The sequence below is a fragment of the Candidatus Kurthia intestinigallinarum genome, assembly GCF_003991225.1.
Lineage (GTDB): Bacteria > Bacillota > Bacilli > Bacillales_A > Planococcaceae > Kurthia > Kurthia populi.
The window spans coordinates 1-54,483 of sequence record NZ_JTFC01000025.1; the positions used below are offsets into that span (position 1 = coordinate 1).

The 54,483-nt window shown below is 41.4% G+C and carries 57 protein-coding genes and 2 pseudogenes; 39 read left to right on the top strand and 20 right to left on the bottom strand.

The genetic code is table 11. From position 1 onward, the window contains the following. The 3 genes and pseudogenes from QI30_RS05720 to QI30_RS05730 form a co-directional block, all read right to left on the bottom strand. The coding region (locus QI30_RS05720; protein WP_199754649.1) for an IS66 family transposase zinc-finger binding domain-containing protein at positions 1-494 on the bottom strand (494 nt) is incomplete at its 3' end. Between the two features lie 76 nt (positions 495-570). Next, positions 571-923: pseudogene (tnpB, locus tag QI30_RS21215) on the bottom strand (IS66 family insertion sequence element accessory protein TnpB). Beyond that, the gene (locus tag QI30_RS05730) at positions 920-1,114 is read right to left on the bottom strand and encodes a hypothetical protein (protein WP_126989973.1); all 195 of its coding nucleotides are present in this window, start codon (positions 1,112-1,114) and stop codon (positions 920-922) included. The pseudogene tnpB and the gene QI30_RS05730 overlap by 4 nt, the downstream one beginning before the upstream one ends. A gap of 186 nt (positions 1,115-1,300) precedes the next feature. Between QI30_RS05730 and QI30_RS05735 the strand changes: the two genes are divergently transcribed. Further along, positions 1,301-2,386: an iron-containing alcohol dehydrogenase family protein gene (locus tag QI30_RS05735; protein ID WP_126989974.1), complete on the top strand. Its 1,086-nt coding sequence runs from the start codon at positions 1,301-1,303 to the stop codon at positions 2,384-2,386. 129 nt (positions 2,387-2,515) lie between these two features. Here the strand turns inward: QI30_RS05735 and QI30_RS05740 are convergent, their stop codons facing one another. Continuing rightward, positions 2,516-3,448 (bottom strand): LysR family transcriptional regulator, encoded by a 933-nt coding sequence (locus QI30_RS05740; protein WP_126989975.1) that lies wholly within the window; start codon positions 3,446-3,448, stop codon positions 2,516-2,518. Positions 3,449-3,629: 181 nt separating this feature from the next. Between QI30_RS05740 and QI30_RS05745 the strand changes: the two genes are divergently transcribed. From QI30_RS05745 to QI30_RS05760, 4 genes are all read left to right on the top strand, one after another. After that, positions 3,630-3,893: a YhdT family protein gene (locus QI30_RS05745; RefSeq protein WP_126989976.1), complete on the top strand. Its 264-nt coding sequence runs from the start codon at positions 3,630-3,632 to the stop codon at positions 3,891-3,893. Beyond that, entirely contained in the window at positions 3,893-5,338 is a 1,446-nt protein-coding gene (panF, locus tag QI30_RS05750; RefSeq protein WP_126989977.1) for a sodium/pantothenate symporter, read from the top strand. Before QI30_RS05745 ends, panF begins: the two co-directional genes overlap by 1 nt. A 163-nt stretch (positions 5,339-5,501) precedes the next feature. Next, positions 5,502-6,884 (top strand): SH3 domain-containing protein, encoded by a 1,383-nt coding sequence (locus tag QI30_RS05755; protein WP_126989978.1) that lies wholly within the window; start codon positions 5,502-5,504, stop codon positions 6,882-6,884. Further along, positions 6,885-7,796 carry a hypothetical protein gene (locus QI30_RS05760; protein ID WP_126989979.1) on the top strand — a complete coding sequence of 304 codons (912 nt, stop codon included), beginning with the start codon at positions 6,885-6,887 and terminating at the stop codon, positions 7,794-7,796. It begins immediately after the preceding gene. A 42-nt stretch (positions 7,797-7,838) separates the two neighbouring features. Here QI30_RS05760 and QI30_RS05765 read toward each other — a convergent pair whose 3' ends face one another. After that, on the bottom strand, positions 7,839-9,017 hold the full coding sequence (locus tag QI30_RS05765; RefSeq protein WP_126989980.1) for a M20 metallopeptidase family protein: 1,179 nt from the start codon (positions 9,015-9,017) through the stop codon (positions 7,839-7,841). A gap of 205 nt (positions 9,018-9,222) precedes the next feature. Here QI30_RS05765 and QI30_RS05770 point away from each other — a divergent pair, with 205 nt between their 5' ends. Next, complete coding sequence (locus QI30_RS05770; RefSeq protein WP_199754651.1) at positions 9,223-10,053, top strand: protein-ADP-ribose hydrolase; 831 nt, start codon at positions 9,223-9,225, stop codon at positions 10,051-10,053. 153 nt (positions 10,054-10,206) lie between these two features. Further along, complete coding sequence (locus QI30_RS20350) at positions 10,207-10,371, top strand: hypothetical protein (protein WP_158620972.1); 165 nt, start codon at positions 10,207-10,209, stop codon at positions 10,369-10,371. Between the two features lie 26 nt (positions 10,372-10,397). On the opposite strand, the gene QI30_RS05775 is transcribed toward QI30_RS20350, so the two are convergent. Beyond that, the gene (locus QI30_RS05775) at positions 10,398-11,126 is read right to left on the bottom strand and encodes a hypothetical protein (RefSeq protein WP_126989981.1); all 729 of its coding nucleotides are present in this window, start codon (positions 11,124-11,126) and stop codon (positions 10,398-10,400) included. 160 nt (positions 11,127-11,286) lie between these two features. On the opposite strand from QI30_RS05775, the gene QI30_RS05780 reads away from it, so the two are divergent. After that, positions 11,287-11,676, top strand: a complete 390-nt coding sequence (locus QI30_RS05780) for a (deoxy)nucleoside triphosphate pyrophosphohydrolase (RefSeq protein ID WP_126989982.1) — start codon at positions 11,287-11,289, stop codon at positions 11,674-11,676. Positions 11,677-11,686: 10 nt separating this feature from the next. Continuing rightward, positions 11,687-14,584 (top strand): DUF3427 domain-containing protein, encoded by a 2,898-nt coding sequence (locus QI30_RS05785; protein WP_126989983.1) that lies wholly within the window; start codon positions 11,687-11,689, stop codon positions 14,582-14,584. A gap of 41 nt (positions 14,585-14,625) precedes the next feature. Here the strand turns inward: QI30_RS05785 and QI30_RS05790 are convergent, their stop codons facing one another. Then, a complete protein-coding gene (locus QI30_RS05790) occupies positions 14,626-14,880 on the bottom strand; it encodes a hypothetical protein (RefSeq protein WP_126989984.1) in 255 nt (84 codons plus the stop codon). Positions 14,881-15,390: 510 nt separating this feature from the next. On the opposite strand from QI30_RS05790, the gene QI30_RS05795 reads away from it, so the two are divergent. The 4 genes from QI30_RS05795 (at position 15,391) to QI30_RS05810 (ending at position 18,653) form a co-directional block, all read left to right on the top strand. After that, positions 15,391-15,744, top strand: a complete 354-nt coding sequence (locus QI30_RS05795; RefSeq protein WP_126989985.1) for a hypothetical protein — start codon at positions 15,391-15,393, stop codon at positions 15,742-15,744. 18 nt (positions 15,745-15,762) lie between these two features. After that, positions 15,763-16,473, top strand: coding sequence for a GNAT family N-acetyltransferase (locus QI30_RS05800; protein ID WP_126989986.1), 711 nt, complete (start codon positions 15,763-15,765; stop codon positions 16,471-16,473). A 14-nt stretch (positions 16,474-16,487) separates the two neighbouring features. After that, the gene (locus QI30_RS05805; RefSeq protein WP_126989987.1) at positions 16,488-17,603 is read left to right on the top strand and encodes a methyl-accepting chemotaxis protein; all 1,116 of its coding nucleotides are present in this window, start codon (positions 16,488-16,490) and stop codon (positions 17,601-17,603) included. A 759-nt stretch (positions 17,604-18,362) separates the two neighbouring features. Further along, the gene (locus QI30_RS05810; RefSeq protein WP_126989988.1) at positions 18,363-18,653 is read left to right on the top strand and encodes a hypothetical protein; all 291 of its coding nucleotides are present in this window, start codon (positions 18,363-18,365) and stop codon (positions 18,651-18,653) included. 118 nt (positions 18,654-18,771) lie between these two features. Here the strand turns inward: QI30_RS05810 and QI30_RS05815 are convergent, their stop codons facing one another. From QI30_RS05815 to fdhF, 3 genes are read right to left on the bottom strand one after another with little or no spacing between them, the layout of a single operon-like run. Beyond that, the gene (locus QI30_RS05815) at positions 18,772-19,821 is read right to left on the bottom strand and encodes a P-loop NTPase (protein ID WP_126989989.1); all 1,050 of its coding nucleotides are present in this window, start codon (positions 19,819-19,821) and stop codon (positions 18,772-18,774) included. Positions 19,822-19,833: 12 nt separating this feature from the next. Next, on the bottom strand, positions 19,834-20,313 hold the full coding sequence (locus tag QI30_RS05820) for a DUF1641 domain-containing protein (protein ID WP_126989990.1): 480 nt from the start codon (positions 20,311-20,313) through the stop codon (positions 19,834-19,836). Between the two features lie 3 nt (positions 20,314-20,316). Beyond that, positions 20,317-23,256 carry a formate dehydrogenase subunit alpha gene (gene fdhF / locus QI30_RS05825; RefSeq protein WP_126989991.1) on the bottom strand — a complete coding sequence of 980 codons (2,940 nt, stop codon included), beginning with the start codon at positions 23,254-23,256 and terminating at the stop codon, positions 20,317-20,319. Between the two features lie 629 nt (positions 23,257-23,885). Between fdhF and QI30_RS05830 the strand changes: the two genes are divergently transcribed. Genes QI30_RS05830 through QI30_RS05845 form a run of 4 tightly spaced genes read left to right on the top strand, consistent with a single transcriptional unit; the run spans position 23,886 to position 26,889 of the window. After that, on the top strand, positions 23,886-24,233 hold the full coding sequence (locus QI30_RS05830) for a DUF2294 domain-containing protein (RefSeq protein WP_126989992.1): 348 nt from the start codon (positions 23,886-23,888) through the stop codon (positions 24,231-24,233). A gap of 11 nt (positions 24,234-24,244) precedes the next feature. Further along, the gene (gene fdhD, locus QI30_RS05835; protein ID WP_126989993.1) at positions 24,245-25,033 is read left to right on the top strand and encodes a formate dehydrogenase accessory sulfurtransferase FdhD; all 789 of its coding nucleotides are present in this window, start codon (positions 24,245-24,247) and stop codon (positions 25,031-25,033) included. A gap of 24 nt (positions 25,034-25,057) precedes the next feature. Next, on the top strand, positions 25,058-26,074 hold the full coding sequence (gene moaA, locus QI30_RS05840; RefSeq protein WP_126989994.1) for a GTP 3',8-cyclase MoaA: 1,017 nt from the start codon (positions 25,058-25,060) through the stop codon (positions 26,072-26,074). A 35-nt stretch (positions 26,075-26,109) separates the two neighbouring features. Next, positions 26,110-26,889 carry a formate/nitrite transporter family protein gene (locus QI30_RS05845; protein WP_126989995.1) on the top strand — a complete coding sequence of 260 codons (780 nt, stop codon included), beginning with the start codon at positions 26,110-26,112 and terminating at the stop codon, positions 26,887-26,889. A 36-nt stretch (positions 26,890-26,925) separates the two neighbouring features. Here the strand turns inward: QI30_RS05845 and moaC are convergent, their stop codons facing one another. From moaC to QI30_RS05860, 3 genes are read right to left on the bottom strand one after another with little or no spacing between them, the layout of a single operon-like run. Then, positions 26,926-27,417: a cyclic pyranopterin monophosphate synthase MoaC gene (gene moaC / locus QI30_RS05850; RefSeq protein WP_126989996.1), complete on the bottom strand. Its 492-nt coding sequence runs from the start codon at positions 27,415-27,417 to the stop codon at positions 26,926-26,928. Then, positions 27,414-27,989, bottom strand: coding sequence for a molybdenum cofactor guanylyltransferase (locus QI30_RS05855; protein WP_126989997.1), 576 nt, complete (start codon positions 27,987-27,989; stop codon positions 27,414-27,416). Before QI30_RS05855 ends, moaC begins: the two co-directional genes overlap by 4 nt. Further along, a complete protein-coding gene (locus tag QI30_RS05860) occupies positions 27,986-28,480 on the bottom strand; it encodes a MogA/MoaB family molybdenum cofactor biosynthesis protein (protein WP_126989998.1) in 495 nt (164 codons plus the stop codon). Before QI30_RS05860 ends, QI30_RS05855 begins: the two co-directional genes overlap by 4 nt. 97 nt (positions 28,481-28,577) lie before the next feature. Between QI30_RS05860 and QI30_RS05865 the strand changes: the two genes are divergently transcribed. Genes QI30_RS05865 through moaD form a run of 5 tightly spaced genes read left to right on the top strand, consistent with a single transcriptional unit; the run spans position 28,578 to position 32,069 of the window. Further along, positions 28,578-29,594, top strand: coding sequence for a thiazole biosynthesis adenylyltransferase ThiF (locus QI30_RS05865; RefSeq protein ID WP_126989999.1), 1,017 nt, complete (start codon positions 28,578-28,580; stop codon positions 29,592-29,594). A 12-nt stretch (positions 29,595-29,606) separates the two neighbouring features. Continuing rightward, positions 29,607-30,896, top strand: coding sequence for a gephyrin-like molybdotransferase Glp (gene glp / locus QI30_RS05870; protein ID WP_126990000.1), 1,290 nt, complete (start codon positions 29,607-29,609; stop codon positions 30,894-30,896). Beyond that, positions 30,860-31,378, top strand: coding sequence for a molybdopterin-guanine dinucleotide biosynthesis protein B (gene mobB / locus QI30_RS05875; RefSeq protein ID WP_233600534.1), 519 nt, complete (start codon positions 30,860-30,862; stop codon positions 31,376-31,378). Before glp ends, mobB begins: the two co-directional genes overlap by 37 nt. Further along, positions 31,379-31,846, top strand: a complete 468-nt coding sequence (locus QI30_RS05880) for a molybdenum cofactor biosynthesis protein MoaE (RefSeq protein ID WP_126990002.1) — start codon at positions 31,379-31,381, stop codon at positions 31,844-31,846. After that, positions 31,839-32,069, top strand: coding sequence for a molybdopterin converting factor subunit 1 (gene moaD, locus QI30_RS05885; RefSeq protein ID WP_126990003.1), 231 nt, complete (start codon positions 31,839-31,841; stop codon positions 32,067-32,069). Before QI30_RS05880 ends, moaD begins: the two co-directional genes overlap by 8 nt. Before the next feature lie 154 nt (positions 32,070-32,223). Here the strand turns inward: moaD and modB are convergent, their stop codons facing one another. Together modB and modA are read right to left on the bottom strand one after the other, a co-directional pair. After that, complete coding sequence (gene modB, locus QI30_RS05890; RefSeq protein ID WP_126990027.1) at positions 32,224-32,880, bottom strand: molybdate ABC transporter permease subunit; 657 nt, start codon at positions 32,878-32,880, stop codon at positions 32,224-32,226. 2 nt (positions 32,881-32,882) lie between these two features. Next, positions 32,883-33,674 (bottom strand): molybdate ABC transporter substrate-binding protein, encoded by a 792-nt coding sequence (gene modA, locus QI30_RS05895; RefSeq protein ID WP_126990004.1) that lies wholly within the window; start codon positions 33,672-33,674, stop codon positions 32,883-32,885. A 101-nt stretch (positions 33,675-33,775) separates the two neighbouring features. Here modA and QI30_RS05900 point away from each other — a divergent pair, with 101 nt between their 5' ends. Together QI30_RS05900 and QI30_RS05905 are read left to right on the top strand one after the other, a co-directional pair. Continuing rightward, positions 33,776-34,663: a helix-turn-helix transcriptional regulator gene (locus tag QI30_RS05900; protein ID WP_126990005.1), complete on the top strand. Its 888-nt coding sequence runs from the start codon at positions 33,776-33,778 to the stop codon at positions 34,661-34,663. 71 nt (positions 34,664-34,734) lie between these two features. Further along, on the top strand, positions 34,735-35,184 hold the full coding sequence (locus QI30_RS05905) for an OsmC family protein (RefSeq protein WP_126990006.1): 450 nt from the start codon (positions 34,735-34,737) through the stop codon (positions 35,182-35,184). Positions 35,185-35,244: 60 nt separating this feature from the next. Here the strand turns inward: QI30_RS05905 and QI30_RS05910 are convergent, their stop codons facing one another. After that, positions 35,245-35,889, bottom strand: a complete 645-nt coding sequence (locus tag QI30_RS05910; RefSeq protein WP_126990007.1) for a hypothetical protein — start codon at positions 35,887-35,889, stop codon at positions 35,245-35,247. Between the two features lie 87 nt (positions 35,890-35,976). On the opposite strand from QI30_RS05910, the gene QI30_RS05915 reads away from it, so the two are divergent. The 3 genes from QI30_RS05915 (at position 35,977) to QI30_RS05925 (ending at position 37,953) form a co-directional block, all read left to right on the top strand. After that, a complete protein-coding gene (locus QI30_RS05915; protein WP_126990008.1) occupies positions 35,977-36,504 on the top strand; it encodes a hypothetical protein in 528 nt (175 codons plus the stop codon). Between the two features lie 94 nt (positions 36,505-36,598). Beyond that, entirely contained in the window at positions 36,599-37,219 is a 621-nt protein-coding gene (locus QI30_RS05920) for a hypothetical protein (RefSeq protein ID WP_126990009.1), read from the top strand. Positions 37,220-37,299: 80 nt separating this feature from the next. Continuing rightward, on the top strand, positions 37,300-37,953 hold the full coding sequence (locus QI30_RS05925; RefSeq protein ID WP_126990010.1) for a PepSY domain-containing protein: 654 nt from the start codon (positions 37,300-37,302) through the stop codon (positions 37,951-37,953). 183 nt (positions 37,954-38,136) lie between these two features. On the opposite strand, the gene QI30_RS05930 is transcribed toward QI30_RS05925, so the two are convergent. Beyond that, complete coding sequence (locus tag QI30_RS05930; RefSeq protein WP_148113854.1) at positions 38,137-38,421, bottom strand: hypothetical protein; 285 nt, start codon at positions 38,419-38,421, stop codon at positions 38,137-38,139. Positions 38,422-38,656: 235 nt separating this feature from the next. Between QI30_RS05930 and QI30_RS05935 the strand changes: the two genes are divergently transcribed. The 9 genes from QI30_RS05935 (at position 38,657) to QI30_RS05975 (ending at position 48,290) form a co-directional block, all read left to right on the top strand. Continuing rightward, positions 38,657-39,514, top strand: a complete 858-nt coding sequence (locus QI30_RS05935) for a MurR/RpiR family transcriptional regulator (RefSeq protein ID WP_126990012.1) — start codon at positions 38,657-38,659, stop codon at positions 39,512-39,514. After that, on the top strand, positions 39,511-40,650 hold the full coding sequence (locus tag QI30_RS05940) for a M20 peptidase aminoacylase family protein (protein ID WP_126990013.1): 1,140 nt from the start codon (positions 39,511-39,513) through the stop codon (positions 40,648-40,650). The genes QI30_RS05935 and QI30_RS05940 overlap by 4 nt, the downstream gene beginning before the upstream one ends. Further along, positions 40,647-41,465, top strand: coding sequence for a GNAT family N-acetyltransferase (locus QI30_RS05945; protein ID WP_126990014.1), 819 nt, complete (start codon positions 40,647-40,649; stop codon positions 41,463-41,465). The genes QI30_RS05940 and QI30_RS05945 overlap by 4 nt, the downstream gene beginning before the upstream one ends. A 13-nt stretch (positions 41,466-41,478) precedes the next feature. After that, entirely contained in the window at positions 41,479-42,609 is a 1,131-nt protein-coding gene (gene menC, locus QI30_RS05950) for an o-succinylbenzoate synthase (RefSeq protein WP_126990015.1), read from the top strand. Positions 42,610-42,680: 71 nt separating this feature from the next. Continuing rightward, positions 42,681-43,766, top strand: coding sequence for a YkvI family membrane protein (locus QI30_RS05955; protein WP_126990016.1), 1,086 nt, complete (start codon positions 42,681-42,683; stop codon positions 43,764-43,766). Between the two features lie 184 nt (positions 43,767-43,950). Next, positions 43,951-45,117, top strand: a complete 1,167-nt coding sequence (locus QI30_RS05960; protein WP_126990017.1) for a YhgE/Pip domain-containing protein — start codon at positions 43,951-43,953, stop codon at positions 45,115-45,117. Positions 45,118-45,195: 78 nt separating this feature from the next. After that, positions 45,196-45,729, top strand: a complete 534-nt coding sequence (locus QI30_RS05965; protein WP_126990018.1) for a PadR family transcriptional regulator — start codon at positions 45,196-45,198, stop codon at positions 45,727-45,729. A gap of 133 nt (positions 45,730-45,862) precedes the next feature. Next, positions 45,863-47,098 carry a helix-turn-helix domain-containing protein gene (locus QI30_RS05970; RefSeq protein ID WP_126990019.1) on the top strand — a complete coding sequence of 412 codons (1,236 nt, stop codon included), beginning with the start codon at positions 45,863-45,865 and terminating at the stop codon, positions 47,096-47,098. After that, positions 47,091-48,290 carry an MFS transporter gene (locus tag QI30_RS05975; protein ID WP_126990020.1) on the top strand — a complete coding sequence of 400 codons (1,200 nt, stop codon included), beginning with the start codon at positions 47,091-47,093 and terminating at the stop codon, positions 48,288-48,290. The genes QI30_RS05970 and QI30_RS05975 overlap by 8 nt, the downstream gene beginning before the upstream one ends. Positions 48,291-48,308: 18 nt before the next feature. On the opposite strand, the gene QI30_RS05980 is transcribed toward QI30_RS05975, so the two are convergent. Beyond that, on the bottom strand, positions 48,309-50,045 hold the full coding sequence (locus QI30_RS05980) for an ABC transporter ATP-binding protein (protein WP_126990021.1): 1,737 nt from the start codon (positions 50,043-50,045) through the stop codon (positions 48,309-48,311). A 526-nt stretch (positions 50,046-50,571) separates the two neighbouring features. On the opposite strand from QI30_RS05980, the gene ahpC reads away from it, so the two are divergent. From ahpC to QI30_RS05995, 3 genes are all read left to right on the top strand, one after another. Beyond that, positions 50,572-51,135, top strand: a complete 564-nt coding sequence (ahpC, locus tag QI30_RS05985) for an alkyl hydroperoxide reductase subunit C (RefSeq protein ID WP_126990022.1) — start codon at positions 50,572-50,574, stop codon at positions 51,133-51,135. Positions 51,136-51,364: 229 nt separating this feature from the next. Continuing rightward, on the top strand, positions 51,365-52,924 hold the full coding sequence (ahpF, locus tag QI30_RS05990) for an alkyl hydroperoxide reductase subunit F (RefSeq protein ID WP_126990023.1): 1,560 nt from the start codon (positions 51,365-51,367) through the stop codon (positions 52,922-52,924). A 147-nt stretch (positions 52,925-53,071) separates the two neighbouring features. Further along, positions 53,072-53,629, top strand: a complete 558-nt coding sequence (locus tag QI30_RS05995; protein WP_126990024.1) for a hypothetical protein — start codon at positions 53,072-53,074, stop codon at positions 53,627-53,629. 144 nt (positions 53,630-53,773) lie between these two features. Here QI30_RS05995 and QI30_RS06000 read toward each other — a convergent pair. Together QI30_RS06000 and QI30_RS06005 are read right to left on the bottom strand one after the other, a co-directional pair. After that, positions 53,774-54,265, bottom strand: a pseudogene (locus QI30_RS06000) (FGGY-family carbohydrate kinase); the annotation flags it as partial. A 111-nt stretch (positions 54,266-54,376) separates the two neighbouring features. Further along, positions 54,377-54,478: a zinc ribbon domain-containing protein gene (locus QI30_RS06005; protein WP_370323591.1), complete on the bottom strand. Its 102-nt coding sequence runs from the start codon at positions 54,476-54,478 to the stop codon at positions 54,377-54,379. Between the last annotated feature and the right edge of the window lie 5 nt (positions 54,479-54,483).

Genomic DNA, 54,483 nt, shown 5'->3' on the forward strand with positions numbered 1-54,483 from the left:
TGGCCGCATTTAATTTGAGATTTTTTCAAAGAATCATTTTTACATGCTCGACACTCATAGACATGCTCAAAGTACTGTACACGTTTTAGTGTAGCTGGTATAAATTTTGCTTCTTCTCTAACTAAGACAGAGCTAAATTCGACCATTGGTTCATGACAACAATCGCAAGATGAATCATTTGGATGATAATGAACTTCTTCAATTTCTATATGCTCTCCAAATGAATCATTACGTTTTTTATTTGTCTTTTTACAATTAACCGTATAACTAATTGTTTCGGTGTTTTTTTCTTCTGTCTGCTCAGATTCGTTAAAAGACGGAACATCCTCAAATAAAGAACCTTGCCCATCGGGCACTTGATACTTTGATTTTTCTGATTTAGAACCGTATAAAGCTTTTGTTAATTGGCGTACTTGTTCAGTTAACGCCTCAATTTGTTTATTTGATTCCGCTAATTGTGTCTCTAAAATTTGTATGATTCGTTCATTATTCATATAGGCGTTTCCCAAACCATTCACCACATTTCGTTCAGTATTGTTGTGGTTAATTATACCATTTTATATAAGTGAATTAAAAGATGCCTTTTAAAGATTTCGTAATCGCCTTTGGCTGCTGTATAGATAACCCCTCTAATAACCAGCGCAATTCTTGCTGCGAAAGGTTACGGACTTGTTGCTCATTTTTTGGCCATTGAAGACGACCTTGATCTAACCGCTTATACAGTAAAGCGAAACCATCGCCATCAAAATAAAGACATTTATAGCGATCTCTGCTCGTACCTGAAAATAAAAAATAGCATCGCTATATGGATCCAGTTCGAATGAATCCTGAACTAAGGCCGCCAGGCCATCAATTCCTTTCCACATATCCGTTCTGCCACAGACAATATAAATATTTTTTACCTTTGTGAAATCTGTTTTCATTTCAACACCAATCCTTTCAATACGGTTTGGACAAGGTGTACATCTACGCCATTGAAGAAAGAGATTTCAACTGCTGCTGTTTTAATCACACAGGTTGGCTCGATTTTTTGTTGAGGCGAGGATCCCAGAGGGAGTTCCAATGGGAGAAGATCTAAATGAACGGGGACGATAATTGGTTTGTTCGTAGACATAATAAAAGCACCTCCATTGATTGATACATTTATCGTATCGGAGATGCCTACAAGATTATATGCGTTATTTGATTACTGGCTTACGTTAACTACAACTTCTTTTTTATTTCCCTAAATTTTCTGAATATACTATACAAAACCCCTTCAATTAGTTTTATACTATAGCTATAGAAAGAGGGTATTTTGATGAAAACAGTTCATGTACATGCAGCACCGAGCGAATACATCTTAGAAGAAGGTATATTGAAAAAGCTAGAAGGTTTATTAGTGGCGCGCGGGATTTTACGTGCTTTAATCGTCACAGGGACGAAATCATGGGCGGCAATTGATGATTTTTGGCCGGCAATGGTCGAGGTGCAAACGGAGCTTTATACATATGGTGGCGAGTGTTCATTTTCAGAGATTGACCGTGTCACAGCGATGATGGAGGATTATGACGCGATTATTGGGGTTGGTGGCGGAAAGGTCATTGATTTAGCGAAGGCGGTCGCGAATGAAGTGCATAAGCAGGTCATTGTCGTGCCAACGCTCGCATCCAACTGTGCGCCGTGGACACCACTTAGTGTGCTTTATGATGATACGGGGGCCTTTGTACGCTATGATGTCTACCCGGTTGCGTCGAGTTTACTCGTTGTGGAGCCGGCGTTATTATTACAGGCACCGCGCGATTTATTTGTGGCGGGCATTGGGGATACGATTGCGAAATGGTATGAGGCGGATGTGCAACTAGGTAGCATCGCGGCTAAAACAGTCCCGATGATGATTTCATACGAAGCGGCTCGTCAATGTAAGGACATTTTACTTGCACAATCAGAGGCAGCGCTTGCGGCAGTAGATGCGGGCGTTGTTAATGATGCCTTTATTCAAGTAATTGAAACGATGTTTATGTATGCGGGCATGGTAGGCGGTTATGGCGATCATTATGGTCGTACAGCGGGCGCGCATTCGATTCATAACGGGCTAACGGCACTTGAAGCGGCACATACGAAGCTTCATGGAATCAAGGTGGCATACGGGATTTGCGTGCAGCTAATGCTAGAGGGGCGCCAATCAGAAATTGCCGCACTACGTCCATTTTACAAGGCGCTAGGTCTGCCACAATCACTGAAGGAACTCGGAATTGACGCTACAGATGCGGAACTCCTAGCGGTGGCACAAAAAGCAACCATTCCCGAGGAGTCGATTCATTTGATGCCAAATGGCGAAATGACGGCTACACGTGTGTTTGACGCGATGAAAGCGCTTGAAAATCATGCGTTCGTGTCGTTATAATTAAGCGTTCGTTAACTTAAGTTAATGTCGATTAAAGTAGAAAAAATACGGTGTGAAATAGCGCGTACATAAAAAATTTATGTCGTAAAAAACGAGAATCTCCTATTTAACAGGCGGTTCTCGTTTTGATTATTGCTCGATTGGCGTGATTTCTTTCACATAATCTTTAAATTCTTTCTTTAGCTCATACGCAAATTCTTTCATAAGCTGTGTTTCATGGCGATTGGCTTTTGTGACGATGCCAAATGTATGCTCGACTGGAATCGTCGTTAAAAAATCAATTTTCGCAAAGTTCATATTTTGCATAAAGCTTTTAGAATGCGTAAACGTCAAATCAAGTCCGACTGTATACGCTTTATTTTCCTCGACATATTGCTGGACGATATGCGGGTTATTTACCGAAATGACAATATCATTTCGACCGAAGGCATATTTGATTTCATTCATTGTTGCAATGACCATCTTATCATCGAAAATAATAACGGGCTGCTTAATCAATTCATCGGTTACGGTATGGTTATTTTGAATGACAGGTGAGTCCTGATGCGCGACAATAAGCATCTTACAGCTTGTAATCTTTGTGAACGTTAAATCGGGATTTTTTTGAATATCTTCGTCATTATAGACAGCGAGTGCGACGTCTACCTTTTCACTTTGCAGCTCCTCAATCATCGTCTGTGAGTTTTGTTCACGAATTTGAATATTGATTTCTGGATAGATGGATTTCATTTGCTGGACAATCGTAAAGAGCTTAAAGAATGGCCCAGGAATGGAGGCCACCTTTAATGTACCGGTCAGGCGATTTTGCATCACCTGTGCGACTTCTGTTAGGTCATCAAGTGAATCAAGCACTTTTTTCGCGTGATTGACGATGACTTTTCCTTCCTTTGTAATGCTTGAACCCGTACGATTCCGGGTAAAGAGCGTCAGGCCGAGTTCTTTTTCTAAACGATTTAGACCTTGGCTAAGCGCCGATAATGTCACATGTAAATCTTCCGATGCGTCTTTTAACGTACCGTATTTTGCAATCGCTACGATGTATTTTAGTTGTTCAATCGTCAAAGCGATTCACCCCTTATACAATTAGTTTAGCTTACGTTAAGTAAAGTTTACTATAATGAACTTTACTTAAACTATAAAGTTCAATAAACTAATACTATAAAATTGCTCATGAATTAGCAACGAGAAACTTTACATAGGAATGGATTCGTGCGTTCAACTATTGAGAAAGAGGTGTTTGATCATGAAAGATAAGCGATATCGAATCGCCAATCGTGAAGCACTTATTGGCGTCGCACTCGTCGTCGTCAACTTTGCGCTGTGGTATGGATTCGCTTATGGAATGGGTGGAGGGGACCCAAAAGACTATACATATATTATGGGTTTCCCAACTTGGTTCTTCTATAGCTGTATGGTAACGACTGTTTTAATGATTGTCGTTATTGCCGTCCTTCTAAAATTTGTGTTTAAAGAAGTAGAACTCGAGGATAAGGAGGAGGACAACTAGTGCATTGGCAAGTAATTATCCCGCTATTTATTTTTGTTGTCATTATTTTTGGAATTGGTTTCTGGTCGAATAAGCTTGTACGTTCATCAGATTCCTTCCTATCTGAATACTTCCTTGGCGGGCGAGAAATGGGTGGCTTCCTATTAGCGATGACGATGATGGCAACGTATGGTAGTGCCTCAAGCTTCATCTCTGGTCCAGGGGTTGCTTATAATACAGGGCTTGGCTGGGTACTTTTATCGCTTGCTCAGCTGCCTGCAGGTTATTTCGTGTTAATGGTATTAGGAAAAAAATTCGCCATTGTAACACGTAAACTTAAAGCGATTACATTAATTGATTTCTTACGTGAGCGCTATAAGAGCAACGTCGTTGTGTTTGTTTCTGCAATTAGTATTATTATCTTCTTATTTGCATCGATGGTTGCACAGTGGATTGGCGGCGCGCGGTTAATTGAATCCTTAACGGGCATGAATTATACGACCGCATTATTTATTTTTGCAGCAGTTGTGTTAATTTATGTCGTTATCGGTGGCTTCCGAGCTGTTGCGCTAACAGACGCGCTGCAAGGAACGATTATGGTCATCGGGACAATTGTTTTACTAATTGGTACAGTCATCGCAGGTGGCGGTATCACGAATATTATGAATGATTTAGTCACTATTAATCCAAATCTTGTGTCGCCATTTGGTGATGAAAGACAGTATACATCTGCCTACGTATCTTCCTTCTGGATTCTTGTAGGGGTTGGGGTTATCGGGCTTCCGCAAATTGCGGTACGTGCGATGAGCTATAAATCATCAAGTGGCATGCACCGCGCCATTTTAATCGGTACAATCGGTATTGCGACGATTATGTTCGGCATGCATTTAATCGGTGTCTTCGGTCGCGCTGTATTACCGGGCATTGAAATTGGTGACAAGGTGATGCCAACATTAACGATGAATGTCTTGCCGCCGCTTCTAGCAGGGATTGTATTAGCGGCTCCAATGGCGGCCATTATGTCGACCGTAAATGCACTGTTGATGATGGTCAGCTCGACAATCGTTAAAGATATTTACCTGCATTATATTAAGCCGGATGCGAGCGAGGACCGTATTAAGAAAACGAGCTTCGCGGTGACAACGATTGTTGGTATTTTAGTCGTACTGATGTCGTTCAACCCACCAGACTTAATTGTATGGTTAAATCTCTTTGCCTTCGGGGGCTTAGAGGCTGTATTCGTTTGGCCAATCGTGCTAGGCTTATACTGGAAAAAAGCGAATAAATACGGTGCGATTTGTGCGATGATTGTTGGTCTTGCGACATATATCTCAATCGACCGCTTATCGCCAAATCTCTTCGGTGTGCATACGGTGACCTTCCCGATTCTCCTGTCACTTGTGTTCTTTGTTATTGTGAGTATCGCAACACATAAAAAGATTACCGAAGCACCAAAATATATTTAATGAACAAAGACTTAAGCAATTGCTTGAGTCTTTTTTTGATTGCATTGACGGAATTTCTTGCTATTTTGACCCAAAACACAATGAATTCAACGAGCAAAAGCCTATTTTTTCTTCTAGCAGAATGTGAGAAAATAGAAGATAGAGAGTTTCTAGGGAGGTAGCTATGGGGAATTTTGAATTTTTTGATGGGCCATGGACGCCTTATCGTGAAATAGCAGAAGCGGCTGAGCGTATGGTCTACAGTGATCCAAATGCATCGATGTCAAAGATGCGCTCATTTGGAGAAATGATGGCACAGGAATTATGGGTCCGTAATAAATTCCCAGAAGCAGAGGGGATTTCACAGTTTGAGCGTATTCGGGAGCTAGAGGGCAATGACATGATTGACCGTCAGACAACCTTTTATTTGCATGAGCTACGTGTCAAAGGGAATAAAGCGGCACATAATGCTATGTACGGAACGTCTGATGAGGCGATTGCGTTATTAAGCATTGCCTATCAGCTATCAGTATGGTTTATGCGTATTGAGCTAGACAATCCGACATTCCATGCAAGGCCATTTAAAAAGCCGATGGAGCACGGGGAGCCGTCGTATGCGCTACGCAAGGAGGTACCGGCTGAAAGGAAAGAGAAGCCAGTGCCAAAGCGTGCCGTAAAAAAAGCGCCAGAAAAACAAGCACCGGTAGAACCAATACCTGTAGAACAAGCGCCAAAACCACAAGAGCCAGCGCCTGTTAGACCAAAGCAAACACCGAAGCAAGAACAACCGTCACCGCTTCGTCGTAAATTAAGTGATGTTGCCAGGGCACAGGAGGCAGAAAAGCCGGAGTCAGTGACAACGGTGAAACGCGCGAAATCGAAGCCGAAATCAAAACCAACGTCGCAAGAGCCAGCTGGCTATACAGAATGGCAGTTTCCGACGAAATGGATTGTTATAGGAATGTTTGTGATTGGCGCAATCATGGCAAGTGTATCTGCCAGTTCAGAGCGCACGAGTGATGCACGTGTTTTATTAGGGGAGCCAAAAGCAGCAGAAAAAACAGTGCAGAAAGAACAAAAGAGACCAGCTGTGCTGCTTGCAGGAGATGCTTCGTTTGAAACAAATGCTTTACGCATACTTCGTGGTGATACAGAAAGTAAACAAAAAATTCATACGTATTCGGATTTAGCGCTAACAAAAAAAGCCGATAAATTGCAGGTGCGTGAAACCTATGCCATCTATAAAGTACGGGGTGATTCGTATCAATTAGCGAATGGCCAGTATGTATCGAAGAAGAAAGTGGCGACAACCTCGATGCAGGATGTACCGGTGTATCATGCAAGCTATAGCGCGGATACGAGCTATGGAACGGTTGAGGTACAATTAGTCGAGCCACTAAATGTGCGCTATAGTCCGTCCACCGATAGTGAAATTGTTGGCGTGACCTATAAGGGACATCGCTATCAAGTGTATGGTCAGCAAGGCTCTTGGTATCGTATTGGTTTGGATGCATGGATTTCAGCAAATCCTGAATATGTCACATTTGAGAAAGGGAGCGGACAGTAGATGTTGGAAACAATTGAAGAAAAATGGCCACAAGCGCGGCATAGCTTACTAGTAGTAGCACTTTTACTGTATGTTGTTATTCCAAGTCTTGCCTTTCGCTACCATGAAACATTAACGAAAAGTCTTGTGCTGTTTATGTTGGCAACACTCTTTGCAGCTGGCTGGATTTATTGGCAGACCGTGCAACCAGAAGTGCTTAGTCAGCGCTTTGTGGAAATCATTCGGGTGCTACTTGCGGTGATTATTAGTTTAGTAACGATGATGCTGGCACTTTTTGCACTATCATATAAACAATCCGGTGAGCCGATATTTAGTAGCTTTGCGACACTAGCCATGATTATGCTCATTGCGACACTGGCGTTTGCGGTGTATATACATACGTTTAGCCGCCGCAAAAACATTAAGCTAGAATGGTTAATTATTGCGAGTGTCAGTGCTTTTTCACTTGGCTATGTACTCGTGCGGCACTATGATTATTGGACACTTCGCACAGTCGGCCTATTATTTTTAGTTGTGGCTATTATGGCAGGCATTTTCATTGCACAGCAAACGATGAACCTCGTCATTGATGGCTCCAATTATCCATTACTGACAACCGCGCTTGCCGCATTATTCGTCGGTAGTATGCTACTGATAAGCATTTGCCTTGTGCTTGATTTCTTTGTCAAAGCCTCGCTCTTATGGCTCGTCATTGCACTGTTAATCATCGCAGTCATTGGGATGATTGCCCTTAGCACCTGGCAGATTACACTTACATATGCAGGCCGTCCGTATTTAGAGCTTTTATACGGGTTGTCACTTGTGACGTTGGCGCTAATGCTATGGCTGCTTTGTTATGATTTATCCGTTATTCATTTAATTGTTGGCTGTATGAGCATTGTCTATGTTCGTTTCTTTTTAAAAGAATGGTAAAGAAAAACCCGAAACTGTTTGGAAGCAGTTTCGGGTTTTTGGTTATTTCACCAAATAATATCCCACAATCGCTAAAAACATTTCGCCCATTTGAAGCAGGGCGCGTTCATCAAAGTCAAAGCGTGGATGATGATGTGGATATTGGGTAGCGGGGTCATCATTGTTGCTCCCAACGAAGAAGTAGCTACCTGGGCGCTGCTCTAGGAAGTAGGCAAAATCATCTGCGCCAAGTGCAATATCTTTCGTGATAGAAGCATCTTCTGAAAATGTTTGTGCGGCTAACGAAGCAACGAGCGCTGTTTCGGCTTCTGTATTAATAAGCACCGGATAGCCATGTGTAAATTCTAATGTATAGTCGATGTGATCGGCGTGCTTCATGCCTTCTAAAATGGCGCGAATTTCCTGCTGGAGCTGGATGCGCACATCATGGCTCATTGCGCGAACGGTGCCTTCAATCTCCGCAGTATCAGCAATAATATTAAAGGCGTGTCCAGCGTGGAAGCGCCCAATCGTTACAACAGCGGGCTCTACGGGATTGATGCGACGGCTAACGATTTGTTGTAAATGCGTCACAAGGCGACTCCCAACAGCGATTGAATCGACGGTCTGATGTGGGCGAGCGCCGTGGCCACCGCGTCCTTGTAGGTGAATTTTAAAGGCATCCACTGAAGCCATTGTCGGCCCTTTTCGAGAGGCGATTTTTCCAACGGGTAGCTCAGATGCGAGATGCGCGCCAAAGACATAATCGACACCATCAAGTGCACCCGCTTCAATCATAGGCTTTGCGCCACCGGGTGGTTTTTCCTCAGCGTGCTGGAAAATGAGCACGACATTCCCGTGAAGTGCCTCTGTATGTTGCATCAGCACATAGGCGAGGCCTAATAAATTCGCGGTATGGCCATCGTGACCACATGCGTGCATGACACCCTTTATGGTCGATGTATAGGCCGTTTCTTTTTCATCAACGATTGGTAGGGCATCAAAATCTGCACGAAAGGCAAGTGTTGGGCCTTCATTTGCGCCATGGATCGTTGCAACAATCCCCTTACCACCGACATTTGTACGAATATCCGTTAAGCCAAATCCACGTAGCTTTTCTTCAATAAATGCGGCTGTTTTCGTTTCGAAAAAGGATAGCTCTGGATGCTGATGCAAGTGACGGCGCCATGCTACGACCTCGTTATACTGTGCTTTATATGTATCAAAAAATAGGGTTGTCAAAAAATCATCTCCTTTTTACTATCTTACTATTCTGACTATTTTACTCGCAACTAAAACGACCATGGATAGTTGCGGTGAAAAAAGAAACAAAAGTCATAGTGTCGCATCACTTCACAGAAATATCATCATTTACTAGGTGATAAAGCGTGGAGGAATCGGGTATAGTAACAGCACAAACAGCTAAGGACCTAGAGGGGTGAAGTAGATGAAAATCAATCAGTATGCAACCGATATTTTATTATTTGAACGATTCGAGCCAATGTTTGTAGATTTCTCCTATGATGAGGTCGTTGAGCATTTATTTGACCTTTTACGTACAGAGCCAAATGTGCCACATGTTGAGCAGACAAAAACAACGGAGCAGAAACGACTAGCGATTCGTGCATACTTTAATGTGCGCTTTCCAGGAGATTTGTATAAACGTCTTCTGTTATTATCGGATACATTACTACAGCAAGAGCTCGCCAAAAAAAACATTGCGGTACCTACAGGGGAGGAGCTTGTGACACTTTGGCAAGGAGATATAACGACCCTACAGGCGGATGCGATTGTGAATGCAGGAAATGATCAGCTAAGGGGCTGCTTCCATCCACTTCACAACTGTATCGACAACACCATTCATTCAGCGGCGGGTCCACAGCTACGTGCAGATTGCGATATTATTATGGCGAGTCAGGGACATCCTGAGCTTGTTGGCGGGGCGAAGGTGACGCGTGGCTATAATCTACCAGCTAAATTTGTCATTCATACAGTTGGCCCAAATGTTGCAGGGGCGCCGCTTACACCAATTATCGAAGCGCAGTTAGCGAGCTGCTATACATCGGTTTTAAATGTAGCGCATCAAATGAAAGAAATTGAAACACTTGCCTTTTGTAGTATTTCAACGGGTGAATTTCGTTTTCCAAAGCAGCGTGCGGCAGAGATAGCTGTTGAGACGACGAAGAATTGGCTTGCCAATCAGACACACCATTTCAAGCAAATCATTTTCAATACGTTTAGCGATGAAGATACAGCAATTTACCAAAAATTAATTTAAAATTCCCTTTTAAGTAGGTTTATTAAAGCAGACAGAGGAAGGGACATGGCATTTGCCAACGGAAGTCGTGTTAGAGGGGGAGCGCTTTGAAGATGCGGCGGAGCGTTATGGGCATAACTGCGCACAAGCCCTTTAGAAATGATTGATAGGACGATGGATAAAGCGAATGTTAATAAAATGACCGCACATATTGGCTCGCTTCTAAATGGCTTGTCTGCTTTTCCATTCAATGAGCTCCCAACGAAGATTGAGGCGCAGACGGTTGACTATTTAGTAAGTTATATCGCCTATAAGATGGTAATAGAAAAAGAAGCTTAGACGATTCGTCGCCTCGGCTTCTTTTTTTACGTCCAAATATAGCGCCCATCACTGACAATGCTGCCATCATGGATATCGACATACCAAATTCCTTCAGCATCGAGTAGTTCCGCTGCCTTATCGGTTTTTTGAAGCACCGGCTTAATCGGCATTAGCGTCTGGCTCATAAGAATTTCATACGTCAAAATCATCTCCTCAGGACTCGAGACGATAAAATGCTTTCGCGGAGCAATTAAATAAGGACAATCAATTTTCCACGCCGTACCACCAAGTGATTGAACCGTGCACCCACGCGTCTTTAATAAATGGACGACTTGATTGGCAAATTGTTGTAGACGATGCTCCGTGAGCGTCACACTTGGCGCCGCATATAGATTATAATTCGGCAAATACCATTCCTCATGCGTCAAAATAATGCCCATTTGCTCGTAATGATCACGAATCGCCCAGGATTCCTGCTTTGATAAACAAACAAGCTGTTCAAGCTCCTCAAACTGATGGAAGTAATACGCTAATTCAACAAGCGAGCGACTAAAATGCAGCCGATGCCAGCACAGCAGCGCCACCTCGCTCGTAATACCCGGAATGTCCTTAAACGTCGGCATCACAATCCCCTCAAAATAAGGCACAGTCACCGGAAGCCCTTTCATCACCTTATCAAGCGCCAACCCTTCCGAATCTGCAAATGCAAGCCGTGAAATATTTTTCATCGTCAACCGTTCGCGAAAAACCTTTCCTTGTACGATAAATAGCATGTTTACACACCACCTTTAGTAATACTATTGACCGTTTTGATTTTTGTTAAACACAGTAGGGGCTTTGAAGTATCATTTGTGGCACACTGTTTATTTTTAGGAGAATGAAGCATTCTTTTTTCATCAAAAACTCGTATACTAGAAGTAGAGGTGATAAGAAATGAAGAAAACCGTTCATGTTGTGGGAGCAGTTATTGAAAATGACGCGCAACAGATTTTATGTGCACAACGAAGTCCTAGTATGTCATTAGCGAATTTATGGGAATTTCCTGGTGGCAAAATTGAAGCGGGCGAAACACCGCAGCAGGCATTAAAGCGTGAAATTATGGAAGAATTAGATTGTGTGATTGATGTTGGCGATAAAGTAGAAGATACGACGTACGAATATGAGAACGTGATTGTACGTCTTGAAACATACAAGGCAAAAATTACAGAGGGCGCACCAATTGCGAAAGAACATGCACAATTGATTTGGAAGAAGCGTATCGAGTTGCCGGCACTTGAATGGGCAGCCGCCGATATTCCGGCAGTGGAGCAATTGACTAAGTAGGGGGAATTTGATGGAAGCGAGACAACAGCTAGTAGAGGCATTAGAAAAAGGATTTATGAACGATGCAATTGTTGCAAATGAGCGATTACAGCCAAGATTATTAAGTAATAATGCGAATGGACAAGTATTACCAACCTTATTGCAGGAACTTGCAACATGTCATTCATTCACAATTTCAGTGGCATTTATTACTTCAAGTGGGCTAGTGATGTTAAAATCTGTACTTCAGGATTTAGCATTAAAAGGTGTTCGAGGACGTATTTTAACATCTACTTATTTAGGCTTTAATAACCCTAAAGCCTTTGAAGAGCTAATGAAAATTCCAAATGTAGATGTTCGTTTGACATCAATTCCTGGATTTCATGCGAAAGGGTATATTTTTGACCAAGGAAGTTATGAAACACTAATTGTTGGGAGTTCCAATTTAACAGATTCCGCTCTGAAAACGAATTACGAATGGAATGTGAAATTGAATTCACTGAGCCAGGGAGATTTGATTCAACGTTTTAATGAACAATTTGAACATGCTTGGAAAGACGCCACACCGCTATCTCAGCAATGGATTGATATGTATCGTCAAACGTATAAGCCAATGCCAAAACGTCAGGTGACACCATTCCCGTTATTACCTGGTCAAGTAGCAGAGGCGGCACTTGCAGCATCGTTTGAAACAGAACCAACTGCAGGCTATGTGACGATTACACCAAATAAAATGCAGACGCAGGCACTCGCACAGATTCAGCAGGTTCGTGATTCGGGCGAAAAACGTGCATTAGTCGTCTCAGCAACGGGCACAGGGAAAACGTATTTATCGGCGTTTGATGTGCGCCAATATGCACCGAAGAAAATGCTATTTATCGTACACCGCGAGCAGATTTTAGAGAAAGCTATGAGCGATTATCAAAAGGTGCTTGGTGGAGATAAAGCGGATTACGGAAAATTTGTTGGGAGCACGCAGCAAACAGATGCACGCTACTTATTTGCGACAATTCAAACCTTATCAAAGCCTGAAAATTTAGCGCGTTTTGACCGTGAGGCATTTGATTATATTTTAATCGATGAAGTACATAAGGCGGGAGCTCCTTCTTATTTACGCCTGTTAGATTATTTTGAGCCGGCTTTTCTATTAGGGATGACTGCCACACCAGAGCGTACAGACCAATTTAATATTTTTGAGCTGTTTGACTACAATATTGCCTATGAAATTCGTCTACAAGAAGCGCTAGAGGAAGAAATGCTTTGCCCATTCCATTATTTTGGTGTAACGGATTTTGAGCGTGATGATTATGTGATTGATGAGAATATGTCAATTGACCAATTAATGCTAGATGAGCGTGTGAACCATGTTATTGAGAAAGTAGAATATTATGGCCATGCAGGAGACGCAGTAAAGGGCCTTATTTTCTGTAGTCGTAAAGAGGAAGCGAAGCAATTATCGCAAAAGCTAAATGCACGGGGTTATCGAACAATGCCTTTAACTGGGGAAGATTCAACGGATGTTCGTGAAGCGGTCGTGGAGAAATTAGAAGCGGGTGAGCTCGATTATATTTTAACGGTTGATGTATTTAATGAAGGTATTGATATTCCGGTAGTCAATCAAATCGTCATGCTGCGACAAACGCAATCAAGTATTATCTTTATTCAACAGCTTGGCCGTGGCTTACGTAAGCATGATTCAAAAGATTATGTTGTGATTTTAGACTTTATTGGCAACTATAAAAATAACTATATGATTCCGATGGCACTTGCTGGTGATAATACGTACAACAAGGATAATTTACGCCGTAATACGATGGATATGGCTTATATTAAAGGTGTATCAAGTGTACATTTTGAAGAAATTGCGAAAAATCGTATTTTCGAAGCGATTAATCAAAAAACATTAATTACGATTCGTGAGCTAAAGGCGCAGTTTGAACAGCTGAGTAATCGCTTAGGTCATCAACCAATGTTAATCGAATTTATCGAGCATCATTCAGTAGATCCAGAAGTTTTATTAACGAAACGCCCAAATTATCATGAATTCTTAATGTATGTGGATAAAGACCTTGCCGCATTACCAGCTAGTCAAAATACGATGCTGACATTTTTATCACAGGAATTAATTGATGGCAAGCGTATGCATGAGCTTCTTTTATTGAAAGCATTAATAGCACAACCAACTGTCTCAAAAGCACAGTATATCGAGCTACTGCAGCAACATGAACTTACGTATGACGAGGAAACCATTACTTCTGTAGAAAGATTTCTTGATTTAAGTTTCTTTGTTAGTAGTAATCGAACGAAATATGCAGATGCTTTAATGCTAGAAGTACACGAAGATATGTACACACGTACTTCTTCATTTGAAGTAGCACTTAAAAATGACTTATTTATCCGTTATGTAGAAGATATTTTTGCCTGCGCTAACGAGAAATCAACGCGCTATGCATATGAGCAGCTAAAAGTCGGCGAGAAATACTCACGTAAAGATTATTGTCGTTTAATGAACTGGAGTAGTGATATGTCGGCAACAATGTATGGCTATAAAATCGATGAGCCTACAAATACATGTCCATTATTTATTACGTACCATAAAGATGATTCCTTAAGCTCTGAGACACTTTATGAGGACGAATTATTAAACCCTTCTACACTAAAATGGTTTACACGTCCAAATAATCGTGTAAATTCAAAGCAGGTAGAGAGAATACTACACAGTCCAGACCTTCGTATTGATGTGTTTATTAAAAAAGAAGGTGGCGAAGGGACCGACTATTTCTATTTAGGTAAGGCAAAACCAAATGTCGAAAGTGCAGAGGACATTCAACTGATGCACAAAGGTGTTATGAAACCATATGTGACATTGAATTTTGAATTAGAAGCCCCTGTTCCAGAGGCGATTTATCGTTATTTAGTTGGTGTATAATAAAAAAAGAGAGAAGTCGTAGCATTACGATTTCTCTCTTTTTATTTGTTTAGGTGTATGCCATTTTGATAACAGTCTGTTATAAACATATCTTCAAACTCCACAGATAACTGAAAGTACAATGTGGGGAATTGTCGTGAAATAGATTCGATTAAATCTTCAATTAGGCTATAAGGTGCTTCAAAAAAATAAACAGATGTTGTCGTGTCTCCGATTGCTTTTTCTAAATGAATATCCTCACTTTTATACAATGTAGCAAAATTTAAATCTTCTATAGTTTCTCTTGTTTCAACCACAATTAACCTATTGGGCCCATATTTTTCAGTATAGACAATTGCATTCGGATACGCCTGTCGAATTGTTAATATAGTATTTCTTTCGAATAGTATGTGTCCCCGCAAGCATCGTGTGAAATTTGTCTCGGTCTCTTAAATTGCCACATACATGTAGTTCGTTTAGGTGATAGTTTGTCATCTCAAAACTCCTTCAGCTTATTATAAAAGAATCAACTTGGGATCTCTAGAATAATAATTAATCTCACGTATCTTTAAAACATAATTTATTCATACAATATGATTATTTTCTCAAAAAGTATTTTTACCCTTCAATTAGAAAATAAGTAAATTAAAAGAAAATAATGAATTAACGAGATTTTATCGTCTTATCCTCTACATATTAATGGGTTTTTATTAAAAGAATTGATTAGAACAAAGGAACTACTATCGACTTTTTAATGTATATTATTTATACTATAAAAAATAATGCGTTATAAGTATAATAATACTATTTTGATAGGAGGAATAGAAATGGTTTTCGCTGAGAAGCCGAGGTATCGCATGTCGATTTATGAGCAAAAAAATGAAGTGCATGTGCAAATTCTTGGATTTATTCGTGATGAGGTTGTACCAGAGTATCTAGAGGATATGACGTCATTAATTGGTCAGGTGCCTGCGCACAATTATACGTTGATAGTTGATGCGACCGAGCAGTCGCCACTACCTCGTAAGGTGGCTGCGGAGCTTGGACAAACGATGATGGTCTATACGACATTAGGCTTTAAAAATCTACGTTTGGTGATGCCGAAATCAAAAATTTCGTTTGTGCAGGTGCGTAATGCGCTAGCGACAGTTAATTTCCCTGGAGAGATTGTGAACCCTTAAAGAAAAGGAATGATGAGCATGCAGGCTGTAGCAACTAAGTATACGTATAAGATTTTAAAAGAGGATCAGCATGAGTTAATTGACCAGGCTGCTGCGGTTTTAGGCCATACTTTTGTCGGCGTCGATGTAGCTGGTAAATGGATTCAAGAGCCGATGATTGGCTACTTAAAATTAACGTATGAGGATTGGTATCAATTTTGTAAGGATTATATTGAATCCGTTGTCACACAAGGATTTTGCGCAGTGGCGCTAAATGATGAGCAGAAAGTTGTAGGAGCGCTTGTCGGTGATAGTAATCGTTTTGAAATTTACGGAGAGCCGATTTTTGAGGGCTCATTTAAAGATATGAATGTTGTGTTAGAGGTGCTAGAAGATATTGATATGCGCTTTTTAACAGATTATAAGGCGCGTTTTGGCAAGGAGCTTGAGGACGGAGAAGTATTGCATCTCTTTTTACTTGGCGTTATGGCTGAGCATCATCGCCATGGAATCGTTGAAGAGCTAAGCAATTTATTAATGGCGAGCGCGCGTGAAGCGGCTGTACGCATGATGCTAGCTGAGGTGACCAATCCTAAATCAATGAAGTTACTTGAGCGTTACCAAGGGATGACGAAGTATGTAACGCAGCAGGGCGAGTACATTGTTCATAAATATGCGACAAATGACCGTCTAAATATGATTCCAGCAGATGTAGCGGATGGTACATACATTATTACATGTGATTTATAAAGGAGAACGGAAAAATGAGCGTATTTTTTTTGGTATTGACGATTGTGTTACTTGGCACGACGATTTATTTTGCGCTGAAGTATCAAACGCTAAAAAGATCGACACAGGTAGATGCACAGGCATTACAGGAAATAGCATCATTGACGAATGAGCCTGTAGATGCAACAAATGCCATCGAACAGTTAACAAAGCATATTTCCGATGAAAAGGAACGTTTCTTACAGTTCACACAGGAGATTGATGGTAAGAGTGAACATTTAAAAGAACAGGGTGAGTATGCGACCGAGAAGGCAGATATTGTGCGTGCGGCGATTGATGAAATTGGTAAGGGTTTGCGTACACAACTGATTTCAACAGAGGAAAGTACGGAATCAATGAAGGATATTAATGAGGCGATTCGTGAGCTATCAATTCGTTCAAATGATATTTCAGAGCAGTCAAATATGACACTGCAATTAACAAAAGAAGGCGATGAAAAATTAAAAGAATCGATTCGCATTATGGAGAATTTCAATCAAACGATTCAAACAACATTTGATGGCATTAAAGTGCTCGGTGACAAATCAAATGAAATTAGCATGATTGTGAAGGTCATTACAGGAATTTCTGAGCAAATTAATCTACTTGCGCTGAATGCGGCAATTGAAGCGGCACGTGCGGGTGAGCATGGGAAGGGATTTGCGGTCGTAGCAGATGAAGTTCGCAAGCTAGCAGGTCAATCGAGTGATTCTGCGCTTGAGGTATCGAATATTGTTAAAAATATTCAGGATGAAACAGAGCGCGTTGTCCATTCGATGCAGCAAGGGACAGAGGAATTTGCGGTTACGAACGATAAAATTTCAGAAATTGTCGAGATGTTTAATAAAATCGTTGAAACGACGCAAATTATTGCGGAGAATAATATGAACTCATCTGCGAGCACTGAGGAATTGTCATCAAGCTCACAGCAAATCACGGTGGCGATGGATCAGATTTCTGAGATTTCACAGGAGTCGGTTGAAATGTTTGAGGAGCTCGTTGGGATTAGTGATAAAGAGCTTGCGACGATGGCAAGCTTGTTAGCAGAGGTAGACACTATTATTGAATTAAAAGAGCGTGCACATGCGGTGTTAGAGGCGCAAACAGTATAAAATGATTCTCGCCAAATAGCTGATTAAAAAATCACGAAAACCTCAGGAAGCGTGTTTTGGCTACAACATATTTTAGAATAAGTGCCAAACAAGGTCTATTTACATGTAGAAAATAGGCAGATTCATAATTATCTTCTATAAAAGAAGAAAGAAGCAACTATTTATTAACAAGAACGCATATCATTATTATTTTTAAGCAATCAAAAAGGCTTGTTTTGACCCGAAATCGGGTGAAAACAGCCTTTTTTGTATCTCCGAGGGGTGTTTTTTGGCGGTGAATGATGCCGTAAAGGACGATTCTTTCGATTTTGTGTGAAAAATAACGTTCCGCTGCTAGATCACCATTTTCTACTGTTGAAATACCGTATTTGCGTCCGAAAAATGCATAAAATGGGTCGATAATGAGGCTCTGAGGGGCAATTTTTGCATGTATTGATTGAAATTTTGGTGCAAACTTTCGCAACTATCACGAAAAATTTTCATAATTATTTGCGATAATACGCACAGTGCACAAATGCTTATTAATCACGCAGGCTTATTCTCATATAGGTGACACATATTTTCTCATAAGTCGTATGTAAAAGACGCTTCTTAGGGTAATTGGCGATGTTAAATGAATGATTTCATTTCAGGTGATTCATTTGAAAGCGTGCTGTGTGACAGCTAGACTTTCTCGCTCAAAAAGCGTAGACTAATTTTAGATGAATTTTTTGTGCTATATAATAGAAGAAACTCGTAAAAAAAGGACGGTTTTATCTAATGGAAGAAGCACAAATAAAGGACTGGCTCATGCGTTTTCAGCGCGATAAGGATATCGAAGCGCTTGAAGGTTTAAAGAATCATTGTGTGTCGATGATTGAGCCATTGATTGAAGAGTTTGAAGCGAAATATGATCAGCAGGCGGGAGATTTGCTGCGTGAAAATTGGGATAAGCGATTTTTCTTTATTTTCACGAAGTATCAGCTCGATGTGGGTTTACCACTTGAGACGTTTGTGCAAAATACGTATCGTTTTTATTTTATGCAGGTGCTAAAGCGCGCCGGCTATTAAAGAGAAAGAGACGACCCTCTGCTTGCTGCAACAAGCGAAAGGGTCGTCTCTTTTTTAACGTTCAATAGATAGATGAATTTTTTGGGTAAATCTTATAATAGAAGTAGGGATGTAACTGTTAGTTTATATGAATAATGTCTTCGGCAAGATGCGTAAATGCTTCGCCGACCACCGAATCTTCGTCATAAACGGATGAGCCTGTATTTTCTTCGGGCTGTGCAAATGGAATTTGTGCGATGACTTCTGTGGCTAACGCTCCTGCAAGTGCGCTACCGCCATCTTTCCCGAATAAATAGTTGCGTTCTCCGTCTGATGTTTCATAGAACGCCATATTTTCGACAACACCTAAAATTTCGTGCTTCGTATGACGTGCCATAACACCTGCGCGAGAGGCGACATGAGATGCGGCGTTGTGTGGTGTCGTCACAATGATTTCTTTGGCTTGGGGGATCATTGCTGCGACATCAATTGCGACATCACCAGTGCCTGGTGGTAAATCAAGTAATAGATAATCTAGGTCGCCCCAGTGTGTGTTGACAAGGAAGTTGCGGATCCACTTGTTCAACATCGGGCCGCGCCACATAACGGGCTGATTATCTTTTGAGAAGAAGCCCATCGACATGACTTTGACGCCCTCTTTTGTGACAGGGACAGCCATCTGGTCAATCATCGTTGGCTTTTCGGTAATTTTCATCATAGTCGGAATGCTATAGCCATAAATGTCTGCATCAACAATCCCAACGCGCTTGCCTTGGCGTGCAAGTGCGGCTGCAAGGTTGATAGTGACAGTTGATTTACCGACGCCACCTTTTCCGCTTGTGACAGCGATAAAGGTTACGCCTGAATCTTCTCGTAGCATCGTAGGCATACCTTCTGATGTGGTATTTTCTTTTTTGAGAGAGGCGGTTAGTTGCTTACGCTCCTCGTCTGTCATTGAACCAAATTGTAACGTCACGGCTGTAGCACCTAATGCTTGAATGGCGGTTTCAACGTCTTGTTTGATTTTGGCTTTTAGGGGACAGCCTTGAATCGTTAAGACAATTGTGAGTGAGACATGGGTACCTTCAATGTGAACGTCACGCACCATATTTAGTTCAACGACGCTTTTGTGTAGTTCTGGGTCCTCTACATCTTTCAATGCATGGATGATTTTCTGTTGTGTTAACATCGGTTTCGCTCCTTATTCGTTTAATCCTTTACCAAGGCCTTTTAAGAAGTGTACGCCGAAGTTCATTGCACGATTGACATCAGGGTCATTCATGATTTTCATTAACTTGAAAATGCTCATTTTTTCATCTGCTTCGACAGCAACTTTCGCTTCGTCTAGACCTGAGTTTAAGCTTGTCATTAATTTTGCGACCATTTGAGCATCCATCTGTGTAAGCGCTCCTGCAGCACCTAGCATCACATTCATCATGTTCGTTACGGGTTCGCGTGTCATTTGACCAAGAGCAATATGCGCAATTTCTTCTTTTGCTTGAAGCATTTTTGTGACCGCTTCAAGCGCACCAACATCGTTTAGCTCCGCCATAATCGAAAAGATTTGCGCGACCGCTTGTTCGTTATCGGTTACGAGTGTTTTGAGTTCTTCTAATTTTTGAGCGGCGATTTGCTCATCTGTTAGTACTTCTTTTTTAATCTTTGTAATCGGAGTAGCCATATGTTACACTCCTTCTTTTTCCGTCGTTAAGTGCACGTAGCCCGGGCGATCCCATTTACGCTGTACTTCAACCCCATTTTGCGGGTGACGTTTTTTATTACGCGGATTTGTTGCTGGAAGTGGATTTTTTCCTTTGCGTTTCAATACTTCAACACGGATTTTTGTTTGCTTATAAGCTGGCGTTTGCGTATTAGCATCACCTTGTGAACCCGTTAAGAAGTTAATAGATGACTCTTTACTTGTTGAGTTCATAGGTAGGAATAACTCATTTCCTTGTACGCGGTCTGTAATAAGTGCTGGTACTTTTAGCGCGCCGTAAGGGGATACAAGGCGTAAAAGTGCACCGGTTTCAATACCACGTTCTTTTGCAAGCTCAGGTGAAATTTCAACAAAGATTTCAGGTACTTTCAGTTGAATACCTGTTGATTTGTTGGTCATATTTCCTTCATGGAAGTGCTCAAGCATACGACCATTATTAATATGGCAGTCATATTGGCATTCATATTCTACTGGCGGTGCCCAGTCATTGAGTGCAAAGCGCGCTTTTTTGTCTGGGAAGTTGAAGCCATCAACGAATAATAGTGGTGTATTCGCTCCGGAGATTGGGTCACCCCATACGAAACTATTCCAGCCTTCCATGACATCGTAGTTATTTTGTGCGAAAACAGGAGACAAGCTCGCCATTTCTGCATAAATTTCACTTGGATGTTCATAGTGCCAGTTAGCACCAAGACGATTGGCAACATCTTGCACGATGCGCCAGTCAGGGCGAGAATCACCTAGTGGCGTTAATACTTCGTATAAACGTTGTACACGACGCTCGGTATTGGTGAATGTACCCTCTTTTTCAAGTGAAGGAGATGCTGGTAAAATAACGTCTGCATATTGTGCGGTACGTGATAAGAACACATCTTCAACGACACAAAAATCAAGTTGAGATAATACTTCATCTACATGGTTTGCGTTCGCATCCACAAGTGCCATATCCTCACCAACGATATACATAGCCTTCATTTTACCTTCTGATACAGCTTGCAGCATTTCTGGATTTGTACGACCTGGCGTTGCTGGAATTGTGGCACCATAGGCTTCTTCAAATTTCGCACGAGCGGCGTCATCTGTTACTTTTTGGTAGCCAGGTAGTAGGTTCGGTAGTGTACCCATATCACAAGCACCCTGTACATTATTGTGCCCGCGTAGTGGGTAAGCACCTGCGCCTGGTCGACGATAGTTACCTGTTGCTAGTAATAAGTTTGAGATTGCAGCAGATGTATACGAGCCACCTGTGTTTTGCGTTACACCCATACCCCAAAGGATACACGTGCCGTCCGCATCACGAATCATTTCAGCGATGTTGATGAGTGTTTCTTTGGCAATACCTGTTTCCTCACATGCATAGTCTAACGTGTATTTCTCTAATACTTCTTTAAATGCTTCGTAATCATTGACATTGTCTTCGATAAATTTCGCATCATGCCAGCCTTGGTCGATCATATATTTCGTAACCGCCATTAGCCATACTTGGTCTGTCCCTTGTTTTGGCCGAATATGAATGTCTGAGCGTTCAGCCATTTCATTTTTTCGAATATCCGCGACAATAAGTTTTTGACCGTGTAATTTATGCGCACGTTTCACACGTGTTGCAAGTACCGGGTGACCTTCTGCTGGGTTTGCCCCGACGATAATGACAAGTCCTGCTTTGGCAATATCTTTAATGGTACCGGCGTCGCCACCGATACCAACTGTACGGCTTAAGCCATCTGTTGCGGGTGACTGGCAATAACGTGAACAGTTGTCGACGTCATTTGTATTGAATAATTGACGTGCCATTTTTTGAATTAAGTAGTTTTCTTCATTAGTAATTTTAGAAGAAGAAATGAAGCCGACAGAACCTGGGCCGAATTGTTGTTGAATGCCACCAAGTTTTGAAGCAACTAAATCAAGTGCCTCATCCCAACTTGCTTCAACGAATTCGTCGCCTTGGCGAATCAATGGCGTAGTAATTCGGTCTTCAGAGTTAACGAAGTCCCAACCAAATTTCCCTTTCACACAAGTTGAAATAGCATTTACCGGACCTTCAGATGGTTGTACTTTTAAAATATGACGGCCCTTTGTCCATACTTCAAATGAACAGCCCACACCGCAGAAAGTACAAACGGTTTTCGTTTTCTTCGTGCGCTCGCTACGCATAGCTGATTCAATTTCAGAAATGGCTAAGATTCCGCTATATCCAGGCTCAACCTCTTTAATAAGGTCGATCATTGGGTCTAACATGTCTTGTTTCATACCTGTCATAAAGCCAGCTTGACCAAGCATTGATTTTTCCATTAAGGCGTTACATGGACAGACTGTGACACATTGGCCACAGCTTACACATGATGAATCATTAATGGCTGCGCCGTCATCCCACTTAATGCGTGGACGTTCAGCTTCCCAGTCAAGTGATAATGTTTCGTTCACTTGGAGGTTTTGACATACTTCGACACATTGACCGCAGGCGATACATTGGTTTGGATCATAGCGGTAAAATGGGTGAGACATATCGACCTCTGTTGGGTCTACTTTCGGTGTATACGGATATTTTTGATGTTCGATGCCCATCATATCGACCGTATTGTGTAACGTACAGTTACCGTTGTTGTTATCACATACTGTACAGTACAGCATATGGTTCTCGAGTAAGCGGTCCATTGCTTCTGTTTGTGCTTCTTTCGCCTTTGGTGAAGCAAGCTGAATGTCCATACCATCCGTGGCCTTCGTTGAACATGAACGGACTAATTTGCCGTCGATTTCAACGATACATGTATCACATGTGCGAATCGGGTCGACCGCTTCGACATGACATACTTGTGGATGCTCGATATTATTTACGTTAATCGTATCAAGGATCGTAGCGCCCTCTGCTACGTCATAAGAAACGCCATTGATTTTGATTTCCGTCAAAAGAAATTCCTCCTTCTCTTGCGTGATAAGTTTGAAAACGACAGCCCCATTTACAAATGCCCGTGCATTTGCGTGTCTTGTTATAAGGGTGATGTAGCCAAACCAATCGGCGCAAACAAGTTTAAAATTGAATTGTAGTTGCTATGAACGCATTATTTATCGTCGATGGAAATAAGGTTTCATAGGAAAATTGCTGTAAAAACAAAAAAATCCACCACGAAAAAGACTGCTGCGAATTCGTAAAGACGCATAAGTTTTATTTCATGGTGGATGAGAGTTTTAGCAGTACTTGCTTAAAAAGCCAATCCGACATTTTAAATTTTAAGTCATAAAAACAACATCAAAACATAACGGCCATACCTACCTAAAATCTTACATAAAGTTTAAAAAACAATTGCTAGAAAGGGTATAGTAAGTATAAGCGCAATATCTCAACGCCCTTTTTTATTCGTTTTCTAGTATACATGGCGCTTTTCAAAGATACAAGAAATTTTATAAAAAATATTACATGATAATCATTATCATTTAAAATAAGGCTTTTATTTTTCAAAAACTTGCTTTATCATTATCAAACTGTGAGGGTCATAAATCCCATGTAGTTACAAAAAACACAGAAAGGAGCTTAAAAAATGTCAAAAAAAGTGCATGAATTTAACGAGATTATTCGTAAATTACGCAAAGATTTATTTGGGAAAGGGCCCGAACGTATTCACACGGTGTTTGTCGAAAACCTAGCAGTATCAACGCTTTACGGCAATATTACACCAACAGAGAAATTTATCGCAGGGACAACAGAAGGTGCCAAAATGGTGCACGAGGCACGTACGGCGATGATTCAAGATTTATATGCGCAGGCAACGCCAGATGGCATGGAAGAGTTAATGGATGCCAAATTACTCCATTTATTTTCAGACATCAAAATCGAAGAGGATATGGCGGTTTCTGTCTTTGTTTTCGAGAAAACGATTGAGGAGTAGGGGGAATACCTATGGAGACACAAGTGAAGCGTCCTATCATCCGCGTGAGAGGGACACAGCATGAGGCAGTCGAGGATACGATTGTTACAGAACATGCGGTAACCGTCAAAATCAATCAACAGGAATTTGTGACGATGGTTTGCACACCGGAGTATGTCGAGGATATGGTGCTCGGCTATTTAGCGTCGGAGCGCATTATTCGCACATATGCCGATATCGATCGTCTATGGTATCAGGAAAAAGAAGGTGTCGTCCATGTGGAAACGACAAAGCTAAATCCATATGCGCGTGATGTGCAAAACAAGCGCTATATTACATCGTGCTGTGGCATGAGTCGCCAAGGATTTGTTTTTGCGAGTGATGCGTTAGCTGCGAAACAAATGGATGAGGTCCATGTGACGGTGACACCTGAGGATTGCTATCGCCTGATGCGTATGATGCAGCAAGAAGCCGTCACTTTTAAAGAAACGGGTGGTGTCCATAATGCCGCGTTATGCGATGCAAATGGCATTATCGTTAGCCGTATGGATATTGGGCGTCATAATGCGCTCGATAAAATTTATGGCTACTGCATGAAGCACGAGATTTCGATGGACGATAAAATTATCGTCTTTAGCGGGCGTATTTCATCTGAAATTTTAATGAAAGTATCAAAAATCGGCTGTGAAATCGTGTTATCTAAATCAGCACCGACTGAGTTAGCACTTAGCTTAGCGGAGCAATTAGGCATCACGACGATTGGCTTTATTCGTAATGAATCGCTGAATATTTATACGCATCCAAAACGTGTGAACTTATAAAAACAAAAAGGAGGAGGTGTGAAGATGAACCCCATTTATGATCAATTGAAAAGACCATTACGTGATTTACGTATTTCGGTAACGGATCGTTGTAATTTCCGTTGTAGTTATTGTATGCCAGCCGAGGTTTTCGGCCCGGACTTTGCTTTTTTACCGTCTGATAAAATTTTAAGCTTTGAGGAAATCGAACGCCTTGTGAGAATTTTCGTGTCATTTGGTGTAAAGAAAATTCGTATTACGGGTGGCGAACCGTTAATGCGTCGTGATTTACCTGTGCTCGTCCGCATGATTCGTGCAGTCGAGGGTGTCGAGGATATTGCGATGACGACAAATGGCTCGTTACTCAAAAAATATGCGAAGCCGCTAAAGGAAGCGGGACTCGACCGCGTGTCGATTAGCTTAGACTCACTAGAGGATGAGCGTTTTCAAGCGATGAATGGCAATCGCGGCAAAGTCAAAACGGTGCTTGCTGGTATTGAGGCAGCGGCAGAAGCAGGACTCTACGTAAAAATGAATATGGTCGTGCAAAAAGGTAAAAACATCGAGGATATTTTACCGATGGCCCGTTATTTTAAAGAAAAACAGCATATTTTACGCTTTATCGAATATATGGACGTTGGCAATTCAAATGGTTGGCGCTTGGATGATGTATTTTCGAAAAAGGAAATTATCGACAAAGTGCAAAAATTCTCTCCTGTAAAGGCAGTTGCACCTAATTATCGTGGTGAAGTTGCGTCACGTTTTCGTTATGAGGACGGCGGCGGAGAAATTGGTGTGATTTCATCTGTAACCGATTCATTTTGTGGTAATTGTTCACGTGCGCGTATTTCGGCGGAAGGAAAATTATATACATGTCTTTTCGCAACAGAAGGCACAGATTTACGCGACTTACTGCGTTCGGACTTAGACGATGCAGCAGTCGGTGCAAAAATTGCATCGGTCTGGGAGCAGCGTACGGACCGTTACTCAGAGGAGCGTACAGAAGAAACAGTTAAACGTCGTAAAAAGGCAAAAATAGAAATGTCACATATTGGCGGTTAAGCATGTTGTAAGTTTTTTGATTAAGGGAGAGTAACATGGCTTTTTATAAACCAGAGGAAATTACAGAAATCGCAACAAATACCGGCGTGAGCAAAGTCCAAGGCAGCATTTTAAAAATGTTGATTTTAGGCTTTTTCGGGGGCGCATTTATTGCGTTTGGCTTTTTATTAGATATTCGCGTAATGGGCACAATGCCAGCAGAATGGGGAAGCTTCGCGACATTTATTGGTGCCGCAGTATTCCCAATCGGCCTTATTTTAGTATTACTTGCTGGGGCAGACTTAATTACCGGTAATATGATGACGGTGCCAATGGCATTTTATGCGAAAAAAATTACATTCGCAATGCTTGCTCGTAACTGGTTCTTCGTCACATTAGCCAATTTACTTGGTGCCTTATTTATCGCTTACTTCTTTGGCCATTATTTAGGCTTAACAGAAGGTGCATTTGCTGAAAAAACAATGGCCATCGCACAAGGGAAAATCGATGCCACATTTATGCAAATTTTCGTATCAGGTATTGGCTGTAACTGGCTAGTATGTTTAGCAGTATGGTTATGCTTTGGTGCACAAGACTTTATCGGTAAAATCTTAGGCATTTGGTTCCCAGTAATGGCCTTCGTGACAATCGGCTTCCAGCACGTTGTCGCAAATATGTTCGTGATTCCAGCGGGTATTTTTGCAGGCGCAGATGTTACATGGGGCGATTTCTTACACAATGTTGTACCTGCTTTCTTAGGAAATGCAGTCGGTGGGGCAGTATTTGTTGGTCTTGCCTACTATATCGCATTCCAAAAAAAAGCGGCTAAATCATAAAAAAAGGAATCGCGCGAGTTGGCGATTCCTTTTTCATTAATCGATTTTATTATTTACAAATGTACCGCTTTTACCACCTGTTTTTTTCAGGAGATAGGTGTTTTTGATAATCATCGATTTATCAACAGCTTTACACATATCATAAAACGTAAGGGAGGCAATGGATACAGCTGTTAATGCTTCCATTTCAACGCCTGTTTTACCGTCACATTTCACGGTTGCTTCGATGTGCAGATCATAGCCTGCAGCCGTTTGTTCATAGGCAAAGGTAAAATCTGTCCCCTGTAGCATAATCGGGTGACACATCGGGATAATATCGGCGGTTTTCTTCGCGCCCATAATGCCGGCAATTTGTGCTACTTGTGTCGGGTCCCCTTTTTTGATGTTGCCTTGCTCGATGGCTTCGTAAAGCTCTGTTGATAATGCAATCGTACTGCGCGCAACGGCTGTACGGCTCGTTGGTTGTTTATCGGAAATGTCGACCATCTTAGGACGGCCATCTTCATTCCAATGTGAAAATTCACTCATTTGTTATCTCCTTTATCGCCTTGAGGCCAGTCCTCAACGGCATTGATATTTAAAAATGTTGTCGTATCATTCATTTCAACGAATGATACGCGGACTTGATGAAGCAACGCACGCATACTTCGTTGATTATCAAAAAGTGCCTGTTTTGCTTGCTCAAGTGCGCGTCGATGATAGAGTGCTGCGAGGGGTTGCCAGTTGTCATTTGACGTCGGAATCACTGCATCACAGTTTGCTGTTATTTGACGGCAAAGTGTCGCAATAAATGCGGCATCAATAAAGGGCATGTCTGCCGCAACGACAAAATACCAATCAGATTCGACTTGCTCCATAACATGAGTGAGCGCATAAAGCGGGCCCTCATGCGGTGTTTGCTCGGTAATAAACGTCACGTTTTCATCTGAGAAATGTGACAGTAGTGTCTCATTTGTCGCAATGACGACAGGGAGTGCATTTTTTTCAAAGGCATCGACCGCGACCTTGTATAAGGGCCTTCCCCTAAAGCGTTCAAACATCTTCGGCTTGCCGTAGCGCGATGATTTTCCGCCAGCTAAAATGACGCCGGTAATATTCATCGGCGCTTTAGCTCGCCTAAAAAGTGTTGCACAGTTGGCACGATGAGTTTATCCATACCAAGCTTGACCGCATTCGTTGAGCCGGGGAGGGCATAGATAGCTGTTTCGGCATGAGCACCAGCAACGGCGCGGCTAAACATCGCTTTTGGTCCAATGTCATCATAGCTTAGCATGCGAAATAGTTCGCCAAAACCGGGCATTTCCTTATCAACGAGTTGTACGACGGCATCATATGTGACATCACGCTTCGTAAAGCCAGTGCCACCGGTCAATATAATCGTATTAATCGACGGATCACTGCACCAAATACGTAGCTGTGCAAGCAGTTCGTCGAGCTCATCTTTTAAAATTTTATAATCAATTACGTCAAAATTTGCCTGCTTCAATGCGTGCAAAATGGCTTGGCCACCCTTATCGGTTTCAGTCGTACGCGTATCGCTTACCGTTAAAATCGCGGCATGTACGCGTTCTTGTTCATGGGTTGGGTGCATGAATCATCGCCTCCTTCGGGCATAAAATCAATGTTTATATTATAATGCTAACAATCAGTACGTCAAACAAAATTAAACAAGAAAGGAAGTGGCTGTCATGAATGACCGTTATTCTCGTCAACAACTCTTTACCCCCATTGGAGTGGAAGGACAGCAACATTTACAACAAAAACATCTTTTAATCGTTGGCGCAGGGGCGCTTGGTAGTGCAACGGCTGAGCCACTTGTGCGCGCGGGCGTCGGACGTGTTACGATTATTGACCGCGACTATGTGGAGTGGAGTAATTTACAGCGTCAGCAATTATATACCGAGCAACATGCACGCGAAAAAACACCAAAGGCTATTGCTGCAAAAGAACGACTGCAAGCAATTAATGCCGATGTCGTAGTAGAGGCCATCGTCGGGGATGCCAATGTTGAGACATTGACGGAGCTTCTCTCGGATGTCGATTTAGTTATCGATGGTACCGATAATTTTGATATTCGCTTTATTATCAATGATTTAACACAAAAGCATCATATTCCATGGATTTATGGCTCTTGTGTTGGTAGTTACGGCGCGACTTATACGATTTTACCGGGCACAACACCTTGTCTGCATTGTCTACTACAGGCGATGCCAAATACAGGAATGACCTGTGATACAGTGGGCATTATTAGTCCGGCGGTTCAAATTGTTGCGGCTTACCAAGTAGCAGAGGCTTTTAAAATTTTAACGAATAACTATGCGGCACTACGCGGCACCTTTTTAACATTTGATGTGTGGCAAAATCAGCATTTTGAAATGAAAATGCAGGCCGCAAAAAATCCCGGTTGTCAAAGCTGTGGCGAGGCGCCGAGCTATCCTTATTTAGCGTTTGAACAGCAAACGAAAAGTGCGGTATTATGCGGGCGTGATGCGGTTCAAATCCGTCCGGCACAGTCGAAAAATTATGATTTAGAGGCGCTTGCGAGCACATTAGCAAGTCAGGGGACGGTCCAACAAAATCCGTATTTAATATCATGTCAGCTAGCGGAGCAGCGCATCGTTATTTTTAAGGATGGACGTGTGCTCATTCATGGGACCCATGATATTCACTATGCAAAAAATTTATATTATCGTCTATTAGGCTAAGGAGTGAAGGGTATGTTAGAAAAAAGAACACCAATCGCGGTTGGCGAAGCGGTGAAGCGCGTCATGCAGTATGCAACAGAAGGAAAAGTAGAGCAGGTGGACATTACCGAGAGCTACGGACGTTACGTCGCAGAGGATATTGCGGCCGATCAGGATGTTCCCGCATTTGACCGTTCACCCTATGATGGATTTGCGATTCGTGCCATTGATAGTGCGGTCGCTTCTGCTGAAAATCCGGTCGCATTTGAGGTCGTTGGAACCATTGGTGCCGGCTTTGTATTTGATGAGCTTGTCGAACCGGGGCAGGCAGTGCGTATTATGACCGGCGCACCGATTCCTGCAGGCTGTGATGCAGTCGTCATGCTTGAACTGACAAAGGGATATGAGGCAGACGATAAAACCTATATGACCATTAAGCGGGCATTTGCAGCAGGGACGAATATTTCTTACCGCGGCGAGGATGTGAAGCAGGGTGCGGTACTTGTGAAAAAAGGCACGTATATTAATCCGGGTGTATCAGCATTGCTGGCGACATTTGGCTATGCGCAAGTCCCCGTTTTTGTAAAGCCTGTTATTGGCGTCATTGCTACAGGGAGTGAGCTGCTTGAGCCGCATGAGGCATTAGCACCAGGGAAAATTCGTAATAGTAATGCCTATATGATGCTCGCACAAATTGAACGTGCCGGCGCAACGGCGAAATATTATGGTAAGTTAAGTGATGATTTAGCCGTCTGTATTGAAGCCGTTAAAAAAGCGATGGCGGAGGTCGACTGTTTAATTACAACGGGCGGTGTATCGGTTGGAGACTTTGATTATTTACCAGCAATTTATGAGGCAATTGGTGCAGATGTGTTATTTAACAAAGTCGCACAGCGTCCCGGTAGTGTGACGACGGTTGCACAGTGTGACGGACAGCTCTTATTTGGCTTATCTGGCAATCCATCTGCATGCTATGTCGGCTTTGAATTGTATACAAAACCGGTCATTAAAGCGGCGCTTGGGAGTCAAGCACCACATCTACGTCGTGAAAAAGCGGCACTTGGCGTGGATTTTAAAAAGCCGAATCCATTTACGCGCTTCGTTCGTAGTACAGTCACTGTGACGGACGGCAAGCTTGTCGCGACACCATCTGGCTTTGATAAATCGAGTGCGGTGTCGTCGCTTGCGGATGCCAATGCCTTTATCGTGTTACCCGGTGGAACGCGAGGCTATGAAGCGGGCATGCAGATTGATGTCTTACTACTCGAAGATACGAATGGAAGTGCATGGCCTTGGGACAACATCGTACCATCTTACAGATAGTTGGTTATCAAAATAGCGGCAAAACAACGCTTGCAGAAAAACTGATTTCCTATGCATGTAATAAGGGCCTGCGTGTGGGCTCGATTAAGCATCATGGTCATGGCGGTATACCCGCTTCGAATTTAACGAAAGATAGCACCCGTCATGCACAAGCAGGCGCTGTAGTTTCCGCCGTTGAAGGGGACGGTGTTGTACAGCTCCAACTCGCCAAAAATACATGTGCATTAAATGAGTTGATTCATTTATATGAACAAGCGCTTTTGGTTAATTTTATAATTGTAGAAGGGTATAAAAGTGAGTCATATCAAAAGGTTGTGCTTCTTAAAGAGCCTGAAGATGTGAAACTTTTAACCTTATCAAATATTGTCGCGGCTATTTATTGGCCGACGTTTCCACAAGCATTATGTGAAAAAATTCCGCATTTTGCGCTGCAGGATGAGGCAGCATATCTATCATTTTTAGTAACGAAAGAAGGATGTTAAATGACAGCGCGTTTTGAAATTAGCAGTGAGCCACTTGTCGTGGATGACGTCACACAAAAAGTTGTCAGCAGAAATGCAGGCGCGATTACAGTATTTATCGGTACCGTCCGCGAGCTAACAAAAGGCAAAAAGACAGTATCACTTGAATACGAGGCCTATCCCGCGATGGCCATTAAAATGTTTGAGCAAATCGAGCGTGAAATGCATGAAAAATGGCCGGAAGCACAACTAGCGATTACCCATCGTGTTGGTAAGCTTGACATCACCGATATTGCGGTTGTCATTGCGGTATCATCGCCACACCGAAAAATCGCTTATGAAGCGAATGAATTTGCGATAGATCGCATTAAACAAATTGTGCCGATTTGGAAAAAAGAGCACTGGGAAGACGGTACGGAATGGATTGGCGACCAGCTAGAAAATGTACCATACCGAGCAGGTGCGCCTAAGGAGGAATTGGATGATTAATGTATTGTTATTTGCGCATTTACGTGAAACCGTTGGCGAGGAGAAGCTTGTCATCGAAGCGGAGAAGATGAGCGTTTCGGACGTCAAAGCATGGCTTGAAGCCCGCTATCAACTTGAGCTTTCAACGGTTATGAGTGCCGTGAACGAGGAATTTGCGATGGACCATACAATCGTACAAAGTGGCGATGTCATTGCATTCATTCCTCCGATTAGTGGGGGTTAAAAAAGAGGCTGGGATAAAACACGTCATGTTCCTTTTTTAGCGTTCGCAACGAAAAACCGGAACCACGCTACAGCGCGATTCCGGTTTTTCTTATGCTCATATGAACGGTTATTTTTATACGTATGTCAAAGCCTCTTTCATTTCATTTTAATCCTTATTTTTGAATCGTATGCACACTAAGGAGCATGACGAAGGAAATCAAAATCATGACGCCGACCCATAGCCAGGCAAGCTGCAGATTACCGCCATCAATTGCGGTATAAATCGCTAGTGGTGTCGTCTGCGTTTTACCCGGTAAATTTCCGGCAAACATTAAGGTCGCACCGAATTCACCGAGCGCCCGCGTATAACATAAAATACCACCAGCAATAATCGCTTTAAAGGCCATAGGAATTGAAATGTAGAAGAAGATTTTCCATTCAGACGCGCCATCGACTCGCGCTGCATTTTCAATATCTTCATCGACGCCCTCAAAGCCGGTCTTAACGGTTTGATACATGAGTGGAAAGGCGACAATAGCCGAGGCAAGGACCGCCGCCCACCATGTAAACATAATCGGTTGTCCGAAAAACCATTCAATGCCCTGTCCGACAATGCTGTTGCGACCAAAAATCATAATGAGCAGGAAGCCGACAACGGTAGGCGGGAGCACAAGTGGTAAGAGCATCACCGTTTCGAGAATGAGCTTTCCACGAAAGCGTCGTTTTGCCATAAATTTACCGATAAGAACGCCGAAAATAATCGCCATTGTTCCCGCAACGAGTGAGATCTCAATGGATAGTTTTATCGGCGTCCAAAAATCGGTTAGCATCATTAGTTCGCTCCTTTAAATCCGTAATCCTGAAAGACTTTCATAGCGTCATCTGATTGTAGGAATCGATAAAATGTGTCGGCCTCGTCAAAATGCTTGCTATTTTTTAAAACGCCGACAGGGTAAATAATCGGTGTATGTGATTTTTCGTCCGCTGTTGCGACGATTTTTATTTTATCGCTTGTAAGCGCATCAGTTTTGTAAACGATTCCGGCATCAACATTGCTCGTCTCCGCATACGTTAATACTTGACGCACATCTTTTGCATAGACAACGTTTGCTTTGATTTTTGTCCAGACGTCAATTGATTTAAGGGTTTCAATACCATACTGACCAGCAGGAACTGAGTCGGGTGTACCGAGCGCGACTTTATCTGCTTTTGGTAAATCTTCAAATGAGTCAATTTTTTTGTCATTTGCAGTTGGCGTTACGAGTACAAGTTCATTCGCTAAAAGATCGGTCCCGTCTTTTTTATCAATGTCACCCTCATCGACTAGGGTGTCAAATTTATCTTCGGCAGCAGAGAAGAATACATCAACAGGTGCGCCTTGTGAAATTTGTTGTTGGAGCGCGCCGGAGCCGCCAAAATTATACGTAATTTTAACGTTCTTATGTGCATCCTCATACGTTTTCGCAAGGTCTGTTAAAGCATCTTGTAGACTTGCTGCTGCAGAAACCGTTAATTCGATTTGTTCAGTAGAAGTTGCTGTTGTTTTTGCATCATTATGGCCACAGCCAGCTAAAATGCTACCTGCAAGTAATAATGATGTCATAAATGTACGTGATTTTTTCATTTGTTATAGGCCTCTTTCTGTATATGAGTTATAACAAGACATAACTAATTATAACTAGTTATAATTAAAAAGAAAATAAAAATATAAAAAAGGTGATTTTTATGCAAAATCAAACATCGTATACAATCGAAGAAGTAGCGCAATTACTGAAAGTATCCAAGTTAACAATTTATGATTTAGTGAAAAAGGGTGAGCTACCAGTGTTCAAAGTAGGGCGTCAAATGCGCCTAGCATCAGAGGACTTAGATGTATATATCGCCAAGCATCGTATGAACAGCAATCAGGAGCAAAAAACCATTATCATTAGCGGACAGGATATGGCGCTCGATATTTTAGGAAAGCATATTGAAGCGCGTCTTGGCTATAAGGTGTTGCGTTCGCGTGAGGGCAGCTTTAATGGTCTGCTTGCAATGTATCAAGGCAATAGCGATATTGCGAGTCTGCATATGTATGATGGTGATACGACGGCTTATAATTTACCATATATTCGTAAAGTATTCGTTAGCCACCGCTATATTTTACTGCGTCTTTTGACACGAAAGGCGGGCTTTTATGTAGCAAAGGGCAATCCACTTCATATTACGAGTATTGCCGATCTACAAGGCGATGTCCGTCTGATTAATCGTGAAAAGGGCTCGGGTATTCGGACGCTACTTGATGAACTACTGCGCACACATGGCATTTCTCAGACACAGGTGGCAGGCTATGGGCAAGAGGAGAAGGACCACATTAGCGTGGCATCAGCAGTAGCAAGCGGTGCGGCAGATGTTGGCTTAGGCATCGAAAAAACAGCGCGTCTTGTCGATGTAGATTTTGTGCCAATTATAGAGGAAAGCTACGATATTGTGCTACTGAAAAATGATGGCAATGAAGCACTGATTTCGACGGTGCAGGAAATTTTAAATGATGCTGCGTTTCAACAAGAAATTCATGCAATTGGTGGCTATGATGTTTCACAAATGGGGACAGTCGTCTTTGAAACGATTTAAAATATATTGACAAACACTATAAATATAACTATTCTTACTATAATACTAGGTATTAGAAAGGGAGTTACAGCATGGCAAAAACAACGGTGAAGGCACAAGCCCATTTACAAGACAATTATCGTGTAGAAGTATCTGCACGCTCACACAAATTAATTATCGATGAGCCCGAACGTCTAGGTGGCACAGATGAGGGCCCCAATCCAGTCGAAGTATTACTAGGCGCTTTTGGTGCTTGTCATTCGATTGTAGCACGTACATATGCGAAAAAATTTGACATTGATTTACAAGATTTTTGGGTCGAATTAGAAGGGGATTTTGATACGGATGGCTTTTTAGGGAAATCAGATGTACGTCCAGGCTTCTCTGATATTCGCTATACATTCCATCTTCAAACGACTGCTTCAGATGAACAGGTACAAGCATTTATTGCATATATCGAGGCGCATTGCCCAATTGGCGATACATTAGCAAACCTTGTAAATGTGTCACTTGCAGGCTATGTTATTGAACAAACGGTTTAAAAAAAGAGACTAAAAAGGAGTCGTGCATTGGCACGATTCCTTTTTTAATGAACGAATAAGCTAGTGCTTCGACACATATAAAACGCTACCTCGTTCAAATGTTAGCTGGCGAGAAAAATGAGGAATGTCGTTCTCAAGCTGTCGCATTTCACGTGATGTCGGCACTGATACCGCTTCATCAGATAAATCATAGCTATTTTGACGACGCCATAATGGCCATGAGAAGCGGCGGTTTAAAAGTGCATCATTAAACGCTTCTAGCTCAGCCAGCGTCATATGCTGCTCCGTTGCATAGGCGCTATTGAGCACGCGACCATCTATTAAAGCCGTCATCCAGTGCAGTGAGGCATTGCGTTCGCGCTCATACCACTTGCGCTTTCGAATGCCTGGCACGATATAAAAGCCGTCATCGTATGTACCCAGTGCTGTAATCGGTATGATTTTTGCTTCATACAATGGAAATTCAAGTGCATGACTAAGCACACGACTATGCTTATTTAAAAAACTAGCGAGTGCTTCACATGAGAAAAATTCCCCAAGTAATGTTTCACCGGCTGCACCTTTTTTGCCGTAGCATGTGTCGCGAATAAGAGTGATGACGGCCTCATCAATTTCTTGTGTGTGGGCATGTAAAGGATGGAGCGCATGGACACCATTTAAAAACGCATAAATGCCGCACGTGCTCCCACGTTGTTCTAAAATCATGTAAACACTTCCGTTTCTGTCATATCTATTATAGCAGGTGCAACGTTTTCACGATATAATGGGAAAAATATGAAAAAGAGGTGCTTTATGAAAAAAATCACAACTATACTTGCGATGACGCTATTACTTGCTGCCTGTGGCGATAAGCAGACAGAGGATGCGGCGCCACAACCACTTAAATCGACGACAGAAACGCAGTCTAAATCAGCGACGTCTAAAAATGTAGTTCAGGAAGAATCAGTCGTGCTGTACAATCATTTCTCTGAGACAGATGACCATGTGTCAAAAGGAGAGTCAGTGCCCTATGTATATAAACGCGATGGCTCACTCACACAATTTTTACTGAAAAACTTAGAATACAATCAATATGTAAAAGCGTATAGTGTCTCTAAAAATGAAAAAGTAGTCATGCTGAATTTTAAAGCATCCGTTATGAAAACATCGTTATTCCAAGGCTCTACAGGAGCAACTCAAACACGTGAGGCCATTGGCAAAACCTTTTTTGCGAATATGCCGAAGCTAAAAACATTAAAATTCCGCTTGAACGGAAAGCAAGAGGAATGGGATCATATGAATTTTACAGATTATTCACGTAAGGATTTTAAATTGAATTAATTGTGACAAGTTCATTAGAATTGTTGAATTTCTGTAAAAATTATCCTTATTTTGATGCGCTATAATGAAAAAAATGGCGTTAGGGGTTGGAAATATGGCAATTGGTTACTTTTTTCTTGGTGATACAGGCTTTCATGTAGCGCAGCATTTAGCGCAGAAATTACCGAATATGCAGTTTATTTCACTGCATAAAACGAGCTATATGGCGCAAAACTATCGTGCATTATTAGCGTTAGAGGAGACGGAGCAATGTCATCATCCGTATGATAATATTCCAGATTATATCGAATGCTTATGCGGAAAAATGTTATTTTGCACTGCGCCAGAGAGGCAGTTTGGCTCACTTGACGCGGCTCACTGCACGGAGCGTATTGCCGCCTATGCAGATTTAATAATGCGCATGATGGCACCATATGACCGCATCGTTCTAATTATGCGTCCGGGTCAGGCAAGTGGGGAGCTTTGTGCGGATTATTGCGTGATATTGGCTAAAAGGCTTCATAAGTCCGTGCATATGATAACAACGCGTGGATTATTATTTGAAAAACAAATGAAGCGACTTGCAGCTATACATTTACGACAATTAAGGCGTCTAGATGTGCCGATTCATGTCATTGAAGTACCAATCCACAAGCCACGCATCCTTGATACATATACCGATTTATATGCTGCCATGGCACGACAGGTAGTAACCATTGATTATGAAAAGGTGTAAAATGTGTCAGATTTTTCATTTTTATATGTCCTAAAACCGGGTAGAGAATAACTAACACGGAAGAGAGGATGCGATAGGAAATGAAAAAATGGCAACTACTTGGTACGGCGAGTGTATTAGCGCTAACGTTAGCAGCATGTGGGAATGATGATAAATCGACTTCAGATGGTGATAATACAGCGGTAGAATCTCCCGATAAAGAGAATACATCTTCAACTAATTCAAATAATGACAGCAATGATAATGACGATAACAATGATGATAATTCATCTACTGTCGTTGATAAACGTGCAGTAAAGGATGCACCATTAGCACTAGACGAGGCATTAACTACATTTGATGAAACGTACAAAGGTGCTAAAATTTCATCTATTGAACTAGATGAAAGTAACCGTCAATTTACGTATGATATTGAAGGTTTTGATGATAAGAAAGAATATAGCGTAGAAATTGGCGAAGATAATAATGTTATTGAAAAGAACGAAGAAAATCGTGATAAGGGTGATGATTATCAGGAGCTAATGCGCGATGAGTATATCACACCTGAAGAAGCAATTGATAATGCAAGTAAGGTATCAGAAGTGGGCGATTTAGCGGCAACAAGCTGGTCACTTGATTATGATGACGATGAAAAGGCTACCGTATATCAAGTGAAATTTGAAAATACAAAAGACGAAGTAGAAGTAACACTCGATGCGAAAACGGGTGATCAACTAAACGTAGAAAAAGACTAAAAACGAGACGGAGCTCTTTATTTCTACAACCTTAAAAAAAGAGGCTGGGACAAAACACGTCATTTTCCTTTTTTAGTCTTCACAACGAAAAACCGGAACCGCGTGGTAGCGCGGTTCCGGTTTTTGTTATGCTCATAGGAGTGGTTGTTTTTTCACGTATGTCAAAGCCTCTTTTTTCGATGCTTACATACTTGTGATAAACATGGCTATTACATAAAGAATAACCAATAAGCCGCCGACAATCATGATTGAAAAGGCTAAATAATCTACCGCTCGAGACATTCCTTTTTTCAGTGCTACTATAAAGCCTACCATGAGTCCAAGAAATCCGGCGACGAGCCAGACGATACTCGCGATACTTTCAGGGAAGCGGCTTAAAAGACCAGTGAGATAAAAAAGAACAACAATCATTTGGATAAAAATAATTGTAAGACAGCTATAGAGCCATCGCTTTGTATTGTTCATCATAACACTCCTTATTGTAGATAGAACGTTTTCTGGAAGGAAATGGTTTCTTGAGGATTATGCTGAAAAATGCTTCTTTTGGAAACGAAAAACCTCGAAATAGTCGAAATGAACGAAATTTTCAGAAAAATCATTGAATTCGCGATATATTAATGGTAAAGTTTTTATACGAAATGAAGTAAATACTTCAAAATAATAAAAAAAGAAGTTGAAACTTTAATTAAGGGGGGCGCTGCCAATGTTTCAAGATTTAATTCAACAGCATTATGAAAAGCTAACGAAAAGTCAAAAGGTTGTTGCGCACTATGTCTTAGAACATCCGGATGTGATTGCGCTGCACGCAGCCTCCGAGGTAGGCAAGCAGATCGGCGTCAGTGAAACGACGATTATTCGCTTTTGCTATCAGCTTGAACTTAGTGGCTATACCGATTTACAAAAGCGTGTGCAAAAGACATTGGTGACAAAAGAGAGCAGTACACTTGGCACCTATTTAGCAACAAATGCACTACGTGAAGAAGAGCATTTTTCAGCAGCCGTTATGCTACAAGATGTGGAGCGCCTCCAAAAATTCGCTTATCAAATTAATGATCAGGACTTCAAGCAAGCATCAAAGAGATTACATGCAGCCCGTCATATTTATATTTTAGGCTTACGTTCATCCTATGCTGCTGCTGAATGGAGCGCCTTTACACTCAATGTTGTGCGTCAGCAAGTCACACTCCTTCGACCAGAAGCACAGGATGTTATCCATACTATTAGTCAAATGGATGAGCGCGATGTGCTACTCGTCTTTTCATTCCACCGCTACTATAAGCAAACGATTGATTTGACGAAAATCATTCAAAAACAGGGCGTACATGTTATAGGTATTACTGATTCACCACTTGCACCGATTCGTCGATACGTGAATACCATTTTCCCATTCACATCTAGTCGTAAATCAACCATTGATATGATGCCGAGCATTTTATCATTTATGAATACTCTTGTAATTGGGATGACTGCTGAAGATCCAGCAGCTTATGAAAGCTATCAATCTGCATACGATGCCGTTGATAGCAGCAACTTATTTTTAGATGGAGATGATGAGTCATGACAACACAACCGTTATCATCCGAGTTACAACACATTTTTAATTATTTACACGCCAACCCTGAGAAGAGTTGGCATGAATTTGGCACAACGCAATATATTGCATCTTATATAAAGGCGATGGGATTAGAACCAATTACCTTCAATGATTTGACCGGACTTTATGTTGATATAGGTAGTGGCTCACCTGTGGTGGGGCTTCGCACAGACATTGATGCGCTTTGGCAGGAGGTAGATGGTGTGCTACAGGCGAATCATTCATGTGGTCATGATGGTCATATGACGATGGCGCTTGGCGCGTTAAAGGCGCTTCAAACAAAGCATCAGCCAGAGCATGGCACGATTCGCGTATTATTTCAGCCAGCTGAAGAAAAAGGAACCGGTGCGTTAGCATTTGTTGAAAAAGGCATCGTCGATACAATCGATTATTTATATGGTGTGCATGTGCGCCCAGTTCAGGAACTTAAAAATGGACAACATAGCCCAGCACTTTATCATGGTGCAGCGCGACTCATTACAGGTGTTATCCATGGTGTCGAGGCACATGGCGCACGACCTCATCTTGGAAAAAACGCGATTGAAATTGGTACGGATTTAGCGATTGGCTTACGAACGATTCATATTGATCCGATGATTCCGACCTCAATTAAATTAACGTCCTTTCACGCAGGCGGGGATGCAGCGAATGTTATTCCCGGTAAAGCGACGTTTAGTATCGACCTCCGCAGTCAAACGAATGAAGGCATTGACGAAGCAATGGCGCAGCTGAAGACGATTATTGAGGGCGTGGAGCATAAATATCATGCGACAATTCATTATCAAATTGATGCTAATATTGCCGCGGCGGAAGTATCAGAGGAAGCGAAAAGCTTTATGCAACAGGCAATTATTGAAACAGTGGGTGCCGAAAATCTAGCACCACCTGTTGTGACACCAGGCGGCGAGGATTTTCACTTTTATACATTGAAACGCCCGCAAATTAAAGCAACAATGCTTGGACTTGGTTGTGATTTACAGCCGGGACTACATCATCCGAATATGACATTTAATACGAACCAACTGCAGCAAGGTGTCGAAATTTTAACACGTACAGTGCTAAATACCTTTGCGGCGATTCAAAAGGAAGTGTTTGTAAAATGATTACCTATAAACCATTAAAAACGATGGAAGAGATGGAGTGTGTCAGTGAAGTAGAGTCAAAGGTGTGGGGCATGTCACCGATTCCAACACATCAAACTGCCACTGCGATTAAAAATGGCGGCATCGTCATTGGCGCCTATGATGAGCAAAATCTAATTGGCTTTAGTTATGGGTTTGCAGGTTTTAATAATCAAAAAGCGTCGTTATGCTCCCATATGCTTGGTATTTTACCAGATTATCGTTCGGGTGGTATCGGCGAAAAACTTAAATTAAAGCAAAAAGAAGAGGCGTTAAAAATAGGCTATGATTTAATGACATGGACATATGATCCACTTCAAACACGGAATGCATACTTGAATTTAAGTAAACTACATGGCGTCTGTAACACGTATATTCGAGATTGCTACGGCAAAATGTCGGATGAGTTAAATGACGGCTTGCCATCAGATCGTTTCCAAATCGATTGGTGGATTGCTAGTGATTATGTTAATAATTTTAGCCGGATCTTTTACAAGAATCCTCAATTACTCGATACATGGCATATCAATAACGAAGGCTTACCCGTGTTAGATGGTCATTTTAACACCGCACAAATCCTTTCGGAGCCGGCTTATTATGTACCTGTACCGAATAATATTGGTGAATTAAAAGCGGAAAATCTTGATCTTGCACTAGATTGGCGCTACAAAACACGCGCGATGTTTGAAGAAGCTTTTGCACAAGGCTATGCGGCCATTGAGCTACATAAAACGTCGGATGCAGCCGTTTACTATTATTTACTCGTTCAAAAAAATACGTTAAAAATACCACAATAAAGGGGCAAATACGATGAGAATTGAACAAATTACTGTACGCAAATTACGCATGAACTTAAAAGGACCTTTCACAACGAGCTTTGGGACATTCAGAGAAAAAATCTTTTTATTAGTAGAAGTAAAAGACGAGCTTGGTAACACGGGCTGGGGTGAATCGGTCGCATTTGATGCACCTTGGTATAACGAGGAAACGTATAAAACGAACTGGATTATTTTAGAGGACTTCTTAATTCCATTACTTGAAGGGAAAGAAATTGAGCATCCAAGTGAGGTTAATGATATCTTCGAGCCGATTCGTAAAAACAATATGGCAAAGGCAATGGTTGAAGGAGCAATTTGGGATTTATATGCAAAACGCACAAATCAACCACTTTGGAAGGCACTTGGTGGCACCCGCGAAAAAATCGAGGTCGGTATTTCAATCGGCATTCAACCAGATATTGAAACATTAATGTCGTTTATTGATACCTACGTAGCGGAAGGCTATAAACGTATTAAAGTGAAAATCAAGCCGGGCTGGGATGTAGAGGTGATTCGTGCAATTCGTGCAAAATATCCAGACTTACCACTGATGGCAGATGCCAATTCTTGCTACCGCTTAGAAGACATCGACATGTTAAAAGAACTGGACGATTTTAACTTAATGATGATTGAGCAACCACTTGCATCAGATGATATTATCGACCATGCGCATATCCAAAAAGTATTAAAAACACCGATTTGCTTAGATGAATCGATTCATTCACTTGAGGATGCGCGTAAAGCGGTTGAGTTAGGTAGCTGTAAAATTATTAACATTAAAATTGGCCGCGTTGGTGGTTTAACTGAATCAATTAAAATCCACGATTACTGTAAAGAGCAAGGTCTTGATGTGTGGTGTGGTGGTATGCTAGAGTCTGGTATCGGTCGTGCGCATAATGTTGCCATCACAACCTTATCAAATTTCACAATGCCAGGGGATACAGCAAGCGCAGACCGCTACTGGGACCAAGACATTACAGAGCCAATTGTCACAGTGGAAAATGGTTATATTACTGTTCCCACAGCATCAGGCATTGGTTATGAACCAAATATCTCATTAATGGAAACGTTCACTGAAGAGAAAAAAGTATACAATTTACGCACCCTTAACACTGTTCAATAATAAGAGAGCCGGTGAAGCCGGTTTTCTTTATGTAATAAATTTTCAAAATATTCAAAAAAGAGGTGTTTCAAATGAAGAAGAGTATTGAAATGGCAGGGGCGTTTATTGGCGTTATTGTTGGCGCGGGCTTTGCATCGGGGCAGGAGATTTTACAGTTCTTTACGAGCTTTGGCTGGTGGGGCATTATTGGTGGGGTTATCGCGGCAGTGCTGTTTGCCTTTTTAGGAATGAATTTAACGACACTAGGAAGCCGCTTAAATGCGACATCCCATAAAGAAGTAATTTATAAAATTTGCGGCCGCTATGTCGGCGCTGTTGTCGATTTTATTATTACATTCTTCCTATTTGGTGTAGCAGTTGTCATGCTAGCAGGAGCGGGTTCGATTTTTGAAAATCAATTTAATGTACCAGCTGTATATGGTAGTTTATTTATGCTAGTCATTACAATTTTAACGTTGACATTTGATATTAATAAAATCATTGGAATTATTAGTGCGATTACACCATTCTTACTGTTATTAGTGCTAATTATTGCCGGCTATGCCGTATTTACAACGGATTTATCCGCTGCACAAATGAACACACTTGCGCAGAATCAAAGTGGATCGGCACCAAACTGGATTGTCGGCGCAGCACTTTATGTATCGTATAATTTAGCGGCAGGTGCTTCGATGCTTGCGGTAATGGGTGGTACACAAAAGAACGTGAAAATCGCAAAATTTGGTGGGATTTTCGGTGGTCTAGGCTTAGGCGTACTTATTTTATTAATTAGCATTGCCATGTTAGCAAAAATGGATGTTGTTGCTGGTGCAGATATGCCAATGCTATTGCTGGCACAAACCATGCACCCTGTACTTGGTTGGTTAATGGCCATTGCGCTACTTGGTATGATTTACAATACAGCAGTAGGCATGCTATTTGCCTTCTCTGCACGTATTGTTCCTTCAACGAGTAAGCATTTTAAATGGTTTGTATGGATTGTTGGCGCCGTTGCTTTCGGTGTAAGCTTCATAGGATTTATTCAATTAGTTAGTACGGTGTACCCAACAATGGGCTACTTAGGCTTCATTTTAATTGTCGCAATCGTTATTGCGTGGTTTAAATATGCTGGTGCAAAACCAAAACAGCCAGAGCCCGTTGCCATTGTCGAAGAATAATAAAAATGCGGAATCACAGCAAAATGTGATTCCGCATTTTTTTATAGCAATGAAAAATAGATTTTTGCCTTCCTTACACTTTTTTCTTTACACATTCATTATTTTTCTATAGAATACTAAAAGTACTCTAATTTGAGTACTATAATGAAAGTATGTAGAGAGAATGATGGAGGAATGACGAGAAGTGAGTTTTAAAAAGTTTTTTAAATCGATGGGTGTTACATCCTCGGTATTTATGGGTGTATTTTATGCGGTAGCCATGCTTGGTATTTTTTTACTTGGATATACGGCACTACCTGGACAAATGGATGAATTGAAAATTGCCTTTGTCAATGACGACAAGGGCAAGGCAGCAAAACAAATTGAGGACCAATTGATTGAAAGTCTGCCGTTTAAAACAATTGATACAGATTTAACAAATAAAGAAGCATTAAAATCATTAGAAGATAATGATTATGCATTAGTCATTCATATTCCAAAGGATTTTTCAAAAAATGCGAGTAAAGGTGAGTCAGCGCAAATTGACTTCACTGTAAATGAAGCCTCGGCTACAATGGTCGCTTCTAGTATGAGCTCTGTTGTAAAGGAAATTAACGCACAGCTAAGCACAAGCTTCTCCGAACAAACAGCTCAAGGGGTATTAATGAGTATGAATGTTCCGGAGGATCAGGCGAAAGAAATTTCAAAACAAATTGAAGAAAGCTATGTAGGGAACTACGTGGTTGTCAATGATGTGCCAGATGGTATGCACAACAATATGCTGCCAATGTTCTTAACGATGGCATGTTATGTAGGGGCTATGATTGCGGCGATGCAATTAGTCGGATCATTTAAAATGTTCCTTGGCGAAGCTCCAAAAATTCGTTTATTCGGCTATGTGCAACTATCAGCGTTTATTATTGCGGTACTTGGAACAATTGCGGCATTAATTATTACGTATTTAGTAGCAGATGTGGATACGGCTACCATTTGGAAAGTAGCTTTACAGCAAATCCTTCTATATATGGTAGCCTTCAACTTCTGTGCGATGTTTACATTCTTAGTAGGTGAAGCGGGGATGATTTTAAACATTCCGGTATTACTTGCACAAACAATTGCCAATGGTGCTACAATGCCACGTGATATGATGTACGCACCATTTGAAGTTATGAGCTACATTACACCGATGTATCACTCCGTACAGTCGTATTTCGCAATTTTCTTTGGCTCAACAGACCCAGTTCCACATATTTGGGGACTTGCGGCAGTTGGTGCGGGCGCGCTTGTCATTAATCTATTGATTGTGACATTCCTTCACCGTCAAAAGCCTTTAAAAAAGCTAGCAGAAGATACTAAAGAAATTACAGCGTAACTTTGATATGATAAAGGGAGTTTCTATCAGCGGATGGAAGCTTCCTTTTACTATTTAGTACATTTTAGGAGTGGGGATATGTCTCTTCAAATTTATATCTTGGCGAAGTTAATGGAAGGCAATAATTATCCATATAAATTAAAAAAAGCACTGTCAGAGCCAATTCCATTTGCACAAATGGGCAATCTAACGGAAAGTAAGCTTTATTATCATTTTGATTCGTTAGTGAAGCAACAACTAATCGAAGAAGTTGAAATCATTCGTGAAGATAACCGACCAGATAAGCATGTGTTTGGTATTACCGAAAAGGGCCGAGAAGCGTTACCTGACATGATTTATAAGATGATTGAAAAAGCACAATCACCTATTGAAATGGTCGTCAGTATTAATGCGATGCAATATGTTGATAAAGATCGTGTGATTATGATTTTAGAGAAAAAAATTGACAAAGTGAAACAGCATGAAAAAGAATTTGCGGCTGTTTATGAACAAATTGATGTAGAAGAGCCGATTCTTCAATTTGTCGATGTGTTTGAAGGCTTTGTAAGTCAAACGACGACGCTGCAACGTACGACGTATGAAAAAGTTATTCAGCTATTAAAAGAAGTGTAAGAAAAAAACCGTTCGTGTGGAGCGGTTTTTTTGTGTAATTTTTTAAATAAATGGCTACTCAATCGTTTTTGAAAGCGATATTTACACAATATCAGCCTACTATTATTTGGTAAACTAAAGTAGAGGTGAGGGCATGGATAAAGGCGTATTAATTCGAACGTATCGTAAACAGCAAGGGATGAAGCAAGATGATTTAGCCGTCGGCATTTGTACAACTTCGTATTTAAGCCGGATTGAAAATAATTTAGTGACCGCAACAGAAGAGGTGTATGCGCTACTGTTTCAACGACTTGGAAAAGTGTATGAAGATGTGCAACACGCGCATGATGAGATGGTGCAGGCACTAGAGGCGGTTTATCAAGCATTAGTAGATGATAAGCCATTAGATGATGCACAGCTAGCGCTTTTAACGACTAAAACAACCGCTGCGCTACATACGATGCAACAGTTAATTTATGCACGGTATTTAACGCGGGAACAGCAATTCACGCAGGCAGAAGCCATTTTAAAAACAATCGGTCAGCCGCCGTTCACGAAAAATCGTCTAACAACGCTCTATATTGGCGTGACGACGTACTACCAATTAAGCACAGGTGCATATGAGGCGATTTTAGTGACAGAAAAGCAGGAGAATGCGCAGCTCTATTTCTCTAGAACGCAGTCATATGAGCAGGCGATTTATTTGTATCACGTGGCATTTGCGGCACATCGCCATTATCAATTTTCGTTAGCCGCACAGTATATAGAAAAGGCCATCGCGTTATTTACACATCGGTATCGTCCGTTATTTCAATTGAAATTGTATTCGATGAAAGGCGTTATTTTGGCTGCGCGCAATCGCTTTGATGAGGCGATGGTAGAGTATATGGCAGGGGTTGAGCTATTAGAAGCGGTGCCAGCGATTGCGACAAATAAGCAATGGGCATCCATTTTTAATAATATGGCCTTTTGCTTTGAACAGCAAAAACGCTATAAGGAGGCATCATACTATTATCAAAAATCCCTACAAGCATGGGACGATGTGCATACGATGATTAACTATTTACGTACCCTCGTTTTTTCGGGGGATGTTATTAAAGCTAAAGAGCTTCAGCAGCAGGAACATAAGGCCTTTACAGCCGAGCATCATCAGTATCAATGGGCACTATTAGCTGCGCTGCTACACCAAAAATCTGCTACACAAGCGACATTCCAAGCACAAGAAGAGCCAGCAATGAAAGCCATTTGCGCCGCAAAGCATAAGGAGCTCATTTTACATTATGCACCTAAATTAGCTGAGATTTATAGCGAGTGGCATCAGTATAAAAAGATGGCCTATTATTATCAGCTAGCGTATAAAACGAGTGAGGAGCTGCGTGTGCATGACTAGATGGCCGCGTTATTATTTGGCATTTTTAATTGGGTTAGGTGTATCGAATATTGGCAACTGGCTTTATTTGATTGCCTTAAATGTGTTTGTGTGGCGTCTGACAGAGTCGCCAGCCGCAGTTGCGGGCATTTATATCGTTGGCCCGGTTATTCGAATGATTAGTAATGTCGTAGCAGGGTCACTTATTGATCGCATGAATAAGAAAAAGCTCGTTATTTTAGTAGATGTCAGCCGCGCACTGTTTATTTTCCTCATGCCATTTGCGTCGGAGTTATGGATGATTTATCTACTCATTGCTTGTACAAATGTTGCGGCGACGTTTTTTGGCCCAAGTAGTACGTATTTAATTACGACGCTTGTGCGCGAAGAGCATCGTCTACGCTTTAATGCCGTTAATGCAACATGTAGTTCAGGTGCATTTATGATTGGTCCAGCACTTGGAGGCATATTGGTCGCGACCACTTCGATTGCGGCGACGATGTGGCTGAATGCCGCAAGCTTTTTAGTCTGTGCATGCCTTTTAGCACAACTTCCGGCGGTAAAACAGCAGGTACTTCGTACAAAATGGTCACTCAAAGAAGATTTTCACATCGTTGTACGTTATTTGAATGGTCAGGCATTTCTAAAGCAGTTTTTACTACTGTATACGGTGGCACTCATGCTCGCCTTTGCACTTGATTCACAAGAGATGACATTTTTACTGCGTGACTTACATGTATCAGAAGCATTATATGGCCTGACCGTGAGCCTCGCTGGGATTGGTGCTGTTTTGGGTGGCATGGTCGCCGCGACTTTTGCGAAAAAATGGTCACAGCGCAAGTATATTCAGTATGGCTTTAGCCTGACACTGCTGAGCTATGGTTGCTTTTACGCTTCATTCCATTATGTGCTGGCAGTCATTAGCTTAATTGTATTAGGCTTTTGCATGGCGTTTAGTAATAGTGGCTATGCAACTTGGTATCAGCAAACAATTGAGCCGTCACTAATGGGGCGCATTGGCAGTGTGATTCAATTTGTGCAGGCTGTGTTACAAGTACTACTGACACTTTTACTCGGGGTGCTCGCTGAACGCTATTCACTGGCATCCGTAGCAATCGTCTTTGCGCTAATTGCTTTTATATTTAGCTTGTTTATTTGGAAAATTCCTAAGCCGTTTTTTCAGCGTATACAAAAAGGAGAAATCGCTTCGTAACGATTTCTCCTTTTATGATTAATTCACCATTTGCTCATTCACATAAGACGCATACAGCGGATGTGTTTTTAGTAATTCATGATGCGTACCATGACCGGTCACTTCCCCTTGCTCAATGAAGTAAATTTGGTCGGCATCGACAATTGTTGATAGACGATGTGCAATCACAAGTGTTGTACGTCCTTCCATCAATTGATCGAGTGCACGCTGTACCTTTTCTTCAGACTGCGAATCTAGGCTAGCAGTGGCCTCGTCAAGCATTAAAATTTTGGGATTGCGTAGGAATGCTCGTGCAATCGCAATCCGTTGTTTTTGACCACCAGATAATTTGACACCACGTTCCCCAATTTCCGTTTCTAATTTTTGTGGAAAGTTTGAAACGAAGGCATCTGCGTAGGCAAGCGCTAAGCCATGCCATAGTTCCTCGTCACTGAGTGTACGCCCAAGACCATATTGTAAATTCTCACGAATACTACCGGCGAATACCGCGCTATCCTGTGATACATAGCCAATTTGTGCGCGCCAATCCGTTAAATCAAGCTGTTGAATATTTTGACCGTTAATCGCAAAGACGCCCCCTGTTGGCTCATAAAATCGCTCAAGTAATGCGAAAATGGTCGTTTTACCGCCACCACTTGGCCCCGCAAAAGCAATGACGGAGTTTGGGTAAGCATCAAAGGAAATATTTTTAAGCACGGGGCGGTCCTCATTATAATAGAAGGAAACATCGCGCGCTTGAATCGTTTGGCCGACGACATCGATTGTTGTGCCATTCCCTGCAGGCTCAAAAGATGTCGCTAAAATTTGTTCAATACGTTCAGTTGCACCCATTGCTTTTTGCACTTGCGCAAAGAACATCGCAAACGTTGCTGCGGGCATTAAAATGTTAAATAAATAGAGTAAAAACGCGACAAGTGACCCACTTGTAAGTGTGCCTGCTTGTACACGAACCGCACCATAGCCGAGAATACCGACGAATAGCCCTAAAATAACCGTCATCATAATTGGCTGTAGCACCGCTTCTACTTTGGCATCCTTGACCCCTAATTTAAAGATTTTCGCGATGAATGTACGCCCATTTTTGCGTTCAAAGGGTTCTCCGTTACTTGCTTTAATTAAACGAATTTCCGCTAATTTTTCAGTCGCTTCTGCATTGAAGTCGGCTGTAGCACCTTGCAGCTGGCGTCCGATTTTCGACATAATTTTGCCGATTGGAAAGAGCACAAGTGCAACAATTGGTACTGCTAGAAACATAATCGACGCCATTTTCCAGTCCATAAAGAATAAAATAATCATCGAACCAATGAGCTGAATCGCGCCGGTAATAAAGCTAGGGAAGTGAGAGGTCACAAGCTCCTTAATGACCCCTGTATCATTGACAAGACGCGAGCTACTTTCCCCTGATTTATGCTGGTCAAAATAGCTCACCGGTAATTTTAATAAATGATCCCATAATTTTTCACGCAATGTTTTTACGGCGCTTTCGCCAACATAGCGTAGCAGGAAGCCACCAATCGTGCCAAAAATAAGCTGTGCGGCAAAGGCGAGTAGTAAGATGCCAAGCATATTTAAATCAATTTTCGAGAGCTCACTCGTATCAACAAGAGTTTTCGTGAATTGTGGAACGAGTAAGCTTGCACCACTCGTCATTAAACTAAGAATAATACCTAATAAAAATAATCCTTTTTTAGGATTCACACTATTAATGAGTTTTAAAAAGTCCTTCATACTAAAGGTCGGCTTTTGTGCTTTCATCTAATGTCCTCCGTTACTGAAGTTTGTGCTGTTATTATAGGACGTGATTATCTAAAATATCAAACTAAAAAGCGGGTAGAAAATACATATAAAGATGAGCAGCTATGTGAATCGATATAAATTATTAAATGGTAAACCTAGTTTCTCATTTGTCAAACAGCTTTATTTAATAAATAAGCTTTTTAATCCAAAAAATGACGTTATTGTGTCAGGATATTTTTTCTAATTGAGAAAATTATAAGAGGAATAAGTGAGGTAATTACATTAAATACAATTTTTTTACCTATTAGAGAAAATTTTGAGTTATTCTAGAAAATTATTCTTAGCTAGATATAAAGTAAATGAAAATATATAGCATTTATAAAAGAGCGCTACACCAATAATTTTGAACGCTTCAATTAAACAAGAGCAAAAGGGTTGACAGAAAAACCTTTTCGTATGATAATTTAATTGTAAACAATAATCATTCTAATTAAAAAATGGTTATTAAGAAAATATATACGGATTAATTGGAGGAATATTTGATATGTCATTAGTAAACAAACAAATCTTACCATTCACTGCAGAAGCATTCCAAAACGGTGAATTCAAAACTGTAACAGAAGAAACATTAAAAGGTAAATGGGCTGTCGTAGCATTCTACCCAGCTGATTTCACGTTCGTTTGCCCAACTGAACTTGAAGATTTACAAGCTGAATACGAAACATTAAAATCTTTAGGTGCTGAAGTATTCTCAGTTTCAACTGATACTCACTTCACTCACAAAGCTTGGCATGACCATTCGGAAGCAATCTCTAAAATCCAATACACAATGATCGGTGACCCAACTCACACGATTTCTCGTAACTTCGACGTTTTAGACGAAGAAGCAGGTCTTGCTCAACGCGCAACTTTCTTAATCGATCCAGACGGTATCGTACAAACAATGGAAATCAACAACGATGGTATCGGCCGTAACGCTTCTCAATTAATCGACAAAATTAAAGCAGCGACTTACGTGCGCAACCACCCAGGTGAAGTTTGCCCAGCTAAATGGAAAGAAGGAGCAGAAACATTAACTCCTAGCCTAGACTTAGTAGGTAAAATCTAATTTCTTTGTTTTGAACATTGAAACGTAACACAACAGAGGAAGGAGCGCGATAATCCGCGCTCTTTTCTGCTATTAACATGAATGAACATACTCTCTGTCTTCTAAAATAGAGGTGGAATTTCGAACTTTCTTGAGAGTAAATCGAGAATGACTGTCACGTATAGAATGTACGGTTTGGAATGCCTATACGACACACAAACAGGATGATTTGAAAGGACGATGAATAATTATGGCATTACTAGATGCAAACATTAAAGCACAATTAAATCAATTATTGGCATTATTAGAAGGGGACTTAGAAATCACACTAAGTGCCGCAGACGATAAAACATCACAAGATATGCGCGAGTTAGTAACCGAACTTGCAGGCATGTCACCACGTATTACAGTAAAAGAAGCAACACTTGCCCGTACACCAAGCTTTAGCATTAATAAAGCAGGTGAAGAAGCATCTGGCGTTGTTTTTGCCGGTCTTCCATTAGGTCACGAATTCAACTCATTAGTGCTTGCTTTATTACAAGTATCAGGTCGCGCACCAAAAGTAGATGATGCAACAATTAAACGTATCGAAGCTATCACAACGCCTCTGAACTTTGAAACATTTGTCAGCCTTACTTGCCACAACTGCCCAGACGTTGTACAAGCATTAAATATTATGGCTGTTTTAAATCCAAATATTACGCATACAATGGTTGAGGGTGGCGCGTATCAAGATGAAGTAAAAGAAAAAGACATTATGGCTGTACCTGCTGTGTATACAAACGGTGAATTCTTCGAAGGTGGTCGTATGTCACTAGAAGATATTCTAGATAAATTGGGTGCTGCACAAGATTCAACAGGCTTTGACGACAAGGAAGCATATGATGTATTAGTAGTCGGCGGTGGCCCTGCTGGTGCAGCTTCTGCGATTTATTCAGCACGTAAAGGCATTCGCACCGGCCTTATTGCAGAGCGCTTCGGTGGTCAAGTAAATGATACATTATCAATCGAAAACATTATCGGTACAAAAGCAACAGAAGGTCCTGCATTTGTAGCGAGCCTTGAAGCGCATGTGACGGAATATCCAGTCGATGTTATGAAAAACCAACGCGCGACACAAATTGCGAAAAATGATTTAGTTGAAGTGACACTTGAAAATGGCGCTGTTTTAAAATCAAAAACAGTTATCTTATCAACTGGTACACGCTACCGTCAATTAGGCGTACCGGGTGAGCAAGAATTCAAAAATAAAGGCGTTGCTTACTGTCCACACTGTGATGGCCCATTATTTAAAGGTAAAGATGTTGCAGTCGTTGGTGGCGGTAACTCAGGCGTTGAAGCAGCCATCGATTTAGCGGGTATCGTCAACCACGTGTATTTACTACAACGTAGCGGCGAATTAAAAGCAGATATCGTGCTACAAAATCGTCTACGTAGCTTACCGAATGTTACGATTTTAACAAATGCGCTTACACAAGAAATTAAAGGTGCAGGTACTGTCAATGCATTAGCATATAAAGATGCCGTAACAGGCGAAGAAAAAGTCATTACACTTGATGGTGTCTTCATCCAAATTGGTTTATTACCAAACACTGAGTTTTTACAAGGCTCTGTTGAATTAAATCAAAATAATGAAATCATCATTGATAAATACGGTGCAACAAGCCTACCAGGCGTTTTTGCAGCAGGTGACTGTACAGATACCGCCTATAAACAAATCGTGATTTCAATGGGTTCTGGTGCTACAGCAGCACTTGGCGCATTTGATTATATGATTCGTTCAGACGTAAAAGAGTTAGTTGAAGTTTAAGGAATAGTGAGCACTTCTTCTTTTGAAGGGGTGCTTTTTTAATGGAGAAAAAAGGGCGTAAGGAATAAACTGAAGGCCTATCTTCATTCTTAGAAATCAGGGTAAAGAATAACAAAGGCATCTTACTTTTGAAATGAGGTGAGAATTGTGAAAAAAGGTATAAAAGCAATGTTGGTAACCGCGATTGGGGCGTCTGGATTGACTTTTGGCATGCATGCCTCTGCTGGCGAGACGATTACAAATGGCGTAATGTTTTTACCAAGTACACAAAAGACGTATACGACATATGATCATTATATGAAACCGATGAAAAATACATTCCGCTATCAGTATGGTGATTCAAAGCGTGAGCGAATTAGTAATACAACAAAAGGCTATACGTATTACTACGCAGAAGACCGTCTCTTTATGCTGGAGAAGAATACACATTTCTATATTTTTGTCCCTGTTAAATTTCCCTTAACAGAAGGTAAAACCTATTCACAAAGTTATCCAATCGAAGGTCAAACAGTCAAATGGAAAGTAACCGTTCAAGATATTGGCGGCACGAAAAAAATTGGCACAAAAACGTACACCAATGTCATGCGTCTGAAATTTGGAAACGGTGATAAACTATTATTTGCGAAAAATCATGGCTTGATTCAAGCACTGCATTTAGAAAGCGGTAAATACGTGACGGATTTTAAAATTGTAGATTATAAATAATAAAAAACCGCGTCTTTACGGCGCGGTTTTTGCGTGGTTAATAGACGAGCTTTTTTCAAGCACCTCAAGCTATTGTTTATAGGCATATTCAAAGCTCTTAGTTGAAAATCAGTGAGTTCAATAGCGTCTAGACCTTTCGCTTGATTAGTTTGAACGTAAAGCCTTTAAGGTTTTCATGTAATCAGGATTTTGATACCCAAAGTAGTCATGTAACGCTGTATAAAGTCCGTAAAGTTGCTGATATGTAGCGGCATCTTTTGATGGCTCAATGACTTTTTCAAGAGGTGGTGCCATTTTTGCGATAGCTTCTGGCACAGTGTTATAGTGTTTTGTGGCTACGGCTGCTAAAATCGCAGCACCAATTGCTGGCGCATATTCTGATTCGGAAATGATAATAGGCTGATTCATCACGTCTGCATAGATTTGCATTAACAATTGATTTCGTTGAGGCAGGCCACCCGTTGCAACAATACGGTCAATTTTCATACCAGCTTGTGTATACGTATCAACAATTTTTCGTGCAGAATAGGCTGTTGCCTCTAAATAAGCGCGATAAATTTCCTCAGGCTTTGTCTGGAGCGTTAACCCGATAAGAGTACCTGATAAGTTAGGGTTGGTTGAACTACCCCCACTTAGCCGTTCTTCGAACGTTGCTTGAAGTGGGAGATTCCTACGAACAGTGCTTGCTTGTTTCCAGTTGCTCGAAACAGCGGCTTCACTTTTTTTAGTAGGCTATCCCCGTAGTTCCTACGGTTGTTGCTTTAAAAGTCTTAACCCTTCGATTAAGATATTCTTACTTGCATTAATATCTCGGTCTAGTGTCGTACCACAAGATGAACAAGTCCACACACGAA

Bases quoted from the DNA above. Each gene is read 5' to 3' on its own strand.
- QI30_RS05730 (WP_126989973.1), bottom strand. From the start codon at position 1,114: ATGTCTACGAACAAACCAATTATCGTCCCCGTTCATTTAGATCTTCTC.
- QI30_RS05735 (WP_126989974.1), top strand. From the start codon at position 1,301: ATGAAAACAGTTCATGTACATGCAGCACCGAGCGAATACATCTTAGAA.
- QI30_RS05745 (WP_126989976.1), top strand. From the start codon at position 3,630: ATGAAAGATAAGCGATATCGAATCGCCAATCGTGAAGCACTTATTGGC.
- QI30_RS05755 (WP_126989978.1), top strand. From the start codon at position 5,502: ATGGGGAATTTTGAATTTTTTGATGGGCCATGGACGCCTTATCGTGAA.
- QI30_RS05760 (WP_126989979.1), top strand. From the start codon at position 6,885: ATGTTGGAAACAATTGAAGAAAAATGGCCACAAGCGCGGCATAGCTTA.
- QI30_RS05770 (WP_199754651.1), top strand. From the start codon at position 9,223: ATGAAAATCAATCAGTATGCAACCGATATTTTATTATTTGAACGATTC.
- QI30_RS20350 (WP_158620972.1), top strand. From the start codon at position 10,207: ATGGATAAAGCGAATGTTAATAAAATGACCGCACATATTGGCTCGCTT.
- QI30_RS05775 (WP_126989981.1), bottom strand. From the start codon at position 11,126: ATGCTATTTATCGTACAAGGAAAGGTTTTTCGCGAACGGTTGACGATG.
- QI30_RS05780 (WP_126989982.1), top strand. From the start codon at position 11,287: ATGAAGAAAACCGTTCATGTTGTGGGAGCAGTTATTGAAAATGACGCG.
- QI30_RS05785 (WP_126989983.1), top strand. From the start codon at position 11,687: ATGGAAGCGAGACAACAGCTAGTAGAGGCATTAGAAAAAGGATTTATG.
- QI30_RS05795 (WP_126989985.1), top strand. From the start codon at position 15,391: ATGGTTTTCGCTGAGAAGCCGAGGTATCGCATGTCGATTTATGAGCAA.
- QI30_RS05800 (WP_126989986.1), top strand. From the start codon at position 15,763: ATGCAGGCTGTAGCAACTAAGTATACGTATAAGATTTTAAAAGAGGAT.
- QI30_RS05805 (WP_126989987.1), top strand. From the start codon at position 16,488: ATGAGCGTATTTTTTTTGGTATTGACGATTGTGTTACTTGGCACGACG.
- QI30_RS05810 (WP_126989988.1), top strand. From the start codon at position 18,363: ATGGAAGAAGCACAAATAAAGGACTGGCTCATGCGTTTTCAGCGCGAT.
- QI30_RS05815 (WP_126989989.1), bottom strand. From the start codon at position 19,821: ATGTTAACACAACAGAAAATCATCCATGCATTGAAAGATGTAGAGGAC.
- QI30_RS05820 (WP_126989990.1), bottom strand. From the start codon at position 20,313: ATGGCTACTCCGATTACAAAGATTAAAAAAGAAGTACTAACAGATGAG.
- QI30_RS05830 (WP_126989992.1), top strand. From the start codon at position 23,886: ATGTCAAAAAAAGTGCATGAATTTAACGAGATTATTCGTAAATTACGC.
- fdhD (WP_126989993.1), top strand. From the start codon at position 24,245: ATGGAGACACAAGTGAAGCGTCCTATCATCCGCGTGAGAGGGACACAG.
- moaA (WP_126989994.1), top strand. From the start codon at position 25,058: ATGAACCCCATTTATGATCAATTGAAAAGACCATTACGTGATTTACGT.
- QI30_RS05845 (WP_126989995.1), top strand. From the start codon at position 26,110: ATGGCTTTTTATAAACCAGAGGAAATTACAGAAATCGCAACAAATACC.
- moaC (WP_126989996.1), bottom strand. From the start codon at position 27,417: ATGAGTGAATTTTCACATTGGAATGAAGATGGCCGTCCTAAGATGGTC.
- QI30_RS05855 (WP_126989997.1), bottom strand. From the start codon at position 27,989: ATGAATATTACCGGCGTCATTTTAGCTGGCGGAAAATCATCGCGCTAC.
- QI30_RS05860 (WP_126989998.1), bottom strand. From the start codon at position 28,480: ATGCACCCAACCCATGAACAAGAACGCGTACATGCCGCGATTTTAACG.
- QI30_RS05865 (WP_126989999.1), top strand. From the start codon at position 28,578: ATGAATGACCGTTATTCTCGTCAACAACTCTTTACCCCCATTGGAGTG.
- glp (WP_126990000.1), top strand. From the start codon at position 29,607: ATGTTAGAAAAAAGAACACCAATCGCGGTTGGCGAAGCGGTGAAGCGC.
- mobB (WP_233600534.1), top strand. From the start codon at position 30,860: ATGGCCTTGGGACAACATCGTACCATCTTACAGATAGTTGGTTATCAA.
- QI30_RS05880 (WP_126990002.1), top strand. From the start codon at position 31,379: ATGACAGCGCGTTTTGAAATTAGCAGTGAGCCACTTGTCGTGGATGAC.
- moaD (WP_126990003.1), top strand. From the start codon at position 31,839: ATGATTAATGTATTGTTATTTGCGCATTTACGTGAAACCGTTGGCGAG.
- modB (WP_126990027.1), bottom strand. From the start codon at position 32,880: ATGCTAACCGATTTTTGGACGCCGATAAAACTATCCATTGAGATCTCA.
- modA (WP_126990004.1), bottom strand. From the start codon at position 33,674: ATGAAAAAATCACGTACATTTATGACATCATTATTACTTGCAGGTAGC.
- QI30_RS05900 (WP_126990005.1), top strand. From the start codon at position 33,776: ATGCAAAATCAAACATCGTATACAATCGAAGAAGTAGCGCAATTACTG.
- QI30_RS05905 (WP_126990006.1), top strand. From the start codon at position 34,735: ATGGCAAAAACAACGGTGAAGGCACAAGCCCATTTACAAGACAATTAT.
- QI30_RS05910 (WP_126990007.1), bottom strand. From the start codon at position 35,889: ATGATTTTAGAACAACGTGGGAGCACGTGCGGCATTTATGCGTTTTTA.
- QI30_RS05915 (WP_126990008.1), top strand. From the start codon at position 35,977: ATGAAAAAAATCACAACTATACTTGCGATGACGCTATTACTTGCTGCC.
- QI30_RS05920 (WP_126990009.1), top strand. From the start codon at position 36,599: ATGGCAATTGGTTACTTTTTTCTTGGTGATACAGGCTTTCATGTAGCG.
- QI30_RS05925 (WP_126990010.1), top strand. From the start codon at position 37,300: ATGAAAAAATGGCAACTACTTGGTACGGCGAGTGTATTAGCGCTAACG.
- QI30_RS05930 (WP_148113854.1), bottom strand. From the start codon at position 38,421: ATGATGAACAATACAAAGCGATGGCTCTATAGCTGTCTTACAATTATT.
- QI30_RS05935 (WP_126990012.1), top strand. From the start codon at position 38,657: ATGTTTCAAGATTTAATTCAACAGCATTATGAAAAGCTAACGAAAAGT.
- QI30_RS05940 (WP_126990013.1), top strand. From the start codon at position 39,511: ATGACAACACAACCGTTATCATCCGAGTTACAACACATTTTTAATTAT.
- QI30_RS05945 (WP_126990014.1), top strand. From the start codon at position 40,647: ATGATTACCTATAAACCATTAAAAACGATGGAAGAGATGGAGTGTGTC.
- menC (WP_126990015.1), top strand. From the start codon at position 41,479: ATGAGAATTGAACAAATTACTGTACGCAAATTACGCATGAACTTAAAA.
- QI30_RS05955 (WP_126990016.1), top strand. From the start codon at position 42,681: ATGAAGAAGAGTATTGAAATGGCAGGGGCGTTTATTGGCGTTATTGTT.
- QI30_RS05965 (WP_126990018.1), top strand. From the start codon at position 45,196: ATGTCTCTTCAAATTTATATCTTGGCGAAGTTAATGGAAGGCAATAAT.
- QI30_RS05970 (WP_126990019.1), top strand. From the start codon at position 45,863: ATGGATAAAGGCGTATTAATTCGAACGTATCGTAAACAGCAAGGGATG.
- QI30_RS05975 (WP_126990020.1), top strand. From the start codon at position 47,091: ATGACTAGATGGCCGCGTTATTATTTGGCATTTTTAATTGGGTTAGGT.
- QI30_RS05980 (WP_126990021.1), bottom strand. From the start codon at position 50,045: ATGAAAGCACAAAAGCCGACCTTTAGTATGAAGGACTTTTTAAAACTC.
- ahpC (WP_126990022.1), top strand. From the start codon at position 50,572: ATGTCATTAGTAAACAAACAAATCTTACCATTCACTGCAGAAGCATTC.
- ahpF (WP_126990023.1), top strand. From the start codon at position 51,365: ATGGCATTACTAGATGCAAACATTAAAGCACAATTAAATCAATTATTG.